Below are 55,380 nucleotides of genomic sequence, written 5' to 3' on the forward strand. Positions count from 1 at the left end.
GGAAGATTGTCTGGCTGTGGTTCGTCGAGGGTGCCGGCGGCACCACCCAACTGGTGGCGAACCTGGTGAGCGGATTGCCCGTATTGTTCGACCAGTCGGCGTAGGCGATCCAGCCGGATCCAAGGGCAGGTGCGACGCCTGGCCGGCGGGCAACGTTCAAGGGCATGAGGGGTACGCCGTCCTCGCGCCTTTCAATCGGCCCGAAATCCGCGACCTCCCGTCCTGAACTGTGCAGCTGCTTGACGGTTCCGCTGGAAAGGTCGAGAACGTGCTCGGGCCCGATCTCGTGGACGACCGACCTCTTCCGGTAACCGCCCGGTGTGAGCACCAATTCCGCGCCCGCTTCCGGGGACGTGTCACCAGTCGATGGTGATTCCGCCAAGCCCATCGGCCGCATTCCCTCAGGCTCGGCCGCTTCTCCGACCGGTTCGGCTTCGGGAAGACCCGCGGAGGTCTCGCTCGGGGAAACTTCTTCCTGGCTTGGCGCCATACCGGGCGGCATCGCCTCTTGACCAGTCGCGGCGACGACCTCGCCTTCTCCCGTCACCATCTGATCGGGCCGCACCTCATGGACGGCCGATCTCGGACGCATTCCCCCAGGGGTGAGAACCTGTTCTTCCTCGCCATTGCCGTCCATGCTTGGCACCCCCCCTTGATCAGAGGACCCCCGCGGACTTCGCCCCGCCCCGGGTCGGCCCGATTTCCAGCACACACCCCGACGCACAGCCGGCGCAAGGCCTCACTCCGCGTATTTCAGCGGAATCATATTCCGCTGAAATAATCGATTGAATTCAGCGTTGAGAACGACAGAAATCTTATGGGAAACTGAGAATGTATATTGCGCGTGGCGTCCGAATGGATCAGCGGGCGTGAGGTGGGCATGTTCTGGTCGAGATACGGGGCTCGCCGGTTTTGGCGCGAGGGTCGTGCTGGGCGAGGGCTAGCTCCCGTCCAGCGGCGGCGAGTTTGCGTCCCTGATCGGAGGATGCTCAGCGCGACCCCACGACGTACTCACGCCCCGCGACGGTCCAGCGGCCGGACCGCGGGTGAACTGGTCGCTCGCGGGCACGGGATTCCCTGGTGACAGCGGCCGCGTTCCGCGGAACAGTGGCTACCCGGCCATGCGCTCCTCGACGAACGCGAGCTGCCGTAGGTTGTAGGCGCGTCCCGCGTTGTGCCATTCGGCGCAGTGGCCGGCGGTGCGGAGGAGGTTGATGTCGACCTGCGGTGCGTTGGTGAAGAGTGCGGCGGCGGCTGTCCGCGCGGCCTCGTCGGTCATCCAGATGTTGTCGTGCTCGGCGAACGTGAGGCTGACCGGGACCTCGATGCCGGCGGCAACGGTGGGGAAGTCATCGGCCCAGCGCACGACGTCGACGAGCTCGGGCATCGGCATCGGCCGGATGAGGCCTGCGTCGGCGGCGCGCTGCGCCTCGGCGTACGTGCCCTCGGGGCCGAACATGACCTGCGCGTGCGGCTCCGCGGGTACGACGAGGTTCGCGGCGTCGCTGACGAACGACGACCACATCTCCAGCATCCCGGGCCGCCACACAGCGCCGAGACCGCTGACCTCGACGCCCTTCAGGCCGGCCGGCTTCCGCGCCGCGACGTGGAGCGCGATCATCCCGCCGATCGAGTGCCCGACGAGGACTACGCCGGACTGTGGCTCGATCTGTTCGATGCTGTCCTGGACAGCTTCGAGCAGTACGTCGGTCTGACCGGTGAAGCTCAGGTGTAGAGGGTCGAGGTCCGCGGTGGCGCCGTACCCGGGGCGGTCGAGGGCTACGACGCACAATCCGAGCGGTTCGGCCAGCTCGAGCAGTGAGCCTGCGCCGGTCTCGTAGTACGCCGAGTCGTACGTCCCGCCGTGCAGCGCGATCACCAGTCCGCGCGGCTGGGAGCGGGGGCCGGCGATCCGTCCGGACAGTTTGCCCGCCGTCGTGGTGGTGCTGAAGGTGTCGGACATGGTGCGCTCCTTGGTGAGCTCGGGTTCAGGCAGAGACGAAGGCGCCGGAGGGGAAGCGCTCGCCGATCCAGTGCGCCATCTCCTTCCCGGCCAGAGTTGCCCCGGACGCCATGCCTTCGTGCAGTGGTGCACCGAAGTGGCGGCCAGGGACTCGTACGTGCGTGACGTCCTGGTGGGGCAGCAGTTCGGCGAACCGAGCGGCATCGGCCGGGAAGCAGGCCTGATCGCCGGTGAGTTCGACGACGAGCGCCGGCAGGTCGGCATCCGGCGCGCAGGCCGCGAGATCGGCCCGGGTGGCGTTGGCCGACCAGGTCGAGAGCCATGCCTCCGGGGTGGTCAGCCGGCCGAACCCGACGATCCCGTAGTTGGTGAGGTCGGGCCTCCGGCCGAACAGCGAGCCGTAGGGCCGGTCGTTCGGGTCCAGGCTGAGATCGACCGATCGCAGGTCGGCGTCGGTCCGGTGTACGACGATCACGCCGGTTGCGAGCGATGCGCGCCGGTCACGCGGGTCGTCGTGCGCGGAGAACCGCTTCCGCGCCGCCCGCGCTGCGGCGACCCGCTCGCGAGCGACGGCGTCGATGCGTTCGATCCGGGCGCCTTGTACCGCGCGATAGCGCTCGACGAACTCGGGGCTGTAGGTGGAACTGTCAGGCGGGGGAGCGAAGCCGTTGCGCTCGTCGTACGGATCGAGGTCTGGGTCGACCGACAACGGGTCGGTTTCGTCCGTGACCGAAGGGTCGATCATCCGCTGCAGGAGCGCGCCCTGACCGGGGTGCGGTGCGAACAGGATCAGCCCGTCTGCCGGCGGCATGGTTGCCTCGGGCAAGGGGATCGGCTTGCCTCCCGGCGTATGGTCCAGGCGTGCGCCGGGATCGCGCGCGGCCTGCTGGAGGTAGAACGCGGCCAAAGTCGCGCCGCCGGAGTGGCCGACGGCAATGATGCTCTCGAAACCCAGGTCCCGGAGGAAGGTATACCCCGCGGCCATGTCGAGAAGGGCTTGCTCGTGCAGCAGGTTCAGGTCGTTGCCGACCGCGCGAGCACCTTGGGTCCACACCGCGAACCCGTGCGAGAGCAGCTCCGGTACCAGCACGTGATGGGAGAAGTCCTGTCGCGGGTGCATCAGGAACGCCACGGTCGTGGCTCCCGGAACGACGCGCAGCAGCCCGTTGACCGTCGCGCCGTCGTGGGTGGTCAGCTCGTGCGCCGTCGTACGCGCGGAGGCCGGGATGCGCGCCGGGGCCAGGTAGCGGCCGGCTCCCAATCCGGTCATCGGGCCTCCACTCGCAAGGCGTTCTTGTCGTGCTGGGTGATGACGGAGTCCTCGATACCGGCCACGGCGCTGTACCAGACGGCGTGCCGGCAGCCGGTGGCGCGGCGGTCGATCACGATCGGATCGACGCCGGTGATCCGGACGTACGGCCCTACATGGTCGACGGTCAGCGCGGTGTCCTCCTCGGCGACCTTCACGAAGCCGTCGTTCTCCGGGACTTCGAGGACGTACAGGCGGGGCATGGTCAGATCAGCTCCTTCTCGGCCTCGCGCCAGCCCGGTTGCCCGGCCTCCCAGTCGGCGGCCCGCTCCACGATCAGCTCGGCCTTGCGGGTGAGCAGCCCGTCCATCGACGGCGCGTCGCCCGAGGTCACCTCGCACAGCGCTTCGATGGTCAGCTGGGCGTCGAGGTCTTCCTGGACGGTGACCGGGCGGAGTTGCCGGGTGATCTCGAGCATGTAGCCGTTCGGGTCGTGGGTGTAAATGGACTCGATCGTTTCGTGCATGACCTGCATCTCGACCGGCCATTCGGATTCGTCGAGCCGCCGTCGGTACTCCAGCAGGTCCTCCTCGTCGGCCACGTTCAGCGCGATGTGACGGGAGTTCTTGAAGAAGTCCGGGGTGTCGTGAGGCAGCCGCGCCCAGGCGTCTCCCGGGGCGGACTGGTCGCCGGCCGGCTGCCAGCCGAAGTAGTAGAAGAACGCGAGCCGGTCGCCCTGGCCGATGTCGAAGAAGAAGTGGATGAAGTCCGGGTGCCGCTCGGGGCCCCAGCCCGCGGCGCAGATCGAGTGCACCACCGGGAACTTCAGGACGTCACGGTAGAACCGCACGGTGGCGTTCGGATCGAACGTCGGGAACGCCGCGTGATCGACGCCGCGCACGCGATGGATCGGTTTGGCCTGCTGGGACATGGGACTTCTCCTTCAGAGGTTCACAACAGCGGAGTCCGCGCGGAGCAGCGAGCCGGCGCCGGGGATGTCGACCGGGAGCCCGAGGCTGCGGAGGATCGAGTACGCGCCGGCTGTCGCGGCGGACAGCACGGGTAGGCCGAACTCGTCCTCGGCAGGCTGGATCAGCTCCAGTGAGGGCATCTGCACACAGCAGGACAGGACCAGCGCGTCCACTCCGGACAGGTCGAGGCTGCGCGCGGCCGCCATTACTCGATCACCCGGGATGCAGCCGACCTCCGCGTTGTCGGCGACCTCCAGGGCTCGCCAGTCGGCGACGGTGATGCCCTCGGCTTCGATGTAGTCGACGACCTGCTCCGCGAGCGGCTTCAGGTACGGCATGACCAGCGCGACCCGCTTCGCTCCCAGGTCGTTCAGTGCGCTCACCAGGGCGCCGGCACTGGACAAGACCTTGGCGGCGGAGCCGCCGGAGCCGAGTTGCTCGGCGATCCGGAACTCGGCATCCCGGTGGTGGCCGGGTCCCATCGCCATGATGGCGACCAGGCAGGCGTACAGGACGACGTCGACGCCGGCGTCGCCGATCTCCAGGACGCAGCGTTCGCGCTGCACGTTCATCGCGCGCAGCTCGGCCGGCGTGACCGCGCGCAGCCGCATCCGCGACGAATGGAAGGAGAAGTCGCGCCCGAGGAGCCGCGGGATCTCCGTCTCGACGGTGACGTTGGTACTCGGCACGATCAGGCCGATTCGGTGCGGGATTGCCACGGTAGCTCCTGTCGTTATTACGACACTGATGTCAGCGGAGGGTGTGAAGGACCGCCTCGACGGCGGCGAGGCCGGTCAGGCTTCGGGTGCGATGCGCTCCAGCAGGACGCGGATCTTCGCGACCGTTCGGGCGGTATCGGCTGCGTACGGCGGTCTGTCCGGCGGTGCGAGCATGGTCTGCGCGAGGTCGGTGACCGTGGCGACCGTGGCCTCGACGTCGGAGCCGCGAGAGAACCACCAGGCCACCCAGTTGCACATCCCGAGCAGCGACAACGCCGTCGTACGGACGTCGACAGGCCGGAACTCGCCGCGGTCGATGCCGGCTTCGATCACGGCCATGATCTCGCGCAGGATCTTGCGTTTGGCCTCGCGGTGCTCGCTGCCGACCGGCTCCGGCAGCACCGTTTCCGAGCGGTCGAGGATCCGGAACTGGTCGGGGTGCTCGGTCCGTTGCCGGACAAGGAGCGCTACGACGTCGCGGAGCTTCTCGGTAGGCGTGAGGTCGGTTCGCGCGGTCAGTTGCTCGAGTACGTCGGCCATGCCGCGGCTGACCTGCTCGACCAGCATGGTGAGCAGTTCTTCCTTGCTGCGGACGTAGTTGTACAGCCCCGGCCGGGAGATCCCGAGCGCATTGGCGATGTCGAGCAGGGTGGTCGACTCGTAGCCCTTCTCGGCGAACAGTGCGGTGGCTTTGTCGAGGAGCTCGGAGGTGACCAGCTGACGGCTCAGGGCACTCCGGTTCTCCTTGGGTGCCTGCGCCATGGCCGCAGTGTAACGAAGTGCTCCCGGTTTCTTGGTTGTCATGGTCATGGCGTCACCACAAAGTCCACGCGTCCGGCAGCCACCGCTGTCGCGGCCTCCCGGGCGCTGTCGAGGTACACGCCGACAGGTCGCCTACCCTCGAGTCGGAGTCGCTCCGCGAGATCGACCCGCGCGGCAGTGGCCTCAGGCGGACCGCTGAGGAGGACCGGACCGCTGCCGGGCAGCGTGCCGACCAACCTGTCAGCGGGTTCGCTCCACACGTCCGGTTCCGACCAGCTCACCTCGTGGACGGCGCTCTCGTCCAGCGCCGCGCGGGACAAGACCCGCGCCGGCAACCCAAGTTCGTCCAGCGGCTGTGAGATCACCCATTCGTCCAGCGCTGCGACGTCGTCCGGTACGTCGTGTCCGAGCCAACCGATCGCCCGCCGTGCACTGTCCGGCTGTTCCTTCGCAAAGTCGTCCAGGGTCAAGTTCCCGGACCGTGTCATATATGACAGCGCAAGCCGCTCTGCGGGCAGCTCAGCACGCAGCCGGTACGTGTCCCACCATGCCTGGCTCCGATGCGCGAGCTTCTTGAACCGCTCGACAGGCGGCCGGCGCATCGCCTCGTAGGTTGCGAACGCCGCGCCGACGGTGGACTCGCCGGTGACCGCGTCGGCGAGGGCGATCGCGTCCTCCAACGCGAGCTTCGTTCCCGAGCCGAGCGTGTAGTGGGCGGTGTGTGCCGCATCGCCGAGCAGTACCACGTTGCCGGTCGACCAACGGTTGAGCGTGAGGTTGGTGAAGCGGCTCCACCGGGTCCGATTGGTGAGCAACCTCCGGCCGCGGAGCTCGGGCGCGAACACGTCCTCGAGCAGCGCGACGCTCTCATGGTCGGTGTCGCCGGCAACGACGCGTTCGTCGTACTCCGCCAGCCCTGTAGACCGCCAGGTCATGTCGTCGACCTCGATCAGGAAGGTACTGCGGTCATCGGCGTACGGGTACGCGTGCAGGACGAACAGCCCGTCACCACGCTGGACGGCGGCGAAGTACGCCGAGTCCACCGGGAAGTCCGCGCCGCACCAGACGAAGCGGGTGCGGCCGAGCTCGCTACGGACGCCGAGCTCGCCGGCGTACTTCTCCCGGGTGCCGCTGCGTACGCCGTCCGCGGCCACCACCACGTCGGAGTCGAGTTCGGCGACGTCGACCTCGGCCCCACGGCGGATCTCGACCCCGACCGCGGTGGCCGCCGTACCGAGGATCTCCAGCAACGTGGCTCGGCCGATGGCCAGGTTGCGAGCGCCGTGGAGGGTCACGGTAGCGTCGAGACCTTTGAATCGGAGGTCATGACCTGCGTACGACGCTGCGCGAACCTGCTCGGCGGTCCGTGGATCGGCCGCCGCCAGGTTGCGCATCGTGGATTCGGTCAGGCCGACACCGAACCCGAAGGTCTCCGCGGCACCGCCGAGGCGCTCGTGAACCGTGACCCGCAGCCCGGAATCCTTGAGCTTGAGCAGCCGCGCCGTGTACAGACCGGCCGGGCCGCCACCGATGATGTCGATCGTCCGGCTCATCGCTCCTCCTGCCGGTCCTCGGCGGCGAGCCTGTGCTCGATGTCGTCGCGAAGCTGCTTCTTCGAAACCTTGCCCACGTTGGTGAGTGGGAGCGCGTCGACGATCTCGACGCGTTCCGGCAGCTTGTACCTCGCCAGCCCGAGGGCCAGCAGGTGATCCGCGAGGCTCGCGACGGTCAGCGGTTCGGCGTCCGGCTCGAGGACCACGAATGCGCACCCCTTCTCGCCGAGGACACGGTCCGGCATCGCCACCAAGGCCGCCGTCCGGACTCCAGGGTGCTGGACGATGAGTTCTTCGACCTCCTCGGCGTGGATCTTCTCGACGCCGCGGTTGATGACGTCCTTGATGCGGCCCTCGATGGAGTAGAAGGTGCCCTCCGCGGTGACGTGCCGACGGGCCAGGTCGCCGGTGCGGTAGAAGCCGTCGGATGTGAACGCGGTCTGGTTGTGGGCTTCGGCGCGGTAGTAGCCGCGGATCGTGTACGGGCCGCGCGCCGCAAGTTCTCCGATCTCGCCGTCCGCGACCGCCGCCTCGCTACCCGGCTCGAGGATGCGGACCTCGTCACCTGCGGAGATCGGCGTACCGACCGTGTGGTGTCGGACGTCTTCGCTCGAGCCGGCCGGGGTGAGCAGGAACATGCCCTCGGCCATGCCGAACATCTGCCGGACCTGGATGCCCAGTTCGTCGCGGAGCCGTTCGGCGACCTCGACGGGCAGCTTCTGGCCGCCGACGACGAATGAGCGCACGCTGCTCAGGTCCGCGGTCCGGGCCTCCGGCGCATCCAGTAACCGGATCGCCAATGCCGGTGGAACGAGGGGAAGCACGTCTGGTCGATGCTGCTCGATCATCGCCGTCAGCGTGGTGATGTCCGCCGAGGGTGCGAGGATCAGGCAGGCACCGCTGAGCATGGCCGGCTGGAGCGCCAGCGAGATTCCCGCGTTGTGCATGATCGGCAAGGGGTAGAGGAGGCGCGAGCCGGTCCCGTACTCCATCGCCTCGGCCCACGCGCGGGAGTTGTAGGTGTACTCCTCGTGCAGGCGCGGCGCGACCTTCGGCAGCCCGGTGGTCCCGCCGGAGAGCTGGAACACCGCCACGCTCGCGGGATCCATCGAGAGGTAGGCCGGGGGAGCGCTCGGATCCGATGCACCGGCGGCCAGTACGTCGTCGTACGCGCGGGCGCCCTCGAACGCTGCACCGCGGGCAACGATCACGCTCTGGACGAGACCTCGTGCGGACAGGTCCTGTGCCTGCTGCCGCAGCCGCCCGTTGCCGAAGTCGTCCTGAACCAACAGGAACCGCGCGCCCGTGTGCTGCGCGAGCAGCCCGATCTCGCGCGAACCGTGTTGGGGGAGCGTGCACACGGGACGCACGCCCGCGAGCACACAGCCGAGATAGGCGACTACGGTCTCGGCGACGTTCCCCATCTGGAACATCGCCGCGTCACCGGGTCGCGCACCGGCATCGGCCGCCATTCCGCGCGCGAAGGCTCCGGCGCGGTCAAGGAGCTCGCGGTACGTCCAGGAAACCTCGGGCGTCACCAGAGCGGTCTGGCCGGCATGGGTTGCCGCGGCGTGCTCAAGCACTGCGGGAAGGGTGTGGCCGGACCACCATCCCTCCGCACGGTAGCGGTCACGGGTCGAGTCGTCGTACGACACGTATCCATCGTCCTGAGCGGGGACCTCCGCGGACAGTGCTGACATGAGCTTCACAATAGCGGCCTAACTGTCGTGAAGGCAACATCAATGTCATGATCATGACATCAGCGTCAGTCCGCGTTCGCGGACAACGTTATCTCTGATACACCCTGTGGGTGATCGATTTCGTGGCCACTTATCGTTTAACCTGCGTGAATATGCGCGAAATTGTCACTCAGTGATCACTTGACAACACTTAGTGGCGTTGACAACGATGGCCGCCAGACATCGGATCTCTGGTGTTGGCGGGCCTTTGTGGCCGTGCTCATGTGAACGGAGTCGGTATGACGAGACGTCTCAGTCGGGTGCTAGGTGGCGCCGGTCTGGCGGTGGTGATGGCCGCCGCGGTGATCAGTTGCAGCAGCCCGAACTCGCCCAACGCGAAGAAGTCCAGTGGTGTGAACGGCGGGTACGACCCGGGCTACACCTGCAGCAAGAAGGCGTGCCCCAGCACGCTGACCGCGGGGCTTGCCGGCGGGCAGACGACGTTCGTGAAGAACTTCAACCCATGGTCGCCGACGGCCACCGCGGGGACGTTCTTCATGTACGAGCCGCTGTGGATGTTCAACATCCTGAAGGGTGGTGAGTTCATCCCGTGGCTGGCGGACAAGCCGACGTGGTCGGAGGACGGCAAGAAGCTCACCATCCACCTGAACGACAAGGCGACCTGGAGCGACGGCTCGCCGGTGAGTTCGGATGACCTGGTCTTCACGCTCGAGGCGATGAAGAAGGACCCTGAGCTGTCGAAGTTCGACTTCGCCGGCGTCAAGGCGACCGACCCGAAGACCGCGGAGATCACCTTCGCCGGCCCGGCGTACACGCTCGAGGGCACCATCGGCGGGATCGCGATCGTGCCGAAGAAGGTCTGGGAGTCGCAGGACCTGAAGAAATGGACGAACCCGGACCCGGTCGTCAGCGGACCGTACAAGATCGGTCAGTTCTCCAGCCAGCAGGTCGTCCTGCAGGCTCGCGCGGACTACTGGAAGCAGAAGGTCCCGGTGCCGCAGGTGAAGATCCCGATCCTCGGGCAGGCCGAGAACCAGAAGCTGATGTCGGGTGAGCTGGAGTGGTCCGGCGGCGCGATCGCGAACGTCGAGAAGGTGTACGTCGCGAAGGACCCGAAGAACTTCCACGCGTGGTACCCGTCGTACGGCTCGCTGAACGTCTACTTCAACCCGGCGCACAAGCCGTTCGACAACCCGAGTGTGCGCAAGGGCCTGTCGATGGCGATCGACGCGAACCAGATCAACAAGGTCGTCAACCAGGACCGCAACTACGCGATCAGCCCGACCGGGATGGACCAGAAGACCCAGGGCAAGTGGATCGCTCCGCAGTACAAGGACCTGAAGTACGGTACGGCGGACCCAACCGGCGCGCTGGCTGAGCTGAGCAAGGCCGGCTTCACCAAACAAGGCGACAAGCTGGTCGGTGCTGACGGCAAGCAACTCACGGTCGACCTGCCGGAGAACGCCGAGTACGCCGACTCGATCCAGCTGGACCAGATCGTCGCGGACCAGTGGAAGAAGATCGGCGTACAGGCGAACGTGCGGCCGGTGCCGGGCACCCAGCTGGACGCGCTGAAGAAGTCCGCGGACCTCGATGTCACGATCGGTGGCGCGGTCTACGGTGCGAACCCGTGGGGTTACTACAACGACATCCTGAGCTCCAAGAACGCCGGCAGCTGGGCGAACTACGGTAGCTGGAAGGACCCGAAAACGGACGCGCTGCTCAAGGAGCTGTCCGTGGCCGGTGACGAGGCCGGGCAGCTGAAGGTTGTCACCGAGCTGCAGAAGATCATGGTCGAGCAGGTGCCGAGCTTCCCGATGTCGAGCATCGGCGCGTCGTCGGAGTACAGCTCGAAGAACTGGGTCGGCTGGCCGGACGCCGACAACCCGTACGCGATGCCGCCGCCGTGGGCCGCGGGCGACAACCTGCGGGTGCTGCTGTCGCTGAAGCCGAACCCTGAGACGTACGGCGGATGACCAGGTATTTCCTCCGTCGGCTGCGGTTCTACCTGATCGCGGCCTGGGTGGCCATCACGCTGAACTTCCTGATTCCCCGGCTGATGCCGGGGAATCCGGGGGGTGCGATCATCGAGAACCTCCGCCGTACGCAGCAGGTCTCGCCGGACCAGGCGCGAGCCATCGAACGGCTCTTCGGAGGCTCCGACGAGCCGCTGTGGCGGCAGTACGTCGGCTATCTGGATCAGCTTGCCCACGGCAACTTCGGGATCTCGACGGCGTTCTACCCGACCCCGGTGTCGGAGGTGATCCGGTCGGGGATCTGGTGGACCCTGGGTCTGGTCGGCACCACCACGATGATCGCGTTCGTGCTCGGAGTCGGCCTCGGCATCGTCGCCGGCCGTCGGCCCGGCAAGCTGTTCGACTCGGTCGCGGCACCGCTGGCGACGTTCATCGGCGCGCTGCCGTTCTTCGCCGTCGCTCAGCTGCTGCAGTTGCTGCTGGCCGGCAAGCTCGGCTGGTTCCCCGACATCCACGGGTACGACGTGGACAACCTGGTGCCGGCGTTCGACGCGTACTTCATCCCGTCGGTGCTGTACCACGCGATCCTGCCGGCCTTCACGATCATCGCCGGATCGATCGGCGGCTGGCTGCTCGGGATGCGGAACATGATGATCACCACGATCTCCGAGGACTACGTGCTGCTTGCCGAGGCCAAAGGCCTGTCCATTCGCCGGATCCTCACGCAGTACGCGGCCCGGAACGCGATCCTGCCCAGTGTCACCGGTCTGGCGGTCTCGCTCGGGTTCGTGGTCGGCGGCTCGCTGCTGGCCGAGGTGGTCTTCGCGTACCCGGGTGTCGGGTACCTGTTCTACCAGGCGGTGACGAGCGTGGACTACCAGCTGATGCAGGCGCTGTTCCTGATCATCTCGCTGTCGGTCCTGGCGGCGAACTTCATTGCCGACTCGGTCTACGGACTGATCGACCCGCGGGCCAGGGAGGGCCGATGAGACGTCTGAAACTGCCCGACTCCACGAAGGTCCGGATCGGCCTGGCCATCCTCGGCTTCTTCATCGTGGTCGCGATCATCGGCCCGACGGTGGTCACCCATGTCATGCACCTGAGCGCGACCGATCTGGACACCGATCACCTCCGCGAGGCGCCGTCCGCCGACCACTGGCTCGGCACCGACGCCAACGGCCGCGACCTGCTGGCCCGGCTCGTACTCGGGACGAGGACCTCACTGCTCATCGGCCTGCTGGCCGGTCTGATCGCCACTTCACTCGCAACGGTGATCGGCATCACCGGTGCCTATGTCGGTGGCCGCTTCGATGCGCTGGTCACAGCGTGCACCAACGTGTTCCTGGTCCTGCCGGGGTTGCCGCTGCTGATCATCGTAGGTTCGTATGTGAAGGGCCGGGGCGGTTGGTGGGTGACTGCCTTGATCATCGGCCTGACGGGCTGGGCCGCCGGCGCGCGGCAGAAGCGCGCGCAGGCGTTGTCGCTGCGTGGCCGGGACTTCGTCACCGCGACCGAGCTGATCGGTGAGTCCCGATGGCGGGTCGTGGTGTCGGAGTTGGTGCCGCACCTCGCGCCGCTGATCGCCGCCAGCCTGCTGTTCTCGGTGGTCGGCGCGATCTTCGCCGAGGCCGGGCTGGCGTTCATCGGCGCCGGCAACCCGTCGCTGATCACCTGGGGCATGCTCATCAATCTGGCCGGACCGAACGCGTTGTTCAACGGCGAGTGGTACACGTTCGTCCCACCCGCTGCCTGTATCGCCGCCCTCGGCACGGCGGCCGGGCTGATCAACTTCGGCATCGACGAGATCAGCAACCCGAGGCTCCGAGTGGCGGGCCGCCGCGGTCAGCGCCTGATCCCGGTCGGCGGTGGGCGCAATGGCTGACGTGTTGCTCGAGGTCGACGGCCTGTGCGTCGGCTACGAGACCGAGGACCGACCGGTTCAAGCCGTCGTCGACGCGACGTTCACCCTGCGCCGGGGCGAGATCCTCGGCATCGCGGGGGAGAGCGGGAGTGGGAAGTCCACTCTGATCAGCGCTTTCACCCGGCTGCAGCGACCGCCGGCGGTCACCACCGCGGGCAAGGCGGTGCTGCATCCGTCCGGCGGCGCGCCGATCGAACTGCTGACCGCCACTCAGGATCAGCTTCGGGCGATGCGCTGGGAGGAGGTCGCGGTCGTCTTCCAGTCGGCCATGAACGCGCTCAACCCGGTGTTGCGGCTCGGTGCGCAGTTCACCGACGTGCTCCAGACGCACCGGAAGCTGAGCGACGAGGACGCGGAGAGCCGGGCGGCGGAGCTCCTTCGGATGGTGGGCATTCCCGCCGACCGGCTGCGTTCGTACCCGCACGAGCTCTCCGGCGGGATGCGGCAGCGGGCCACGATCGCCCTCGCACTCGCCTGCGAGCCGGAGCTGGTGGTGATGGACGAACCGACCACTGCCGTGGACGTGGTGATGCAGCGGCAGATTCTCCGCCAGGTGCAGCGGCTGCAGACCGAGCTCGGCTTCGCGATCGTGTTCATCACGCACGACCTGTCGCTGCTGATCGAGATCGCGGACCGGATCGCGGTGATGTACGCCGGCCGGATCGTCGAACTCGGCCCGGCGCGGCAGCTGTACGACGAGCCGCTGCACCCCTACTCGCAGGGCCTGCGGGACTCGTTTCCACCGCTGCACGGACCGATCCGGGAGCTGCGCGGCATCCCGGGATCGCCGCCGGACCTGCGCGATCCGCCTGCCGGGTGTGCCTTTCATCCGCGGTGTCCACGCCGGTTCGAGCCGTGTGACCGCGAGGAGCCACAACTGCTGGAGATCGGCGCTCGTACGGCGGCCTGCCACCTGCACGCGTCGGAGCAAGGAGACAACGATGACTGAGACTCCGGTGCTGCAGGCGCGGGCGGCGACGAAGTACTTCGACGTGCATGACCGGGCCAGCAAGGGCAAGCAAGTCCGTGCGCTGGAAGCGGCCGATCTGGCGCTCGAACGTGGCCGGATCGCGGCTCTGGTCGGCGAGAGCGGCAGCGGAAAGACCACGCTCGCCCGGTTGATGGCCTTGGCGTACCCGCTCAGCGACGGTGAGATCCTGCTCGACGGGGAGCCCGTCATCGCGACCGGACAGCGCGCCCGCCGGGAGTACTTCGCCCGGGTTCAGATGATCTTCCAGGACCCCTTCTCCTCGCTGAACCAGCTGAAGCGGATCCGGCACATCCTCGGCCGCCCGCTCCGGATCCACGGTCGCGCGCGCGGCCGCGCCGACACCGAGGCGAAGGTGCTGGAACTGCTCGAGCGGGTCAATCTCACTCCGGCGAAGGACTACATCGACAAGTTCCCGCACCAGTTGTCCGGTGGCCAACGGCAACGAGTGGTCATCGCCCGTGCGCTGGCAGTCGGTCCGTCGGTCCTGCTCGGCGACGAGCCGGTGTCGATGCTCGACGTGTCGATCCGGCTCGACATCCTGAACCTGCTGGCCAGGCTGCGCGACAGTGACGGCCTGGCGATCCTCTACATCACCCACGACATCGCCAGCGCCCGGTACTTCGCCGACGACATCAACGTGATGTACGCCGGCCAGCTGATCGAATCCGGACCGGCCGAAGCGGTCAGTCAGCAGCCCAAGCACCCGTACACCCGGCTGCTGCTGGACTGCTCGCCGGATCCCGACCGAACGACCCCCGACGCGTACGACGCCGACGAGCTGGGCGAACCTCCGAGCCTCATCGACCCGCCATCGGGCTGCCGCTTTCATCCACGCTGCCCGTTCGCCCGCGACGAGTGCCGCGAAAAGTTGCCTGAGGCATCGAGCTTCACCGACGGCAGCTGGGCACGATGCTGGCTGTACGGCGACGGCGCGACCGAGCTCGACGGTCCGGCCCCGGAACTGACGAACGAGGAGGAGCAGTGAGGTTCGGCGCGAACTACACGCCGCGGCGCGGATGGTTCCATCACTGGCTGGACTTCGATCCGGACGAGCATCGGGAGGACTTCGACGTACTCGCCGGACTCGGCCTGGACCACGTCCGGGTGTTCTGTCTGTGGCCGGTGTTCCAGCCGCAGCGAGGGGTCGTCCGCCAACGGGCGCTGGACGACCTCGCCAGGATGTACGACGCCGCGGCAGCCGCTGGGCTCGACGTCACCGTCGACGTACTCCAATGGCACCTGAGCAGCTTCGAGTTCTACCCGTCCTGGACCGTCACCCACCACCAGCGGAACATCTTCACCGATCCCGACGTGGTCGAGGCCGAGGCCGAACTGGTCGCCGCGGTCGCCGCCCGCCTGCGCGACCACGGCAACCACCTCGGCCTGAGCCTGGCCAACGAGCCGAACAACATGATCGCGCCGATGGGCCGAGATACCGTCACCGAAGCCGACGTCGACGGCTGGATCGCCACGCTGCTCTCGGCCGCGACGCAGGCTGACCCGGACCACGACCACCATCATTCGGCGTTCGACTCGGTGTGGTACGACGAAGGGCATCCCTTCACTCCACGGCAGCTGACCACGATGGGTTCGCGGACCGTGGTTCACCCGTGGGTGTTCTCGGGCGGCATCGGCTCGACGTACGGCGGACTGAGCGTGCAGGCGACGCATGTCGCCGAGTACGTCGTGGAGCTCGCCCGCGCTTGGGCGCCGGACCCCGAACGGGAGATCTGGGTCCAGGAGATCGGTGCGCCGGCCGGCTCGGTGACGGCCGAGCAGGCGCCGGAGTTCGCCGAGCGGACGATCCGGAATCTGGCCCGCTGCGTGGGAGTCTGGGGCGTCACCTGGTGGTGCAGCCACGATGTGTCACGGACGATGGAGGACTTCCCGGAGCTCGAGTACAGCCTCGGGCTCTGCGACTCCGACGGAGCGGTCAAGCCGGTCGGCGAGCGGGTCCGGGAGGTCGCGGCATCGCTGCGTACGCCGGAGCCCGTCGTACGGACCGAGGCGCTCGTGCTCGACCTCGATTCCCAACCACGCAAGGCAAGTGGACGCGGTGGGTCGCTGTTCGATGCCTGGATGGCGCGGACGGCTGACGGCGAATCCCCTGCGCTGGTGACCAGTGACAGGGTCGACGACACGAAGTACCTGGCTGATCGCGGCATCACGACGCTGCACCGGATCTGACGAGGAGTTCTGCACATGGCGATGCAACCGTGGTTCGGCAAGGCCAAGCTCGGCATCTTCATCCACTACGGAATCTATGCGGTGAACGGCATCGCGGAGTCCTGGTCGTTCTTCAACGGACAGATCAGCCACGAGAACTACCTGAAGCAGCTGGACGGCTTCACCGCGGCGCGGTTCGACGCGAAGGCATGGGCCGAGTTGTTCGAGGCCGCCGGCGCGCGGTACGCCGTACTCACCTCGAAGCATCATGACGGCGTCGCTCTCTACGACACCGCGGTGTCCGAGCTGTCCACAGTGAAAGCGACGCCGGCGCGGCGAGACGTGGTACGTGAGTACGTCGATGCGCTGCGCGAGCGTGACCTCCGGGTCGGAATCTACTTCAGCCATCTGGACTGGACCCATCCGGACTACGCGAGCGTCCGGCCGTCCTCGATGGACGCGAGCGAACGGGGCAATCCGTTCGGCGTGCCGGCGGCCGGGGACGAGGATCCGGCGGCCTGGCAGCGGTTCCTGGACTTCCACCGGGCCCAGCTGACCGAGATCCTGGAGCGTTTCGCGCCGGACCTGCTGTGGTTCGACGGTGACTGGGAACGCGATCCGGAGCAGTGGCGGATGGACGAGGTCCGCGGGCTGATCCACCGCAGCAATCCGGAGGCGGTGATCAACGGCCGGATGCAGGGTGGATTCGGCGACTACTCGACCCCCGAGCAGGGAGTGCCGATCGAGCCGCCGCCCGGCGAGTGGGAGCTGTGTCTCACCCTCAACGACTCGTGGGGCTACCAGCACGACGACGACAACTACAAGTCGATCCGCCAGCTGATCCGGATCTTCGCCGAGACGATCGGTGGCGGCGGCAACCTGCTGCTCGACGTAGGTCCGCGCGAGGACGGCACCATCCCGGAGCCCCAGGCAGACCGCCTCCGCGCCCTCGGCGCCTGGATCCGCAAACACGAGATCGCCGTCTACGACACCGGCCGAGGTCTGCCCGCGGGCCACTTCTACGGTCCCTCCACGATCTCGGACGACCGCCGCCGCCTCTACCTGTTCTGCTTCGACCGCCCGAACGAGTACGTCGTGGTCCGCGGTCTGAAGAACGCGGTCGTCCGTGCCCGGATCGTCGGCGACGACCAAGACCTCCGGCACGAGCGCGTCGGCGGCCTCGGCGAAGTACCCGGCTGGGAGTACATCTACATCGACGACTTCGGACTCGACCCGCACTGCACAGTCATCGAACTCGAACTCGACGGCGAACTGGCCACCTACCGCGAACACACCCGCGACTAGGGCGCGACATAGTCGCACGGCGTGATCGGTCGCTGTCGAAGTTGTGACACGCCGGAGTACTTTCTGTAACGTTGTCGTCTCTTTGAGCGATAGTGGGGGCAACGGGGAGCGCCGGCTTGGTGCTGGGGGTTGCGTTCTCCGCTGCCTGGTCGCGTGGCTGGACGCGGCGTTCGTTTCACGGGGAGTGTTATGGAGAACGAACTCGGGCATTCGTATGCCCGGAGGCGCCGGCTGGTCCGCGGCATCGGTACGTCGATTGCGGTCGTCGCGGCGGCGCTGGTGGCGGTGTCCCCGGCGCAGGCGTCCGTGCGGTTCGGCTACAACGGCTGGTCGTACGGCTCGCAGGTGGTGGGCGCGCCGGTGAACTCCGGTACGCAGGTGCTGAGCCCGCTCGGTTGTACCCGGACCGTTGGGCTGACCAAGTCCAACACGCTCGCAACGTTGAATGTGGGCGGTCAGGTGGTCGCCCACTCGGTCGCGACACGGTCCTTCACGCACAACGATTCCCGCGGGGACGGGATGACGAGCTACGCCAGCGCGGGCCTCGTCCAGGCCGGCAACCTGCTCACGCTGAGCGGCGCCGGTACGTCGGCGCGCGCGGTCTTCAAGGACGGCGCCTTCCAGACGTACGCCGCGACGCAGTTCACCGGTGTGAAGATCGGTGGCGTGTCGATGCCGACGTTGCTCAAGCCGGCGCCGAATACCAAGGTGAACGTGCCCGGTCTGGGGTACGTCGTACTCAACTGGACGCAGGTCGCGCGTACGCCGCAGTCCGCGAGCGCCAAGGCCGCGGCAGCCGTGATTCACGCGACCGTCTCGAATCCGTACCTGCCGGTCGGCGCGACGGCGACTGTTGCTGTGGCTGCCGCGGGGGTTGGCGGTAGCCAGGTCGGCCTGCTGCGCGGTACGGCGTTCGGTACTCGCGCCGCCGTCGGCGGCGTACTGAAGTCGGGTCCGACTTCGCTGCAGGTGACCTGCTTCGGGACGAACGGCCAGACGCTGACCAGCAACCTGGCGGGCGTGAACATCCCGAACGTTGCCACGGTCAACGGCATCACCACAAGCCAGTCCGGCACCGTGCGCAGCGACCTTGCCAGCGGATGGATGAGCGCCGGGGTCGCCGGTGTAAGCCTCGGCGGGGGACGGGTCAAGCTGACCGCGGTCACGGCCAAAGCAGCAGCCAGTAGGACATCAGCTGGGAAGTATGGTCAGTCTGCTGTCAGTTCGGTCGGCACCCTGGTGATCGACGGGAAGAGCGTCTCCATCCCGAAGTTGCCGAACCAGCAGTTGTCCGTACCCGGCGTGGGCTACCTGATCTTCAACAAGACCAGCACCCGCACCGGCTTCGCATCGATCACCGCGGTGGAAGCGCATCTCACCGCCGCGAACGCCGTACTCGAGATCGCGCACGCGGAATCCGGGGTCGTTGGCTGATTCTCAGCCATTCCGCGGCGTCCCACCTCCCGGGACGTCGCAGGTCCGCGAACGCCCTCACGTTCGCGGGCCTCGGTCCGGCACCGGGCAAGCCTCACCCGGTGCCGGATCCCGCCGTGGGTAAAGCTGTCCGTGCCAGTCAAGGCCGGATCGGGATCCTGGCGGTCCGCCGGTGCCGGCTGCCGAGGCGGCGCAGTACCTGCTGGATCCGGTCATCGCACAGTCGACAGCGGTGCGTGAGTGGTCTGGTGGCTGCGGCCGTCTCGCTCGCGACGGTGACCGCGCTCGGGCGAAGGATTCCTCGCCTGCTGATGTTCATCGCGCTGGCGGTCCTGGTCCTCGCGGTCGGGGGCGGGGCGGCGTACATGAGCCTGGACGCCTTCATCGGGCGGGGCCTCGGCTGGCGGTGGTACAGCGGGGTCGCCGGCCTTGTCGGTCTCGGCCTGTCCCTGGAGATGGTTCGGTCGTACCTGGTGGCAACACGTCGTGCGGACCGGTCGGCTGCGGCCTGCGGCGTACGGCGCGCCCGTAGGCTGCGTGGCTTACGGGGCGATGAAGTTGGCTCAGGCGTTGGGAGCCAACGCACTGGCGGACAAGGATCCGTTGCCGCCGGACCTGCGGGACCGGCTGTTGGCGCGGGATCCGTTGTTCGTGGCAAGTTTCTGGGTGATGGCCGGCGCCGGGGTGATCGGCGTCGCGCTGGCGTTGTCGACCGTACGCCCTTGGGGAAGAGCAGTCCCGCGCCGGCTGGTGCTTGCCGTGGTCTGGCCGGTAGGCATCGGGATGGTCGCGCGGTCCGTGGGAGTGCTCGGTTTCGGCTTCGTCGGCGACGTCTTGGCGCTGCGCGGCCATCCGGATCCGGGGTCGAACGCGGCGCTGGCCGAAGAACTGGCGCGTTGGGACTAGCTGCTGTGGTCGCCGTTCTTCCTGAGCTGGCGCGCCTGCTGGACAGCAATCGCAATCCGAAGCTCCCGCCGCGGCGCGAACAACCTCACTCGCCATTGACGGTCATGCCCCAGTGTGGAATTCCCCGGAACCGTCCGGCTCTCTCAGGCGTGCGCGCAACGGCGACCGATGTGCCGAACGAGCGGAGAGCGTTCAGCATCGCGCAGCAAGCACGCCGTGCAGGTTCTTGCGCGCGGCTGGGGTCATGACACCCGCCAGGAAGATCCGCAGCAGGTCGTCAACTCGCTCAGCCAGGTCGCTCCGGTTCGTCAGGACGTGCGAGACGAGCTGGGTACCCGTGAACGATGCGACCAGGACCCGGGCGGCTGCAGGCGCGACATCGTCGGCGATGTCGCCCTCCGCCTGCCCGCGCGTGAGCAGGTCGGTCATGACCTCGATCCACCCTGTGTAGGGATTCACCGGGCCGTCGTCGAACGCCAACTCCATCGTGAGGCGGATACCGCCACGAACGACGGGGTCGCCGACGATCTGCTCGGCCAGCCCGTGGCACATCATCACGATCTGCGCGACCGCTCTCGCCCCGGTGTTCGCGGCGGCTTCGACGAGCCTGACCGAGGTCGCGTGCTGCTCGTCGACGACCGCGTCGGCGATCTCGCGTTTGGTCCTGAACTGGAAGTACATCGCACCTCGGGACACGCCGGAGCGCCGCTCGATGGTCGACAGGCTCGCCGCGGCGTACCCGACCTCGTCGAAGACGGCGGCCGCGCCGCGGAGGAGCTGCTCGCGTTTCGCGATCGCGCGGGACTGCACCACGGTACGGCCGTGTCCCTCGGCGATCACCTTCCGGCTGCCACTCACCACAAAGACTCCTCTCTCGCAGCATCCAGTGTTCCTTCTCCCGGACGCCGCCACGGTCCGGCCCCTGAACTAAGCTGTTCGACTTGGTTTGGTATAGGATCCTTCCGCGGGATCGACCTGCTTGGCCTGAACGCATGGAGTTCACGATGACTGCACCCAGAGTGGTGGATCGAAGAGAGGCGCTTGCGCATGTACGCGCGCAAGCGGCACCTCTGCTCGGCCAGGCCACTGCCAAGCGGGTGCGGGCCTACACCGACGGCGGCCTGTACGTCAGCTCGACCGGCTGGGCGGCGTTCTGGGCCTGGCTGGTCGACAGCGTGCTCGTCAACGGATCGGCAGTCGCGCTCGGAGTGGCGTACGGAGTCCGTGCGGGCGACCCGAACAAGGGTTTCTACGTTGCGGTGGCTTTGCTCGTTGTCCTGCCGCTGCTGTACGGCTGGTTCTACGCCAACGGCCGCGGCGTCGGAGCAATGCTCGCCGGTACCCGTCTCGTCCGGATGCGAGACGGAAGCCGGATCGGCCTGGTCAAAGCCGGCTGGGCGATGCTGATCCGCACTCTCCTGTGGGCTTTCGTGATCTGGTGCGCGTTCGACGGGGCCATGTTCGATCAGGTGCGGGAGAGCATCGACGAGTCTGCGACCAAACAGCTCAGGAATGCCGGCTTCGACCGGCTGCCGGATACCCCCGCGACGACAGCATGAGCGAGGGTGAAAGTCCGTTGGAGCCGACGCGCGACGACATCGGTCCCCGGAAAAGGACGGTCTGGCGACTGAAGGCCACCTTGTTCAAAACCGTCCTGTGGTGCCTTCTCGGGTCCTGGCTTGGCTGGATGGTGTGCTCGATCATCGCGTTGTCCGGTTCGAGCGAGCGATCCCCGGCCGGAAGCAGTGGGGGCATGATCGCAATCGACGTACTCGTCATGGCGCTCAAGGGCGACTCCAGCGTGCACTGGGCATTGGTGGGATGCCGTGCGTTCGGCGGCGTCATGGTCACCATCATTCTTGGGCTATTCATCCTGTACATGTCAGCTCGGAAAACGAATGGCGCCCAGCGACCGCCTTCCGCCTGAGCGACGTCCGCCCACAGCCCACTCGCCTGGGTGGGGACCCGCCGTCAAGGCCCTCTAATCGGGTAAGTCGGCACTGCACGTACTTCAAAGTGACTGCGCCGGGGCTCGGGTTTAGTCAGCTGGACGGTCAGAGCCATAACGGTGTTCCGCTTGATGGGAGGTTAGTTTGGATCGGGCTGGTCGGGCTTGCCTCACATCGAGAGCGTGGACAGCTCCTACAAGAGCAACGCCGGCATGGGCCGAACTGGCGACGTGTTCGTCTACGCGGACACGAACGACGAGACCACGGTGAACGCTCTGTTCAAGGACGCGTTCAAAGCCGTGATGAAGGCAGCCGACGGGGACCCTGACTTGTCGTTGCAGATCAGGGTGACCGCCGCCGACGGCTCATACAGCAGCGGGCCTCAGGATCTCGGCTACAAGGGCGGGGAAACCTTGAGCGACCTGCAGAAATTTCTGCGGGAGCACCCAGACCTTTGATCCCTGAGCCTGGGGCCACGTCTCCGACAGCACCACCGGAAGGAACATCCACGTGAGGAAACTCTGCGCGATCCTGCTAACGGGGATGCTTGCCGCGCTCCTCAGCGCCTGTTCTGGAAACAGCGCTGATGATGCGGCCCGCGCTGAGAAATACAAGGCCGCCGTCACGTCCATACCGCACGTGGCCAGCGTCGAAAGCAGCTACAAGACGAACCCCGGTATGGGCAGGTCCGGCCACGTGTACATCACCGCAGACACCAGTGACCACCAGGAGTTGACCGCACTCCTCAAGCAGGCGTTCCCCGCGATTGTCAAGTCTGCGGAGGGCGACCCGGAGGTGGGGCTGGACATCCTGGTCATCCCCGCTGACGGCGCCAACGGGATCTCGCCCGACGACCTCGGATATAAGGGCGCAGGAACTCTCACCAGCTACCGAGACTTCCTCAAGGCCCACCCAGTCCTATGAGGCAAAGCCTCCGCCGTCGGGATCACCCGAGTGCAGCGATACGTTTCACTTCGCCGTCGAGGCGCAACGGATCCGGCGACCCTGATAAGTCCGCGATGGCTCGAAGCAGCGTGCGATCAGCATGGTTGATCAGCTCAGGCTCGAGGAGCTCGAACCAATGCCCCCTCCGCTCGAGGTTCCGATCAGCCTGCCGAAGATAGGACTAAGGAACAGCCGCAAGGCAATGCTCGAGTCGGTTGGCGAGCAACTTCCCGGTGTTGGCAGTCCCGGCGTCGTGCGGCTTGTTGATGACCTGCCGGATGCAGATCTGCAGGTAGCTGACCAGGTTCAGGCCAGAGAGCTGCTCTGGTCCGGGTGCCCAGCGCTGGCGTGGTTGCGCATGTACCGGATGCGGTCGCACTGCTCGAATCCGACGCCGGAGAGCAGACCGATCGTCAGGCAGGCACGGAGCAGGCCTTCGTCGTCGATCTTGGGGGCATCGGCCCCGCTCAGGGTTTTGCGCAGGTCAGTGTTGATCCCGGCCGCGATGTCGAAGAAGTGCTTCAGGTCGAACCGTTACAGCAACATGTGACAGTCACTGATCTGGTCAAAGTCTGCTGGCACTGGTCACGGTTGCCGTGTCTGGCCCGCCGGCGTTCTCGGGTCGAAGGGGCCTGCGGCTGATGTGCCGTGACCTGCTTCGGGTGAGCTGGCAGGCCGAAGACCCTGTGGCTGAAGACCTTGCTGGTGGGTAGCTCTCACGAACGGATCCACTGGTCCGCTGCGTGTCACACCTCGCTCCTGCTCACGTCATGAAGCGCGACTATGCCGAGGCGCTGCCCCTGACCTGAGCCGGGGAGTTCGCCTTGCCGGGACCTCCGGCCGCGGCTGCGCTGTCAAGGAAGCCTTCTCCACGCAGCAGCCCGGGCCGCTGGATCTCCTTGGCTCAGGGGACGTCGAGCTTGTTGCGGTCAAACCGGTAGGTACCGTTCTCTTGTTGGAAGATGTCGGTGGATTGCGCTGAGAGGCCGCCGGACATCAGTGGGTCGCCGCGGCCAACGCCGTGCTCGTGGACTCGATGGGCGATGACACCCTCCCCGAGCTCCACACCCGATGTTCACCGAGCGAGAGCTGAAGTGGGGGAGAAGCTCGTCCAGCAGGCAGTAGCCGAATGCGAGGGTGGACGTGCGGTTGGCGCCGAGGCCGGGGCGCTCGGATCGCGCGAGGTACTGCTGGCCGGCGGCAAACCAGTACTCCATGTGGCCGAAAACGTCGCAGGCCTCGGTCCGGCACCGGGCGAGCCTCACCCGGTGCCGGATCCCGCTGTGAATGTGTCAGTCGCCGTTCAGTGGGTCGAGGTCGGCGACTACGGTCCAGCGGTGGTACACGGGATCGGGGAAGGTTCCCTTGACCTTGCCGAGTCCGTTGATCACGGTGGCGGTTCCGTTGGCGTGCCCAACGGCGTACAGGTAGCCGGTCTTCGTGTCCTTGTCGATGCCGAGCAGCAGTGTGCCGGCTTTGCCGCACTTGGCCGCGATGAGGTACTCGAAGCCTTGCCAGCTTCGCGTTCGCACCTGCTTGACGATCGGTTTCATCGGAGACGTGACCGGGATGCGGATGGTGTAGAGCGCGCCGCCGCGGGTGTTTGCGAGGAAGGTGTCGTAGGTGGCGGTCTTGCTGATCAGCGCCATCGACTTCACCGAGGAGAACCCGGCCGCTGTTCCGGTACGCCGCCACGACTCGCCGCTGGCGCTCCAGCGGAAGAGGGTGCCGTCGTTTCGCAGGCCGTACATGAGGTTGTGGTACCCGGACCGACCCGGTCCGGCGTCGTACTCGGCGATCTCGAAGGCGGTGAACTTCGACCAGCCGCTGCCGATGCGAGTCAGCGAGTTGCCGCCGTCGTTGAAGTTGTAGAACCGGTAGTAGAGGTTGTCGCCCTCCACCACATAACCCGACCTGTCGACTCCGCCCACGTTCGGTTCAGCCACGAAGCTCGAGCTGAGGCGCACCGCTCCGGGCGCGAAGATCTTGGGCTCGCTGCCGGGTGCGCTCATCGTCGGCGGCGTACCGGCGGTCACGTCCGCCCCCGCGTGTGCCCCCGATGTTGTGATGGAGCCGGCGGTCAAACTGCAGGCCGCTGCTGTTCGCTGCTGGACCTGGCCGTTCGCGTGCGCGGCCGGGACGAACGCGGTCGCGCTCAGCGCCACAGCGCCGATCACCGCTGCTACCTTCCCCCGATGCTTCAAGATTCCTCCTCAGTTCGTGGGCTATCGAGGATCTCGATGCGCTCCGGAGGCGAAAAGTTGTGTCCGGGGCCGGGACAGTTCTTGTTCAGTGTGCTGGTCTGAAGGCGATCTGGAGACTTATCGAGACCACGGGCGGTGGCTTGATGCCGAAGGCATCCGCACTCGGGGTCGGGCGCCGGGAGCTGGATGACCGTGGTGACACCCGGCCGGAAAGGAGTTGGTCGTGAGGACCGTGGTCAGCTGTCGAGGACGTCGTGGGAGCTGGCTTCTTCCCAGCGGCGCATGCGAGGCGGGGCACGGGGACCCCGTTCTTGCTGGACGGCATCGATGAGGAGTTCGGTGAGTACGAAGGCCGCGGCCGCGGAGTCGAAGGGACCGCGGTCGGCATGGCCGTGCTCAGGTTGCTGGAACGGCCCCGACGGATCAGCGGCAGGTCCATCACCTTCGATCGTACCGACGTTGCACACCTGAGCCAGGACGAGTTGCGGAAGTACCGCTGGCGCGAGATGTCCACGGTCTTCCAGAGCAGCAAGAGCGTGCTGAACCCGGTGGCTCGGGTCGAGGCGCAGTTCGCCGATGTCATCCAATGCCACACCTCGCTACGTGGCAGGGGGGCACCGACGGGATCAGGGCCTTGTTCGACATGGTTCTGGTCGACGGCCTCGCCGGTGCGGGGTTGACCGCGTTCTCGGCCGGTCTCGCCGGGCTGTATCTGCGGACGCCCGGGCTGCGCTGTCCCGGCAGTCTGCGGCCGACCGACCAAGGTGTCCCGATCGCCAAGGACGTGTGGCTGCTGGCGATCGGTACCGCCCTCGTGGTCGGCAACCTCGACGACCGGATCCGCCGCTCCAAGCCGATCGCCAACAGCTAGCGACAAATCGCGGTGTCGAGGCAAACCGTGGACGGACATGTTCGCAAGACCTATGAGGCGATCCTGGCGCAGCCTGCGCCGAGGGACCTGCTGTGGGACCGGTTCGTGACGTTGTGGAGAGACATCGCCGATGACGTCGAGGACGAGAACGGCGACCGGCTGGCTGTAAAGCGCAATGGGCACCGCGTGGTGTTTCATCGTCCGCACAACGGCCGCGTGTCAATCGAAGACGTCGAGATGGCGCGTCACTAGCTGGCCGATACGCCGGATGACAAGGGTGTCGGCGATCTGCTCGTCGTGACCATCGACGACCTCGGCGCTCGGATACTGGACTTCGATCTGGATACCCCCAAGAAGCGGGAGACCGAGCGGGATGTCCGCAACGAGAGCGCGTCGGCCCGGCGGATGCGTACGGTCGAGCGCAGGCGTGGCCGCGGTGACGAAGCTGAGCTCAAAGGCTTCTTCGACGACCTGGCGGGGGCGCCGCGGCCGCTGGTGAGGTCCCGCACCTTCGTGCTGTTCGGGCACGGCGCCGGCAAGTCGGACTTACAGGTCGGTGACGACGCCCGAACCTACTGCCCTGTGTCAGCGGGTCATGGGCGGGTGAGGCCGAGGTGGTGTTCGAGGGTGTGCCAGGTGGTCCGGTCGCTGAGGACGACGCGGCCTTGGTCGCAGGCGGCCCACGCGGCGGCTACGACCGACTGAATCACGCTTCGGTTGCCGGCGAAGTGTGGTCGTAGGAGCGCGTCGGGGCCGGCCTCGAGGTGGTCGGCCGGCGCGACGCGCAGGCGGACCGGCGGTTGGAGCAGGCCGGTGAGGTCGGTTGCGACGTACGTCGGTCGTTCGGCGGGCGGCGCGAAGGCGAGATCCTGCAGGCGGGCGGCGCCGGACAGGACGAGGATCGAGTCGAGGCCGGCCGCGTTCGCTCCGGCGATGTCGGTGTCGAGGCGGTCACCGCAGACGAGCGAGGCGACCGGCTCGGTGCCCAGGCGGGAGCGAGCAAGGTCGAACAGCGCTGGGCCTGGTTTGCCGACTACTTGCGGAGTCGCCGTGGTTGTGGCTTGCACGGCCGCAACGAGCGCACCGTTGCCTGGTGCCGCGCCGCGTGCGGTCGGCAGCATCCGGTCGAGGTTGGTGACCACCCACACGGTGCCGGCCTGGACGAGGTAGCCGACCTCTGCAAGCTCGGTCCAGGAGACGTCGGCGCCCAGACCCTGGACGACCGCCGCGACCGACGTACCGGCGAGCTCCGTGGTCCGGAGCGGCGTCAGACCGACGTCCGCGAGCGCCTGCGCGACGCCGGCACCGCCGACGGCGAGCACCGCGGATCGCGGCGGGAGGCGGGTGGACAGGTACGACGCGGCGGCCTGCGAGCTGGTGACGGCCGACCACCGACCGGGTTGGAGCCCAAGTGCGCGGAGGTGACCTTCGACGGCGTCGGGCGGACGCGCGGCGTTGTTGGTGGCGAAGGCGACCCGGACACCGTCGGCGGTGAGGTCGTTGAGAGTCTCGATCGCGCCCGGTACGGCGGCCGCTCCCCGGTACACGACGCCGTCGAGGTCGCAGATCAGGCCTCGGTACCGCGTCATCAGAGGTACGGCGCGTTCGGCTGTCATCTCGCTCCTTCGACGAGTGCAGGTCGTCCGAACGAGGCTAGAACCGCGTGCGACCGGCCGGTTCACCCGTGGGAGTGAACTCGAAGGCGAGCCGGAGGTTCCACCCCTGGCGTCACCCCTCGGGTGGATGCCGCGTTGCCGGCTGCCTGGTGTTGTGGGGATGCGGCCGATCTGTGAGGAGTGATGAGATGTTGACCGAGCGCTCGACACTGACCCAGTTCCTCATCGAGGAGCGCCGGCGGTTCCCGGGCTCGAGCGGCGAGCTGAACGCGTTGATTCACGACGTCGCGCTCGCCTGCAAGGCGATCTCGCGGCAGATCGCGTCGGCCGCGCTGACCGGGGTGCTCGGCAAGCACGGCGCCGTCAACGTCCAGGGCGAGCAGCAGCAGAAGCTCGATGTGGTGGCCAACGACCTGTTCCTCCGAGCCAACGAATGGGGCGGCCAGCTGGCCGGGATGGCGTCCGAGGAACTGGACCAGCCGTACCCGATCCCGCCCCAGTACCCGCGCGGCAAGTACCTCCTGACCTTCGACCCGCTGGACGGTTCGTCGAACATCGACGTCAACGTGTCGGTCGGCAGCATCTTCTCGATCCTGCGCGCAGCGGTGCCGGGGGAGGCGGCGAAGACCGAGGATTTCCTGCAGCCCGGGACCGAGCAGGTCGCCGCCGGCTATGCGATCTACGGCCCGTCGACGGTGCTGGTGCTGACGGTCGGCACGGGCGTGCACGCGTTCACTCTGGGTCCGGACCTCGGCGAGTTCTTCCTGACCCGCCGGGACATCCGCGTCCCGGCCGCGACCTCGGAGTACGCCGTGAACACGTCGAACCGGCGCTTCTGGGAGCCGGCGGTGATGCGTTACATCGACGAGTGTCTGCAGGGCGTCAACGGGCCGCGCGGGAAGGACTTCAACATGCGCTGGGTGGCCTCTCTGGTCGCCGAGGCGCACCGGATCCTCACCCGTGGCGGTGTCTTCCTGTATCCACGCGACTCCAAGGACCCGGCCAAGGAAGGCCGCCTCCGGCTGTTGTACGAGGCCAACCCCGTCGCGTTCCTGATGGAACAGGCCGGGGCTCTGGCGACGACAGGACGTACGCGGGTGCTGGACGTCGTACCGACGGAGCTGCACCAGCGGATCGGGCTCGTCTTCGGCGCCCGTGACGAGGTCGAGCGGATCACCAGGTACCACCACGAGCCGTCGGACGGGCTCGACGAGCAGGACCACCCGTTGTACAGCCTGCGCGGCCTGTTCCGCGCCACCACCTGAGGAGGAGCCATGTCGGTCAAGCACCCCGTCGTCGCCATTACGGGATCCTCCGGCGCCGGCACCACGTCGGTGATGCGCACCTTCGAGCAGATCTTCCGCCGCGAGCAGGTCGGCGCCGCGTTCGTGGAGGGTGACAGCTTCCACCGGTACGACCGGATGGCGATGAAGGGCGAGATGTCCCGGGCGCTCAGCGACGGCGACCACACCTTCAGTCACTTCGGGCCGGACGCCAATTTGTTCGAGGAGTTGGAGACCCTGTTCCGGGAGTACGGCGAGAGCGGCACCGGGCGGGTCCGCAAGTACCTGCACGATCAGGGCGAGGCAGCGCCGTACGGGCAGGAACCGGGTACGTTCACGCCGTGGGAGGACATCCCGGCCGGCACCGATCTGCTCTTCTACGAAGGGCTGCACGGTGCGGTGGCGACCGAGAAGGTCGATGTCGCGCAGTACGCGGACCTGCTGATCGGTGTCGTTCCGGTGATCAACCTCGAGTGGATCCAGAAGTTGCAGCGGGACAAGGCGAAACGCGGCTACTCGACCGAGGCCGTGACGGAGACGATCCTGCGGCGGATGCACGACTACGTGAACTTCATGTGCCCGCAGTTCTCCCGCACGGACGTCAACTTCCAGCGTGTGCCGGTGGTCGACACCTCCAACCCGTTCATCGCGCGGACGATCCCGACACCGGACGAGTCGATGCTGGTGATCCGGTTCAAGGACCCGCGCGGGATCGATTTCCCCTATCTGCTGTCGATGCTGCACGACTCGTTCATGTCGCGCCCGAACACGATCGTCTGCCCGGGCGGGAAGATGGACCTGGCGATGCAACTGATCTTCACGCCGATGTTGTGGCGGCTGCTCGAGCGCCGGGACCGGGCCGCGTCCTGAGGTCGGTACGACGAGGAACCTGCCCATGGGCGCCGACCGCATGAGCACGCCTGCAGCGTCTGCGGATGGAGCACGGCCTCGGCCACGGGTGCTGCCGGTCATCCGCCTCCGGCGAGCTGACGCTGGAACCACCTGACCAGCACGGGATCATCAGGCCCGTCGGCGACAAGCGTCGCCCGGGCCAGGTCGTCGTCGCGGGTGTAAGCGTTGGGTACGGCCACGCACCGCAGGCCGGCCGCGACTGCGGCGCGGACTCCGTTCGCGGAATCCTCGACGGCGATCGCGGCGCCGGGCCGGTGACAGGTCAGCTGCAACACGCGCTCATAGACCGCGGGATCGGGCTTCAGCTGCGGAACCTCGGTACCGGTGACGATCGTGTGGAACCTGGACCCGAACACGCCGTGCAGGAGCGGCTCGACCCAGGCCCGGGTCCCGGTCGTGGCGACGTGCAGCGCGATGCCGTTTGTCTCGAGCATGTCCAGCAGCCGGCGTACGCCCGGTCGCGCCTGGATGGCGCCCTCCGTGACGAGTGCCTGCATGTACTGCGTCTTGCGCCGATGCAGGCGCTGCGCGAGGTCAAGTGCCTCGCCCCGCGATCGGCCGGTGCTTTCGAACCAGAACGCCAGCCGCTGCTCCCCGCCGGCGACACGAAGGAGTTGCCCGTACGTCTCCACGTCCCACCGGTCGGGCAACCCGGCCGCCTCGAACGCGGCGTTGAACGCGACCCGATGCCCGTCCCGCTCACTGTCGACGAGCGTTCCGTCGACGTCGAAGATCACGGCTTCGAGCGCGACCGGCACGTCAGCCACGCTCGGAGAGGTGGTCCTGGATCCGCGCGACAACCTGGTCGACCGTGAAGCCGAAGTACGCCATCACCTCGTCGCCGGGACCGCTCGAACCGAACGAGTCGATGCCGATGGCAACATCTACCAGCCCGGTCCAGCCGGCGGTGGTGCCGGCTTCGATGCTGACGGTCGTCGGTGCCGTCCCGGGCGCGTACTGCGATCGGTCGAGCACCGGTACGACGCGCACGCTGTAGCCGTGCGTACGCAGGCGGTCCGCGACCGCGACCGCGAGCGAGGCCTCCGAGCCGGTGGCGACGATCTCGACCGACACCGGCTCGTCGTCCGCGAACTCCCGCCGGTCGAGCTGCGGGACCGACTGTCGCGAGAGAACCAGGGCGGTCGGGCCGTCGGTCCGCTCGAGCGCGAGACGCCAGGCCTCGGCGGTTCCGGCGTCGTCGGCCGGGCGGAGGACCTGGAGGCCGGGGATCACCCGCAGCGAGTCGAGGTGCGCGATCGGCTGGTGCGTCGGACCGTCCTCGCCGACAGCCACCGAGTCGTGGGTGAAGACGTAGATCACGGGCTGCTTCATCAACGCCGACAGCCGGAGCGCCGGCCGCAGGTAGTCGGCGAAGACCAGGAAGGTGCTGCCGAAGACGCGGAAGCCGCCGTGCAGGCTGATGCCGTTCATGAACGCGGCCATGCCGAATTCGCGGATCCCGAACGCGATCGCCGTACCGGAGTAGTCGTCCTTGGTCACGAGCTCACCGAACACGGTGCCGGTCGAGCCGGCGAGGTCTGCGCTGCCGCCGGCCAACTCCGGCATCACCGAGCGAAGGGCGTCCAGGCAGGCCTGGGAGGACTGCCTGGTGGCTCGCGGAACGGTGCCGACGATCGATCGCAGGGCCTCGTCGAGCCCGGCCGGAAGCTCACGGGTCGCGGCTCGGCAGAACTCGGCAGCCCGTTCCGGGGCGGCGTCCGAGAAGGCCACGAAGGCGTCCTGCCAGACGGCGTGCTCGCGGGCTCCTTGCGCTGCCAGCTCGGCACAGGCGGCTCGAACCACCTCCGGCACCGTGAACGCCGGATGATCCCAGCCCGCGAGTCGCTTGGTCTCCGCCAACAGTTCCGCACCCAACGGCGATCCGTGTGCCTTCGACGTACCCTCGACTCCCGGCGCGCCGCGGCCGATGACGGTCCGGACCGCGATGAAGCTCGGGCGTGGATCGGCCTTCGCCCGGCGGACCGCTTGGTCGATGGCCTCGACGTCCGTGCCGTCGAGCACCGCCTCGGTGTGCCAGCCGTACGCCGCGAAGCGGGCCAGTTGATCGTCACCGCACGACCGGTCGACGCTGCCGTCGATCGTGATCGCGTTGTCGTCCCACAGCACGATCAGCCGCCCGAGACCGAGATGCCCGGCGAACGATCCGGCCTCGTGGCTGATGCCCTCCATCAGGCAGCCGTCGCCGACGATCGCGTACGTGTGGTGGTCGGTGATGTCCGGGTAGCGGGCGTGCTCCATCCGCTCCGCGAGCGCCATCCCCACGGCCATCGCGAGCCCCTGGCCGAGCGGTCCGGTGGTGCATTCGACGCCTGGCGTCTCGCCGTACTCCGGATGGCCCGGCGTACGTGAGCCCAACTGGCGGAACCGGCGCAACTCGGACTCGGGCAGGTCGTAGCCGAAGATGTGCAGCAGGCCGTACAGCAAGGCGGAGCCGTGACCCGCGGACAGCACGAAGCGGTCGCGATCCGCCCAGCCGGGCGCCGCGGGGTCGTGCCGGAGGTGTCGGCTCCACACGGTCCAGGCCATCGGAGCCGCGCCCATCGGCATCCCCGGATGACCCGAGTTGGCGGCCTGGACCATGTCCGCGGCGAGGAAGCGCAGCGTGTCGACGGCCAGCCGATCGGTCTCGGTCGACGGCAGCTGCCGGGCTTGCAGAACGTCGGTCATCAGACTTCCTCTCCTTTCGCGGCGGCGCGCAGGCGCTTCACCGCCGCCGCCTTGCCGTCCGGGTACGCGTACATCCACGAACCCGAGATGAAGACGTCGGCGCCGGCCGCCGCCGCTCCCCGGATCGTCACCTCGGTGATGCCACCGTCCACCTCGAGCTCGATCGGCAGCTCAGACTCGTCGATCATTCGTCGCAGGCGCGCGATCTTCGGCTCCACCGCGCAGATGTACGCCTGCCCACCGAACCCCGGGTTCACCGTCATCGCCAGCACCAGGTCGGTCTCGGCCAATACGTGCGCGACCGTGTCGACGGGGGTATGCGGGTTCAGGGCGACGCCGCTGCGGGCGCCGAGGTCGCGGATCCGCGCGAGCGTGCGGTGCAGGTGTCTGCAGGCTTCAGCGTGCACGATCACCAGCTCGCAGCCGGCGTCCACGTAGCGGCCCAGCAGTTCGTCGGGCTCCACGACCATCAGGTGTGCCTCGAAGCCGACGGTGCTGTACGGCCGGGCCGCCGCGATGAGGTCGGGGCCGAATGTCAGGTTCGGCACGAAGACGCCGTCCATGACGTCCCACTGGATCCGGTCGACACCGGCCTCGCACAGTTCGCGGACCTCCTCGCCGAGGCGGGCGAAGTCGGCGGGCAGCACGGACGGCACGACAAGCGGCTCGGTCATGGGTCTGGCCTTTCTGGTAGGCAGACTTCATCGGACCCCGTACGGATCCCGGCGGACTCACCCGGCCGGGTGGAGCACCGGGTGAAATCTCCGCGAAAGCAGCGGAACACGCCGCCCGCCGCCGTACGCTGATCGGTATGCCGGTGTCATCCGCGACCCCTCCGACGCCACTGCCGCCGCTGCGGCTCGTGCTGGTCGACGACCACGAGATGGTGCTGCACGGCCTCGATTCGATGCTGGGCCACTTCCCGGACCAGGTCACGATCGTCGGGCACGCGACGAACGCCGCCGCCGCGTTCGCGCTGGTGACGGAGGAGCGACCCGACATCGTGCTCTGCGACGTTCGGATCGGCAAGGAGTCCGGCCTGGACCTGTGCCGGCAGATCACCACGCAGTACCCGGACACCAAGGTCGTGCTGCTGACCGTGTACGACGACGAGCACTACCTGTACCAGGCGCTCCGCGTCGGCGCCTCGGGCTACATCCTGAAGCGGATCGACGGTCGGGAACTGGTCGGCCATCTGAATCGTGTCCGCGAGGGCGAGACGGCGGTCGACCACGCGCTGGCGGGTCGGGTCGCCCTGTCCGCGGCCCGCCTCAGCGCGGGGGAGTTCTGGTCGGGTGCACACCTGGGGCTCACCCAACGGGAGTCGGAGGTACTGGAGCTGCTCGTGTCCGGCCACTCGAACAAGGCGGTCGCGAGCAAGCTCGTGGTCAGTGAGGACACTGTGAAGACGCACATCCGCGGTCTCTACCGCAAGCTCGGCGTCTCCGACCGCAGCGGAGCGATCGCGGTGGCCCTTCGAGAGGGCCTGTTCCGTTGAGTCGCGGCGCGGTGCCGACCGCGGCGGATCTCGCTGGGGTGTTCGAAGCCGCCGGTGTTCTGATCTACGCGATCGACGACCAGGACCTGACGATCGCGGACATGTGGCCCGCGCACCCGTCCTCCGGGAAACTCACCCTGCAGGTGGGGTTCGGCGTCACCGGCCTGGTCGCGCGCACGAAGGAACCCGTGCTACTGGACGCGGACTCCCCGCGCAACCCGCTGCACCGCCAGCTGCTGGGGCTCGCGTCCGAGGAGACCGTTGCCCGGATGTGTCTGCCACTGTTCGGGCTCGAGGACCGGATCGTCGGCGTCCTGGCCGTACACCGGAGCCCGCGCCGGCCGTTCGGTCCGGACGACGTGAAGACCGCGCAGCCGTACGTCGCGGTGCTCGGCCTCGGGCTGCACGCGGCACAGTTGTGGCGGGCGGTCAACCATCACCGCACGGAGCGGGATCGGCTGATCAAGCAGGCGATCTCGGCGCAGGAGGCCGAACGCCGCCGGATCGCGTTCGACCTGCACGACGGCGTGACGACCGCGCTGGCGTCGATGTCGTTCCATCTGTCGGCGGCCGACCTCACCGTCTCGGAGGTCGCGGCCGACGAGACCGGGGCAAGCCGGGCCCAGGACCTCGAACGGGCCCGCGCCGAGCTCGTGTCCGCGCGGACGCTGGCCGACCTGGCGTACAACCAGACAAGGGCGGCGATCTCCGGCCTGCACAGCCTGGTGCTCGACGACCTCGGGTTGGTCGCAGCGATCGAGTCACTGGCCCAGATGGTCGCCCGGGAGGACGGGCCGGCGGTCGATCTGGTCGTCGACCCCGCCGCCGACCTCGAGGACATCCCGGATCACGCGGCCGCGGCGCTCTACCGGATCGCCCAGGAGACGCTGGCCAACGCCGTCAAGCACGCCGACGCGGCGCGGATCGTGCTGTCGCTGCGACGGGTCGGTGACTCGATCGTGTTCGGCTGCGCCGACGACGGCAAGGGTTTCGATGCCGGGCTCCAGCGCGTCGTGCGGACCGCGGGCGCCGACGGTGCGCAGCACTTCGGGCTGAGCTCGGTCGCGGAGCGCTGCGCGATGCTCGAGGCGTCGCTGCGGATCGAATCGGTGTCCGGCCGCGGCACGACGGTCCTGGTCGAGCTCCCGCTCTGACCGGATGCGGGCGGCCGGCTAGCGCGGCAGACCGCTCAGTGCGGCAGGCCGCTCAGCGCAAGCCGCTCAGCGCGGGCCGCCGGTCAGCGCCGGCGGATGGCGTTGGCCGCTTCGTGGCAGTTGGCGAGCAGCTTCTGCTGGGCGGCCGCGACGTTCGCCGGTTCGCCTGCCCAGGCCTGCAGCGCGGCGCTGACCAGCGCTCGTCCGAAGGAGAACGTCACGGACCAGGGCAGGTCCGGCGCGCCGCTCAGCTTATGGAGGAACGAGCACGCATCGGCCGTGGTGTGCCCGCCGGAGAGGAACGCGATCCCTGGCACGGTGGCGGGCACGATATCGTGCAGCACCTCGAACGTCGCCCGCGCGACCACGTCGGCGGGAGCCGGCGCCGCCGCGAGGCCGGGCGTGACGAAGTTCGGCTTGAGCACGATGCCGGTCAGGTCGACGCCGGCCTGCCGCAGCTCGTCGAACAGTGCCGTCAACGCCAGCCGGGTGGCCCGGTCGCAGGCCGCCAGGTCGTGATCGCCGGTGCAGAGCACCTCCGGTTCGACGATCGGCACGATCCCGTACTGCTGGCACAGCGCGGCGTACCTCGCCAAGGCATGTCCGTTCGCCCGGGCGACGTACTCGGTGATCGTCCGGATGTCGAACACCGCGCGCCACTTGGCGAACGCGGCCTTCCGCTCGGCGTACGAGGCCAGTCGCGCACCCAGGCCGTCGAGGCCTTCGGTGATGAGGGCGCCGTCGTGGCCGGCCAGGGGCGACGTGCCCGTGTCGACCTTGATACCGGGGAGGACGCCGAGCTCGTGCGCGGCCTCCGGGAAGCCTCGGCCGTCGGTGAGCTGCTGGCCGAACGTCTCGTCGGCGAAGATGATGCCGCTGACCGAATCGGCGAGACCGTCGGCGGTGAGCAGCAGTTCGCGGTAGTCACGCCGCGCGGTCGGGCTCGCGGCGATACCCTCCTGTTCGAGCCGGGCCGACATCGTCTTGATCGACTCGTCGGCGGCGAGCACACCACGCCCGCCGCGGGTCATCCGCTGCGCGGTTTCCGCGAGGGTCGGCACGTGGGCGGGGATCGTGGTCGTCATGCCCAGCATGCTGCGCTCCGCGGCCGTGCGCGTCCTCACCCTTTCGGGCGATTCCGGGTGTGAAATGCGGCCTCGCCGACGCGATCGGTGCTGCACACGTGCTCGAGGAACAAGCGGGTCGCCGCTGTCGGATCGGACGCGGTGCAGAGATGCCACGGCCGGTCGAGAGGCGTGCCCGGTACGGCGTACGCCGCCAAGCGTCCGGCGTCCAGGTGGGCGCGTACCGCCTCCTCGTGGACGAGCGTGACGCCGAGGCCCTCGCGCGCCGCGGCCACGGCCGCGCCCGACGTACCGAGCGTGAGCAACGGCGGCGCGGCCTGCAGCCTGGCGAGCAATGACAGCGTCGTATCGCGGGTGCCGGACCCCAGTCCGGTCAGAAGCCAGGTCTTCGTGAGCGGATCCTCCCGAAGACCGGGGTGCCCGACCAGCACCAGCCGGTTCGGGCGACGCGCCTTGGTGACGAGGCCGGTGCCGCGCGGCGGACGGCCGGCGAGCACCAGATCGACGGCGTGGTCGGCCGCGAGGGCGAACAGTTCGTCGCGCGGCAGCACCGACAGCGAGATCTCGACGTACGGGTGGGCCTCGACGAAGGATGCCATCAGCCGCGGCAGGACGTACTCGCTCGCGGTCGCCACGGCACCGATCCGGACCCGGCCGCGATCGGCGTCGTGGACCGCGCCGGACGCCTCGGACAGCAGCCCGAGCAGTTTGCGCACGTAGCGGGCGAAGGTCTCGCCCGAGTCGGTGGGCACGATGCCCCGGCCGGCCTTGGCGAACAGCGTCGTACCGAGGGCGGACTCCAGGGCCGCGACGGCTGCTGAGATCGCGGGCGGCGTCACGTGCAGGGCCTCCGCGGCTGCCCGAACGCTGCCGGTCTCGTACAGCGTCAGAAACGTCTGGAGCCTGCCCCACGTCGCGGCCGCCGGCAAGTCTGCCATCGTTAAATCATCCCTTATCGATGAGCACAGATTTGTCAATTGTAGTTGATCTGTTTCGCTCCCAGACTGGTAGCAGCTGAACCGAGAAGGGGAGTGCCGATGACGAAAGAACGCTGGGACCCGGGCGTCCAGAGCTACGCCGGGATGGGGTACTGGAACCCCGACTACGTGCCCAAGGACACCGACGTACTCGCGGTGTTCCGGGTGGCGCCGCAGGACGGCGTCGAGCCGATCGAGGCCGCGGCGGCCGTGGCGGGCGAGTCGTCGACCGCCACCTGGACGGTGGTCTGGACCGACCGGCTGACTGCCAACACCCACTACCAGGCGAAGGCGTACCGCGTCGACGAGGTTCCGGGCAGGCCGGGGGAGTACTTCGCCTACATCGCCTACGACATCGACCTGTTCGAGGAGAGCTCGATCGCGAACCTGACGTCGTCGATCATCGGCAACGTCTTCGGATTCAAGCCGCTGAAGGCGCTGCGGCTGGAGGACATGCGGATCCCGGTCGCGTACACCAAGACCTTCCAGGGGCCTGCGCACGGCATCGTGATGGAACGTGAGCTGCTCAACAAGTACGGCCGTCCGTTGCTCGGCGCAACCATCAAGCCGAAGCTCGGTCTGTCGGCGCGCAACTACGGGCGGGTGATCTACGAGGCCTGCAAGGGTGGTCTGGACTTCACCAAGGACGACGAGAACATCAACTCGCAGCCGTTCATGCGCTGGCGCGACAGGTTCCTGTTCGGCATGGAGGGTGTCAACAAGGCCGTCGCCGAGACCGGCGAGCTCAAGGGCCACTACTTCAACGTGACGGCCGGGACGATGGAGGAGATGTATCGGCGCGCGGAGTTCGCCAAGGAGCTCGGCAGTGTGGTGGTCATGATCGATCTGACGATCGGCTACACCGCGATCCAGTCGATGGCGATCTGGGCCCGGCAGAACGGCGTACTGCTGCATCTGCATCGCGCCGGGCACTCGACGTACACCCGCCAGAAGACGCACGGCGTGAGCTTCCGCGTGATCGCGAAGTGGTGCCGGCTGATGGGGGTCGACCACCTGCACGCCGGGACCGTCGTCGGCAAGCTCGAGGGCGACCCGGCCACCACCCGCGGGTACTACGACACGCTGCGGGAGAACCGGGTCCCGCTGAACCTGGAGAACGGGATCTTCTTCGACCAGGACTGGGCCTCGATGCCCGGAGTGATGCCGGTCGCGTCCGGCGGTATCCACGCCGGCCAGATGCATCAGCTGCTCGACCTGTTCTCGGACGACGTCATCCTGCAGTTCGGCGGCGGGACGATCGGCCACCCGTACGGCATCGCCGCGGGCGCCGAGGCGAACCGGGTTGCGCTGGAGGCGATGGTCAAGGCGCGCAACGAGGGCCGTGACCTGCTGCGCGAGGGGCCCGAGGTACTGCGGAACGCGGCCAAGACCTGTCAGCCGCTGGAGGCAGCCCTGTCGACCTGGGGCGAGGTCACGTTCGACTACACCAGCACCGACGCGCCGGACTTCGTGCCGACCGCGTCGCCGTCGGCCTGAAGGGAGCTGACCATGAAGTTCCGCTACGGGACGTTCTCGTACCTGCCCGACCTCACCGACGGCGAGATCGCCGCACAGGTGAAGTACGCCCTGGACAACGGCTGGCCGGTGTCGGTGGAGTACTCCGACGACCCGCACCCACGCAACATCTACTGGGAGATGTGGGGTCTGCCGATGTTCGACCTCGCCGAGCCGGACGGTGTGCTCGCCCAGATCAACGAATGCCGCGCCGCGTACCCCGGCCACTACGTCCGGGTGCTCGCGTACGACGCGCAGCTCGGCCGGCAGTCCACCGCGCTGTCGTTCCTGGTCCAGCGTCCGGCGGCCGAGCCGGGTTTCGTACTCGAGCGCCAGGACGGGCCCGACCGCACCCAGCGCTACTCGGTGAAGTCGTACGCCACGACCGGGCCGGCCGGGGCGCGCTACGCGGGCGAGTGATCCGATGGACAAGCCCAAGGGATTCGGCTTTCCGCGGTCGCCCGAGGTGGCGTCCGCCCCGGTCGACGGCGAGGCGCTGCCCGAACCGGAGACCCTCGGTGAGGACGCGGAGCTCGACCTTTCGGCGGACGAGGCGGCGGCCAGGGTCGAGGAGACCCTGACCGCGCTGGACAGCGAGCTGATCGGCCTCGCGTCGGTGAAGCGCCGGGTGCGGGAGATCGCCTCGCTGCTGCAGGTCGACCGGGCCCGGCACCAGTTCGGGCTGACCGCGTCGAGACCGACGCTGCACATGAGCTTCACCGGCGGGCCGGGAACAGGCAAGACGACCGTCGCGTTGCGGATGGCAACCATCTTGCACGCACTCGGCTACATCCGGGCGCCGCGGGTGCACACGGTCACTCGCGACGACCTGGTCGGGCAGTTCATCGGGCACACCGCGCCGAAGACGAAGGAGGCGATCGCGCGGGCCGCGGGCGGCGTGCTGTTCATCGACGAGGCCTACTACCTGTTCCGGCCGGAGAACGAGCGGGACTACGGCCAGGAGGTGATCGAGATCCTGCTCACCGAGATGGAGAACGAGCGGGGCGACCTGGTAGTGATCTTTGCCGGGTACCCGGACCGGATGGCCACGTTCTTCTCCGCCAATCCAGGTCTGAGCTCGCGGGTCCCGCACCACATCGAGTTCGACGACTTCACCCACGAGGAGCTGGTGCAGATCGCTGACCTCATGGTCGCGTCGGAGAACTTCCGGTTCGACGAGCAGGCCCGTGAGGTGTTCTCGGAGTACCTCACGCTGCGGATGCAGCGGCCGCGCTTCTCGAACGCCCGGAGCGTCCGGAACGCGATCGAGCGCTGCCGGTTGCGCCAGGCACGCCGGCTGGTCGGGCTGCACCGGCCGCTGGGGAAGCAGGATCTTGTCACACTCACGGCCGAGGACGTCTACGGCAGCAGTCTGTTCGCCGAGAACCAGAGCTGATCAACAACGGTTATCGGGTCATCGAACATTGTTCTTTGACCCCCTTGAGAAGGGTGCCGGACGATGTCGGTGATGAGCACGATCGAGGACCCCAGCGACCATCTGTCCGTCACCCCGCCGAAGACCTGGGCGGCCGGCGTACCGGCGGTGGCACACGCCATCGAGTACTCGCTGGAGGAGAACTCGGTACGCCGTACTGCCCTGACGTTGCTGAACATCAACCAGACCAAGGGGTTCGACTGCCCCGGGTGTGCATGGCCGGAGCCGAAGCACCGGCACAAGAACGAGTACTGCGAGAACGGCGCCAAGCACATCAACGACGAGGCGACCACCCGTCGGGTCACGGCGGAGTTCTTCCATGAGCACTCTATCGCCGAACTGGACGGCAAGTCGGACTACTGGTTGAACCAGCAGGGCCGGCTGACCGAGCCGATGGTCAAGGTTCCGGGCGGCACCCACTACCAGCCGATCAGCTGGGAGGAGGCCTTCGACCTGCTCGCCGACGAGCTGCGCGGACTGGACTCGCCCGACGAAGCCTTGTTCTACACCTCGGGCCGGCTGAACAACGAGGCTGCTTTTCTGCTGCAGTTGTTCGCCCGGGCGTTCGGGACCAACAACCTCCCGGACTGCTCGAACATGTGCCACGAGTCCAGCGGGTTCGCCCTGCAGGAGACGCTGGGTATCGGCAAGGGCAGTGTGTCGCTGGACGACATCTACGACGCGGACCTGATCTTCGTCGTCGGGCAGAACCCGGGGACGAACCACCCGCGGATGCTGTCCGCGCTGGAGGAGACCAAGCGCAACGGCGGCAGGATCGTCGCCGTCAACCCGCTGCCCGAGGCCGGGCTGATCCGTTTCAAGAATCCGCAGAAGGCGCGGGGCGTGATCGGGCGCGGGACCGCGATCGCCGACCAGTTCCTGAAGATCCGGCCGGGCGGCGACCTCGCGTTGTTCAAGGCGCTGAACCGGCTGCTGCTCGAGGCCGAGGACGCCGCACCGGGCGCGGTGCTCGACCACGAGTTCATCCGGCGGAACACCGCCGGCTTCGACGCGTTCGCCGAGCAGGCGCGCAAGGCCGACTGGGACGACGTACTCGCCGCCACCGGTCTGACCCTCGAGGAGATCATCGAGGTGCACGAACGGGTGCTCCGCAGCAAGAAGGTCATCGTCTGCTGGGCGATGGGTCTGACGCAGCAGAAGCACGGCGTACCCACCATCCGTGAGGTGGTGAACTTCCTGATGCTTCGGGGCAACATCGGCCGGCCCGGCGCCGGGGTCTGCCCGGTCCGGGGCCACAGCAACGTGCAGGGCGACCGCACGATGGGTGTGTGGGAGCAGATGCCGCGGGAGTTCCTCGACGCACTCGGCCGGGAGTTCGGGTTCACGCCCCCAGCGAAGCACGGGTTCGACTCGGTCGACGCGATCCGGGCGATGCGTGACGGCCGGGCGAAGGTGTTCGTCGGTGCCGCGGGCAACTTCGTCCGGGCGGCGCCGGACAGCGAGGCGACCGAGCAGGCGATGCGCCGCTGCCGGCTGACCGCGCAGATCTCCACCAAGCTGAACCGGTCGCACACCGTCTGTGGGGAGATCGCCCTCATCTTGCCGACACTGGGCCGCAGCGACCGCGACATCCAGGCGTCGGGGGAGCAGTTCGTCACGGTCGAGGACTCGATGAGCGATGTGCACGCCTCCCGCGGGCGGCTGGATCCGGCGTCTCCGTCCTTGCTGAGCGAGGTCGCGATCCTCTGCCGGCTGGCCCGCCGGACCCTCGGCGAGACCCTGCCGGTCGACTGGGAGGAGTTCGAGCGCGACTACGGCACGATCCGCGATCGGATCGCCCGCGTCGTCCCGGGTTTCGAGGACTTCAACACGCGCGTCGCCGTGCCCGGAGGCTTTCATCTGCCCAACCCGGTCAACGATGGCGTCTTCCATACTCCCAGCGGCAAGGCCGTCTTCACCTGCAATGACTTCGCGATGCTCACACCGCCGACCGGATACCTGGTGCTGCAGTCGCTGCGGTCGCACGACCAGTGGAACACCATCCCGTATGCGATGAACGATCGGTACCGCGGGATCCACAACGCCCGCCGCGTCGTCCTGGTCGATCCCGAAGACCTGGCGGAGCGTGGGCTGGCGGACGGGCAACTGGTGGACCTCGTCAGTGTGTGGGACGACGGTGTCGAGCGGCGTGCTCCGGCCTTCCGCGTCGTCGGGTACCCCGCGGCTCGCGGGTCGGCGGCCGCGTACTACCCGGAGACGAACGTTCTGGTACCGCTGGACAGCGTGGCCGACATCAGCAACACGCCGACCTCGAAAGGCGTGATCGTCCGGCTGGAGCCCGTTGCCGCCGCGGGGTGAGCGTGGCTGGCTCCCGATCGCGGCGACGTTGGTGGTCGGGGGCTGGGGCGCGAACCAGTTCACGCCGCTGTCCGTGGTGTACCGGCTGGACGAGGGATGGTCGACGCTGCGAGTCGTTGCGATGTTCACGACGTACCTGCTCGGCCTGGTTCCGGCGCTGTTGCTGGGCTGTCGCGCGGCGGACAGGTTCGGTGCACGCCGCGTCGTACGCCTCGCGCTGGCGCTGACCGCGGCCGCCAGCTGTGTGCTTGCCGGGTCGGGGATGTCCGAGGCCGTGGTCTATGTCAGTCGGTTGCTGACGGGTCTGGCGACCGGCGTGATCGTGTCGGCGGGCGCGGCCTGGCTCGGGCAGTCGTCGAAGGGCTCGGGGACCCGGTACGCCGTCTACGCGACGGGCGCGGGGTTCGCTTTCGGGCCATTGGCGGCCGGTGCGATGGTCGAGTGGCTGCCGCGGGCGCTGGTCCTGGCGCCGCTGGTACATGCCGTCCTCGCACTGCTGGCGCTCCGGGCGACCGCGGGCATCCCCGAGACGGTCGGCTGTCGCGCGGTGCGTCAGGACGTGGCGGCCGAGCGCTGGTCCGCGGTCAGGCATCCGCGCTTCGTCGGCGTGGTACTGCCGGCCAGTCCGGCCATCTTCGCCGCCGTCACCGTGTCGTACGTCGTCCTGCCACCGCTGGTGGTCGACCGTGTCCACGGCTATGCGCCGCTGTTCAGTGGCCTGGTAGCGGCCGTGACGCTGACGGTCGGCCTGCTGGTGCAGCCGGCTGCCGCTCGCATCGACCGGCCCGGAAGCGCGCGAGCGACGCTGATCGCCATGGCCACCGTGGTGGTCGGCCTGCTCGTCGGCTCGATGGCTGTGGATCGTGTCTCTCCGGTCGCGGTCGTCGCCGCGGCGGTTGTGCTCGGTGCGGGGTACGGGTTGACGCTCGAGTCCGGACTGGCCGAGATCGGCCGGCTCGCATCGCCATCGGCCTTGCCCACGGCGTCGGCGCTGTTCCAGGGCGTCGCGCACAGCGGGTTCCTCGCGCCGCTGGTGCTGGCGATCAGCGCCCGCTCCGCGTCGTACCAGGAGATGCTCGTCGTGCTCGCTCTGGTCGGCCTGGTGTTCCTCACCGTCGCGGCCGTCTACAGCTGGAAGCACGGCCACCCTGAATCGAATTCCGGCGAAAGGCTGACGTCATGGGACGAGTGACAGCGCGGCGGCGGGTGCTGCGGATCCGGAACGGCCGAGGCGAGCACCGCCCCGATACGTTGGCCGCTGAGGAGCCGATGGAGATCCGGGTCGCGGGCCGGCCGCTCACCGTGACCATGCGGACGCCCGGCGACGACTTCGATCTCGCGGTCGGCTTTCTGGTGAGCGAGGGCGTCCTACATGCCGCTGACGACGTGGTCGCCGTACGGTACTGCGCCGGCGCGACCGCGGACGGCGGCAACACGTACAACGTGGTCGATGTCGGCCTGGCTCCTGGGGTCGAACCGCCCGACGCGTCCCTGGAGCGGAACTTCTACACGACCTCCTCCTGCGGCTTGTGCGGAAAGGCGAGTCTGGACGCCGTGCGGACCACGGCGGCATGGTCGGTCGCGGACGATCCGTTGCGGGTGGGGCCGGACGTCCTGGCGGTGCTGCCGGACCGGCTGCGGTCGGCACAACGAGTCTTCGACAGCACCGGCGGCCTGCATGCCGCTGGGCTCTTCACAGCGGACGGCGAGTTGGTCTGCCTCCGGGAGGACGTGGGGCGGCACAACGCCGTCGACAAGGTCGTCGGGTATGCGCTGCGCTCGGGTCTGGTGCCGCTGCGCTCGACCGTCCTGATGGTGAGCGGTCGCGCCTCCTTCGAGCTCGTACAGAAGGCCGTGATGGCGGGGATCCCCTTGCTGGCCGCCGTTTCCGCCCCGTCGTCGCTGGCGGTCGACCTCGCGGCCGAGAGCGGGCTGACGCTCGTCGGCTTCCTCCGGGGTACGTCGATGAACGTGTACACCGGAGGAAGCCGGCTCGCGAGCTGACCGTTAGGACGCTGCGAGCAGCGTGACGGCGCGGGCGATGACCGGATCGCAGTCGGCGCCGGCCAGCGACCGCAACTGTGCGAGCATCCGGGGATCCCAGAAGAGCTTGAGGTGATGGGCGACGCGTTCGGCGGCTTCGTCGGCCGGGAGGTGTTGGAACTGCGCGGCGATGTCACCGGCCAGTCGCAGGGCCGGCGGCGTACTCATCCCTTACCTCTTCCGGCGGCTGCACTTGTCGCGGGTGCCTCCGCGGACGGGTGCGAGCCGACGGTGACCTGGACCGCAGTCACCTTGTACTCCGGGCAGTTGGTCGCCCAGTCGGAGTTGTCGGTGGTGACCACGTTCGCGCCGGTGAGCGGGTAGTGGAAGGTGGTGTAGACGACCCCGGCCGGCATCCGGTCCGAGATGACTGCCCGCAGGACGGTCTCGCCGGTCCGGCTGGTGATCGTCACCTCGTCGCCGTCGCTGATCCCGCGCAGTTCGGCGTCGCTGGAGTGGATCTCCAGGACGTCCTCGGCGTGCCAGACGACGTTCGGCGTCCGTCGGGTCTGGGCACCGACGTTGTACTGGCTGAGGATCCGGCCGGTGGTGAGGATGAGGGGGTACTTGCGGGTGGCCCGCTCGGTGGTCGGCACGAACGTGGTGACGACGAAGCGGCCTTTGCCGCGGACGAACTCGTCGACGTGCATGATCGGCGTACCTTCGGGTGCCTCGGCGGTGCACGGCCATTGCACGCTGCCGAGCCTGTCGAGCTTCGCGAACGAGACGCCGGTGAAGGTCGGGGTGAGGGCCGCGATCTCGTCCATGATCTGGCTCGGGTCGTCGTACTCCATCGGGTACCCCATCGCGCGGGCGATCTCGCACGGGATCTCCCACTCGTGCTTGCCGGTCCGCGGCGCCATCACCGGACGCACCTGGTTGATCCGCCGCTCGGCGTTGGTGAAGGTGCCGTCCTTCTCCAAGAACGACGTACCGGGCAGGAAGACGTGGGCGAGTTGCGCGGTCTCGTTGAGGAACAGGTCCTGGACGACGAGCAGGTCCAGCGCCTTCAGCGACGCGTACACGTGGCTGGTGTTCGGGTCGGACTGGGCGATGTCCTCGCCCTGGACGTACAGCCCGCGGAACGAGCCGTCGAGCGCGGAGTCGAACATGTTCGGGATCCGCAGTCCGGGCCTCGCGTCGATCGGGCGCTGCCACAGGTCCTCGAAGACGTGGCGTACGGCGTCGTCGGACACGTGCCGGTACCCGGGCAACTCGTGCGGGAACGACCCCATGTCGCAGGACCCCTGGACGTTGTTCTGGCCACGCAACGGGTTGACGCCGACGCCGTCGCGGCCGATGTTGCCGGTCGCCATCGCGAGGTTCGCCATCCCCATCACCATCGTGGAGCCCTGGCTGTGCTCGGTGACGCCGAGGCCGTAGTAGATCGCCGCGTTCCGCGCGCCGGCGTACAGCCTTGCGGCCGCGCGGATGTCGTCGGCGGGTACGCCGGTGGTCGTCGCGGCGGCCTCCGGGCTGTTCTCCGGCCGGGCGATGAACTCCGCCCAGGCGTCGAAGTCCTCGCACCGCGCGGCCACGAACTCGCGGTCGACCAGCCCTTCGGTGACGACGACGTGCGCGAGGGCGTTCACCATCGCGACGTTGGTCCCCGGCGCCAGCGGCAGGTGGTACGTCGCCTCGATGTGCGGCGACCGCACCAGATCGATGCGCCGTGGGTCGATCACGACGAGTTGCGCACCCTCGCGGAGCCGGCGCTTCATCCGGGAGGCGAACACCGGGTGACCGTCGGTGGGGTTTGCGCCGATCACCATGATCACGTCCACCGCGGCCACGGACCGGAAGTCCTGGGTGCCGGCCGATTCGCCGAAGGTCTGCTTGAGGCCGTAGCCGGTCGGGGAGTGGCACACCCGCGCGCAGGTGTCGACGTTGTTGTTGCCGAAGGCGGCGCGCACCATCTTCTGGACGACGTAGACCTCCTCGTTGGTCGTCCGCGAGGACGTGATGCCGCCGATCGCGCCGACGCCGTACCGGTCCTGGACGGCGCGCATCCGTTCCGCGACGTGAGTGATCGCGGTGTCCCAGTCGACCTCGCGCCAGTCGTCGGTGATCCGCTCCCGGATCATCGGTGACAGCACGCGGTCCGGGTGGGTGGCGTACCCGAAGGCGAACCGGCCCTTGACGCACGCATGCCCTTCGTTGGCACCGCCACTCTTGTCCGGGACCATGCGGACGAGCTCGTCGCCGCGGAGTTCGGCGTTGAACGAGCAGCCGACGCCGCAGTACGCACAGGTCGTCTTCACCGTGCGAGTCGGCATGCCGAGCTCGACGACCGCCTTCTCCTGCAGGGTTGATGTCGGGCAGGCCTGGACGCAGGCACCGCAGGAAACACACTCGGAGTCGATGAACGACTCGCCCGCGCCGGCAGAGACCTTCGAGTCGAAGCCGCGGCCCTCGATGGTCAGCGCGAATGTTCCTTGGATCTCGCCGCAGGCACGGACGCAGCGTGAGCACGCGATGCACTTCGACGGCTCGAAATCGAAGTACGGATTGCTGGTGTCCTTCTCGAGTTCCAGGTGGCTCTCGCCGTCGTAGCCGTAGCGGACCTGGCGGAGCCCTACGACCCCGGCCATGTCCTGCAGCTCACAGTCGCCGTTCGCCGGACAGGTCAGACAGTCCAGCGGGTGGTCGGAGATGTACAGCTCCATCACGCCCTGACGGAGCTTCTCGAGCTTGGGCGACTGGGTGCGGACCCGCATACCGTGGTCGACCGGCGTGGTGCAGGAGGCCGGCGTACCGCGGCGGCCGTCCACCTCGACCAGGCACAGCCGGCACGATCCGAAGGCATCGAGGCTGTCGGTCGCGCACAGCTTCGGGATGTCGATCCCCGCGAGTGCCGCGGCCCTGATCAGCGAGGTGCCCTCGGCAACGGTCACGGGGATCCCGTCGATCTCCAGCGTCACCGGTTGTCCACCGGGCCGCGGCGGTGGTGTACCCAGATCGTGGTCCTTGATCAGCGTCATCCTGCCTCCTCGTGTCGAGAAGTGAAGTCCTCAGGGAAGTGCAGCAGGGCGCTCTGCACCGGATTCGGTGTCAGGCCGCCCATCGCACAGAGCGAGCCGTCGGTCATCAGCTCGCACAGGTCGTTGAGCACCGCCAGGTTGCCGTCCGGGTCGTCACCGGCGACGATCCGGTCGATCACCTCGACGCCGCGGACCGCGCCGACGCGGCAGGGCGTGCACTTGCCGCAGGACTCCTCGGCGCAGAACTCCATCGCGAAACGTGCCATCGACGCCATGTCCACGGTGTCGTCGAACACCACGATGCCGCCGTGCCCGAGCATCGCTCCGGCCGCGGCGAACGCCTCGTAGTCGGTCGGGATGTCGAGCCGGTCGGCGGGGAGGTAGGTGCCGAGCGGGCCGCCGACCTGCACCGCGCGGACCGGGCGGCCGGTGCGGGTACCCCCGCCGTAGCAGTCGACGAGCTCGGCCAGCGAGATGCCGAAGGCCGTCTCGAACACGCCGCCGCGGGCGATGTTGCCGGCGAGTTGGAACACCTGCGTCCCACGTGAGCGGTCGACGCCGAGATCGGCGTACGCCTGCCCTCCGTCCGCCAGAACCGGGGGGACGCTCACGAGCGTCAGCACGTTGTTCACGACCGTCGGTTTGCCGAACAGGCCGGACAGTGCCGGGATCGGCGGCTTCGCGCGGACCATGCCTCGCTTGCCTTCCAGGCTCTCGAGCATCGAGGTCTCCTCGCCGCAGATGTACGCGCCGGCGCCGACCCGCAGGTGGATGTCGAACGCGAATCCGGAACCGAGCACGTCCGCACCCAGCCATCCCTTGGCGCGCGCAGCGCGGAGGGCGGTACGCACGGTGGCCGCGGCGTCGGGGTACTCCGAGCGCAGATAGATGTAGCCCTCGTGCGCCCCGACCGCGTAACCGGCGATCGTCATTGCCTCGAGGAGACTGAAGGGGTCGCCCTCCAGCACGATCCGGTCCGCGAAGGTCCCGCTGTCGCCCTCGTCCGCGTTGCAGCAGACGAACTTCTGGTCGGCGTCCGCTTCGGCCACGGTCTTCCACTTGATACCGGCGGGGAAGCCGGCGCCGCCGCGGCCGCGCAGCCCCGATTCGATGACCTCGGCAACCACTTCCGCCGGTGGCCGGGCGAGTGCCCGACGGAGACCGGCGAGGCCTCCGGTCGAGACGTAGTCACCGGGGGAGACCGGGTCGACGATTCCCACCCTGGACAGGCAGAGCCGTTGCTGGTCACGCATCCACGGCAGGTCCTCGACGCGGCCGAGGTGGCCTTCGTACGGCGCTCCGTCAAGCATTCCCGCGGCGACGAGGCCGGGCACGTCGTCAGGCCGCACCGGGCCGTAGCCGATCCGGCCACGGTCGGTCGCCACCTCGACCAGAGGCTCGAGCCAGAGCATCCCGCGCGTACCGGTGCGGACGATTCGGACGGACCTCCCGGCGGCCGCCGCGGCGACCGTGACGGCCTCCGCGACCTCGTCGGCTCCGACCGAGGTGGCGGCGGAGTCCCGCGGGACGTACACGGTGGTCATCGGCCACCGCCGCGCGCGGCCGCGAGGAGCTGCCGTACGTCGACCCGCCCGCGGACCCGGCCGTTGATCTGGGCGGACGGACCGAGTGCGCAGTTGCCGAGGCAGAACACCTCGTCCAGCGTGGTCGCTCCGTCAGCGGTGGTCTCGCCGACGCCGATACCCAGCGCCTGCTCCGCCGCCCGCACCAGTTGTTCGGCGCCGAGCGAAGCACAGGCCTCCGCGCGGCACAACCGGATCGTCGTGCGGCCCGGCGGTGCGGACCTGAAGTCGCGGTAGAACGTCACCACGCCGTGTACGTCGGCGCGGGACAGGTTCAGCTCGGCCGCGAGCAGCGGGACGACCGCGGGGTCGACATACCCGAGCTGCTCCTGGACAGCGTGCAGGATCTCGAGCAGCGGGCCGCGCTCACCGCGATGCTGCCGTACGAGGGACCGGACCAGCTCCGTCAGCTCGGCAGCAGTCGGGATCGTCGAAGTCATCTGAGCCTCCTCCGAGACTGGTCGCCGCGGCCCCGGTGCCCTTCGACGAGCGCGGGCACCCGGGATCGAGGTGGCGTCAGCCGGTGAACAGTTGCGTGCTTGCCTTGACGGCTTCGTAGATGCCGTACGCGAGCGGGATGCCCACGAGCGCCCAGGACACGATGATGCGGGGCGTGTGCGTGCCGGCCGCCTTCTCCCTGTCGGTGTCAGTCATCTGTCGTGCCTCCTTCTAGTCAGTTGGACGGTGCCGGCGCGGGAGCCGGTGATGCCGCGGGCTCGTCGAGGAAGTGGTGTTCGCTCTTTTCGTGCCAGCGCTGGCTGACCGGCCGGATGAGCAGGTTCGACACGAAGCCCAGGGCCAGGACCCCGACCATGGTCAGCAGGGCGGGTCGGTAGTCGGCGGCGATCAGCTTGCCCGGCTCGCCGCGGGTGTCGAGGATGCGGTTGACGATCAGCGGGCCAAGCACGCCCGCCGTCGACCAGGCGGTCAGCAGCCGGCCGTGAATCGCACCGACCTGATAGGTGCCGAACAGATCTCGAAGGTACGCCGGCGCGGTCGCGAAGCCGCCGCCGTAGAAGGAGATGATCAGCGCGCACAACAGGACGAACAACGCGGTGGCGCTGGATCCCGTGAACGCCAGCAGTGCGTACAGCACCATGCCGACGCCGAGGTACAGCATGTAGATCCGCTTGCGCCCGAGGTAGTCCGACGTGGACGACCAGACGAAGCGGCCCGCCATGTTGAAGATCGACAGCAGTCCGACGAAGCCCGCGGCCTCCACCAGCGTGACGGACGTCGACGTACCGGAGCGGAAGAAGTCGCGGATCATCGGCGCGGCGTTCTCCAGGATTCCGATACCGGCGGTGACGTTGCACAGCAGCACGACCCACAGCATCCAGAACTGCGGCGTGCGGATCGCGTTGTTGGCCGAGACCTGGGCGGTCGTCTGCAGCGGCTTCGCCTTCAGTTTGGAGGCGTCGAAGCCGGCCGGCGCCCAGCCTTCGGCGGGCACGCGGACGGTGAAGACGCCGAACATCATCACCACGAAGTACGCGATCCCCAGGGTGAGGAACAGCTTCGCCACGGCGGATCCCGGAAACGCTCCGGCCGCGTTGGGTGCGTGGAACGCCGACAGCAGTTCTCGGGACAGCGGTGAGGCCACCAGCGCCCCGCCACCGAAGCCCATGATCGCCATACCGGTCGCCAGGCCGGGCCGGTCCGGGAACCACTTCATCAGCGTCGACACCGGCGAGATGTACCCGATTCCGAGGCCGATCCCGCCGATGACGCCGTACCCGAGATACACGAGCCAGAGCTGCTTGGTGGCGATCCCGAGGGATGCGACCAGGAACCCGGTGCCCCAGCAACAGGCTGCCGCGAACATCGCCTTCCGCGGGCCGACCCGGTCTACCCAGGTCCCGAACGCTGCCGCGGAGAGGCCAAGCATCACGATCGCGATCGAGAAGATGACACCGATCGCGGTGAGGTCGGCCTTGAAGTACGAAACCAGGGACGGCTTGTAGACGCTGGTCGCGTAGACCTGACCGATGCACAGGTGGATCGCGAGTGCCGCGGGCGGTATCAGCCAGCGGCTGTAGCCGGGCGGGGCAACGGTGTGCCGGCGATCCAGGAACGAGAGTGCGGCCAAAGCGCACCTCCTTGGGTGAGGTGTGAGCGGAATTGTGGGAGCGCGTCACCGCATCTGGAGCACACCAGACAGCCCCGGTGACAGCCCTCCCCTCCAGGGGTGAGCGCGGGGGTGGGTTACCGATCGCGCACGAGGCCGAGGCGGCTCGCCTACCGCTGGTGGTGCCGTACTGCCTCGTCGATGCGATCGCTCAGCTCCGCCCGACTGGCTGTGTCGACGAGCGTGCGAGCGAGCAGTGATTCGGGTCCGGCCGCGGGCAGGACGAGCCCGACGTGGAACGACCGCTTCGGCTGGGGGAGCGAGAGCACTTGTGCCCCCGGCGGTACGCCGAAGCCGTGCAGCCAGGTGTGCGGTACGACGCTCGACAACCCCATCGCCGCGACGTGCGCGTACACCGCCGAGATGGTGTCCGTCTCGACGACGGGTGCAGCCTCTCCTCCGGCGTCCGCGAAGCACCCGTCGAGGATCCGGCGATTCTGCATCGACGGCATCAGCAGACAGAGGTCGGCCGCGGCGGCCTCGCACCAGGTCACCGCGTGCCGTCCGGCGAAGGTGCCGTCGCCCGGTGTCAGGAAGAGATAGCGCTCCCGGTACAACGGCAGCACCCGGACACGGCCCAGCGGCTCGCCGTCGACGTACGTCATGCCGATATCGATGTCGAAGTCGTTGAGTCTGGTCACGATTTCTCGTGAGGACATCGACGCCAGGGCGAACCGCACCGACGGGTGCTGGGTGCGCAGCGGCGCGGTGAGCAGCGACGACACGCTGAGCGCGGTCGGGATCGCCCCGATCCGCAGGACTCCGGAGAGACCGGCCCGCATACTCGACAGCGTGTGGTCGAGCACCTCGCGCTCGGCCAGCATGCGCTGTCCCCAGCGGAGGACCTCCTGGCCCTCCGGGGTGAATCCCTCGAACCGCTGTCCGCGCTGGACGATCTGTACGCCGAGCTCGGCCTCGAGCTTGCGGATGCCGGCCGACAGCGCGGGCTGCGAGACGTGGCACACCTCGGCCGCGCGGCCGAAGTGGCCTTCGCGCGCGAGCGCTCGCAGATACTCCAGCTGCCGCAGCATGCCGCCATAAATACCAGAGATCGGCTTGATCATGAATGATGGACATCGTCAATCGGCCGGGCTTCGGTAGCAGGAACTCCGCTCGATGAACCCTGCCGCCCTGGCCTCGACGTCGGTGTCGGAGCAGAAGCCGGCGCCGCTGCGCTTCAGGCACAGCAGGCCGAGGCAGTTGCCGTCGTCATCGATCACGGCGAGACGGCGCCGACGCAGTGTGACCATCGCCTCCCAGGTCGCGGCCAGGTCGGCGTCGGGGCGGACCACCCGGGCATCCAGGGAACCTAGCGTGACCGCGGCCAGGTTGGGTGCGGAGGACGTCAGATCGGAGCGTTCGACGACGGCGAGGAGCTTGCGGTCGGCAACGATCAGTGCACAGTGCACGTGCTCGTCGGCGAAGAAGTCATGCGCTTCCGCGACTGTCGTCGCTGCGCCGAGCAGCTTCGGACGGCGAACCATCGCGTCGGCGACCGTACGGCCGGTCAACTGCGGGTCCGGAACGACCTCGAGCCCCATCAACAGCCCTCCTCTCAGCCCTCTCAGCGCGCGGTCATAGTGACGCGATCCCGACGCCCCGGCAACGCCCGACATCGACCACACGTCACCTCTGGTCGATTGCACAGAAGCGGTTGTCACCCGCGACAGTTCGCGTTCTTGTGGCGTGATCGTTGTTACGGTCCGGAGAATGGAGCCTGTACACGTTGCGGCCGCGACCGCCGTACTGGCGGCTGCCGTGGCGCTGCGACTGTGGTACGGTGCGCCGCTTGTCGATCGGCTCGGTCCGACAGGTGCGGGGGCACTCACGCGGCTGATCGGATTCCTGACCCTTGCGATCGGAGTGGAGCCGGTGACGCACGGCGTACTTGCGACGCGCTCATCGGGGAGTTGTTGGGGATGCCGATGCAGTGTGGTCCGCAGGCCAATGACCGCGGACACCTGCTGTCACCAATCTCGGCGGCGCAGACTGACCGCGTCGTGCTGAGTAGGATCAATGCCGGAGCCGGTTTACGTCTACATCGGAGCGTACGTCGACGAGCAGGCCGCGAAGGCGGACCTTGCGGCGGTTCGGGACCTCTACTCGGGAGGTGAGCTGCGGACGTACGACGCCGCGGTCGTCGCCAAGGACGCGGACGGCAAGGTCCACGTCCGGCAGCATGACGAATCGGTACGCAACGCAGCGTGGGACGGAGCCGCGGTCGGCGCTCTGGTCGGCATCCTGGTACCTGTCGGGGTGCTGGTCGCCTTGGCCGTCGGAGCAGCTGTCGCGGGCTTGCGCGAACGCTTCCGGCGCGGTCTGTCGCGCGGCGATCTCAAAGACCTCGGCGAGACGCTCGATGCCGGTGAAGCCAGCCTGGTCGTCATCAGCACTACCGAGTTCGACCGCGAATTCACCGAGGCCCTCAAAGCAGTCGACCACCAGATCGAGAAACTCGAGAAGGCCGACGCCAAGGAGTTCGAACGCGAACTCAAGAAGGCCTCCGACAGCTGACAAAGCACATCACATCGGTGCTGACTGGCGGCGGCGAGCACAGTGACGCCGCATACGTAATGCGCCCTGATCGGAGCCTGTAGGAGGGCAAGGTCCCGACTCGCATGCTCGAGGTGATGTTGCATCCGTTCGATGACGAGATGAGCGGTATGCGAGTGTCGTCCGGCACAATGCGAACCCGGTCGAGAGGATCAGACTCGTGACGAGTACCGGTGCCGCGGCGCGCTTCCTCGGAGAGCGCGCTCGGAAGATCATTGGCGAGGACATCGACCTGGACGTCCAGGTCTGGTCAGAAGAGGACCGCTGATGCCGAACATGATCATCTTGTCGCCTGAAGAAGACGGCTTCGATCTGTCCAAGGAACGCTTCGAGGAAGCGGTCGTCACAGGCTTCGGCCCGCAGGTCACTTCGCTGGTCCAGCGCGCAGACGGCGACTCGTCGGTGGATGTCGCGGCGCGCATCGATCGTCCGGGCGAGCCGGCGTTCCAGATCTTCCATTTCCGCACCCGCGACGGCATCTCGACCGATGGCACAGCTGAGCAGGCGATCGAAGTCATGCTGTGGGCGCCCTCCGCTCTGCCGGAGGGTCCAGGACGACGGATATGGGCGGTCGATGAGGCGTACAACGGACACGTCGAACTGACTCCAGATATGTCCGTGGACGACATCAAGTCGGGGTGGGTCGATCACGCAGAGGACCCGCCTGGCTAGGAGCGAGGCGCCTGTGACCAGGTCGGCCGAGATGTTCTGGGCGGCTGAGCTCCGCGGTTGATCCTGCGGCACCTGTTCCTGCCCTGGAGCGTCACGATGCCAGGCGGCGGTGCATCGTTGTTAGGTCTTGTTGACGAGGAGCCGTTGGAGGGGTTCGTCGGTGGTAGTCAGAGTTGCGTCCACACGTCTGCGGATCGCCGGTCGCAGACGTGCAACCCCTGTCCGTGATAGTTCGCGCGTCAGAGCTGCCCATAAGCCCCGCCGGCCTCAGGTGATTGTTCGAGCCGGTGGTCGAGCAAGCCTCTGGCGCACTCCTCGCCGCTCTCGTGTTATATGTCGGCGCAATCGTCTTAGGCTATGTCCGCACTCCGACCGGTTCGAGCGTCGCTTGGCTCCTCAGTATCGCGCTGACAGTTTGGCTCTGGATGACTGCTCCAGAGTGGTCGGGAAGAGTGCGCATCCGCGGGCGGTCGGGCCGAGTCTCCAGACTTGCGCTTGCTGTGTTGCCCTCAGCCGTTCTCGTCGGCCTCATCGGTCTCCCCGATCGTAGTAGCAAGGTCTTCGGAATTCGTAGGCCAGTTGCGGCGGTGGGCGTCCTGCTCCTGATACTTGGCGTCGGCATTGCTGTCACTGAATTCCGCATTCGAGCGTTGATGCAGGACCTCGAGCGTCGCCAAGAGGTGGCGCGACCCGGTCCTAGCGAGATGGGCGATCGCTGATTGCTGTGACTACTTAGGCTATGGGTCGACCGATGTCCGCACGACAGGTGCGAGAGGCCGTGGCTCTGCTCAGGTCCGTCACTGGTCCGTGGAACGCTGAGAACCGTCGATGAGCGGCGGGTGCCGATGAGCAGCGAATCCCCAGGTCAGACGTCACATTGGCGCACGCTGGCCGCGCCTGGCGCTGAGCACCGGAGAGATCCTCGACATCGTCGAAGGAACCCAGCAAATCCAGCAGTTGATCGTTGCCCGCCGCCTCCTCGGCAAACCTCCGCCGAACTCAAATAGCCTTACCCACAAGGGAATGCTCGCGCGCCACCACTCGTTCCGACCCGCTGCCTCCGTTCGACCCCGACAGTGCGGTGATCAAGCTCCTGACAACAAGTGGGGGCGGGAGAATGACTACCGGCTGATCAAGGAGCGCTGGGGATTACGGCAGAACAGGATCGCGGTACGGTTCGCCTACGAGTGGCGCTCCGATGCGGGTCAGTGGTTCCGAGCGTACGGCAACGAGAATTGGCTCTTCGACGAGGAGGGTCTGATGGCGGAGCACCACGCCAGCATCAACGATCTGGCGATCGAGGAGTCGGAGCGGAAGAGTCCCGCAAATTGGTATGCCTCGCTCTCGGACAGG

At 67.9% G+C, this 55,380-nt stretch carries 58 protein-coding genes (2 of these 58 only partly in view); 30 read left to right on the forward strand and 28 right to left on the reverse strand.

The features are described 5' to 3' along the window. From ACQHIV_RS03990 to ACQHIV_RS04030, 9 genes are all read right to left on the reverse strand, one after another. Positions 1–637, reverse strand: partial view of a hypothetical protein gene (locus ACQHIV_RS03990; RefSeq protein ID WP_427891751.1) — the 5' end (the start) only. Its footprint begins 1,493 nt before the window's first position; only the first 637 of its 2,130 coding nucleotides appear in the window; it begins with the start codon at positions 635–637; its stop codon lies beyond the left edge, outside the window. A gap of 474 nt (positions 638–1,111) precedes the next feature. Then, the gene (locus ACQHIV_RS03995; RefSeq protein ID WP_427891753.1) at positions 1,112–1,963 is read right to left on the reverse strand and encodes an alpha/beta hydrolase; all 852 of its coding nucleotides are present in this window, start codon (positions 1,961–1,963) and stop codon (positions 1,112–1,114) included. Between the two features lie 25 nt (positions 1,964–1,988). Continuing rightward, entirely contained in the window at positions 1,989–3,233 is a 1,245-nt protein-coding gene (locus ACQHIV_RS04000; RefSeq protein ID WP_427891755.1) for an alpha/beta hydrolase, read from the reverse strand. Beyond that, positions 3,230–3,475: a hypothetical protein gene (locus tag ACQHIV_RS04005; RefSeq protein WP_427891756.1), complete on the reverse strand. Its 246-nt coding sequence runs from the start codon at positions 3,473–3,475 to the stop codon at positions 3,230–3,232. Before ACQHIV_RS04005 ends, ACQHIV_RS04000 begins: the two co-directional genes overlap by 4 nt. Before the next feature lie 2 nt (positions 3,476–3,477). Further along, a complete protein-coding gene (locus ACQHIV_RS04010; RefSeq protein WP_427891758.1) occupies positions 3,478–4,143 on the reverse strand; it encodes a VOC family protein in 666 nt (221 codons plus the stop codon). Positions 4,144–4,155: 12 nt separating this feature from the next. Beyond that, positions 4,156–4,902 (reverse strand): maleate cis-trans isomerase family protein, encoded by a 747-nt coding sequence (locus ACQHIV_RS04015; RefSeq protein ID WP_427891760.1) that lies wholly within the window; start codon positions 4,900–4,902, stop codon positions 4,156–4,158. 75 nt (positions 4,903–4,977) lie between these two features. Continuing rightward, on the reverse strand, positions 4,978–5,664 hold the full coding sequence (locus ACQHIV_RS04020) for a TetR/AcrR family transcriptional regulator (protein ID WP_427891762.1): 687 nt from the start codon (positions 5,662–5,664) through the stop codon (positions 4,978–4,980). A gap of 44 nt (positions 5,665–5,708) precedes the next feature. Further along, positions 5,709–7,217: an FAD-dependent monooxygenase gene (locus ACQHIV_RS04025; RefSeq protein ID WP_427891764.1), complete on the reverse strand. Its 1,509-nt coding sequence runs from the start codon at positions 7,215–7,217 to the stop codon at positions 5,709–5,711. After that, complete coding sequence (locus tag ACQHIV_RS04030) at positions 7,214–8,917, reverse strand: (2,3-dihydroxybenzoyl)adenylate synthase (protein ID WP_427891766.1); 1,704 nt, start codon at positions 8,915–8,917, stop codon at positions 7,214–7,216. Before ACQHIV_RS04030 ends, ACQHIV_RS04025 begins: the two co-directional genes overlap by 4 nt. A 278-nt stretch (positions 8,918–9,195) precedes the next feature. Between ACQHIV_RS04030 and ACQHIV_RS04035 the strand changes: the two genes are divergently transcribed. The 9 genes from ACQHIV_RS04035 (at position 9,196) to ACQHIV_RS04075 (ending at position 19,616) form a co-directional block, all read left to right on the forward strand. Beyond that, positions 9,196–10,893: an ABC transporter substrate-binding protein gene (locus ACQHIV_RS04035; protein ID WP_427891768.1), complete on the forward strand. Its 1,698-nt coding sequence runs from the start codon at positions 9,196–9,198 to the stop codon at positions 10,891–10,893. Beyond that, positions 10,890–11,882, forward strand: coding sequence for an ABC transporter permease (locus tag ACQHIV_RS04040; RefSeq protein ID WP_427891770.1), 993 nt, complete (start codon positions 10,890–10,892; stop codon positions 11,880–11,882). Before ACQHIV_RS04035 ends, ACQHIV_RS04040 begins: the two co-directional genes overlap by 4 nt. Then, positions 11,879–12,775 (forward strand): ABC transporter permease, encoded by an 897-nt coding sequence (locus ACQHIV_RS04045; protein WP_427891772.1) that lies wholly within the window; start codon positions 11,879–11,881, stop codon positions 12,773–12,775. Before ACQHIV_RS04040 ends, ACQHIV_RS04045 begins: the two co-directional genes overlap by 4 nt. Then, a complete protein-coding gene (locus ACQHIV_RS04050) occupies positions 12,768–13,763 on the forward strand; it encodes an ABC transporter ATP-binding protein (protein WP_427891774.1) in 996 nt (331 codons plus the stop codon). Before ACQHIV_RS04045 ends, ACQHIV_RS04050 begins: the two co-directional genes overlap by 8 nt. Then, positions 13,756–14,790: an ABC transporter ATP-binding protein gene (locus ACQHIV_RS04055; protein WP_427891776.1), complete on the forward strand. Its 1,035-nt coding sequence runs from the start codon at positions 13,756–13,758 to the stop codon at positions 14,788–14,790. The genes ACQHIV_RS04050 and ACQHIV_RS04055 overlap by 8 nt, the downstream gene beginning before the upstream one ends. Beyond that, on the forward strand, positions 14,787–15,992 hold the full coding sequence (locus ACQHIV_RS04060) for a glycoside hydrolase 5 family protein (RefSeq protein ID WP_427891778.1): 1,206 nt from the start codon (positions 14,787–14,789) through the stop codon (positions 15,990–15,992). Before ACQHIV_RS04055 ends, ACQHIV_RS04060 begins: the two co-directional genes overlap by 4 nt. Positions 15,993–16,007: 15 nt before the next feature. Beyond that, on the forward strand, positions 16,008–17,276 hold the full coding sequence (locus ACQHIV_RS04065) for an alpha-L-fucosidase (protein ID WP_427891780.1): 1,269 nt from the start codon (positions 16,008–16,010) through the stop codon (positions 17,274–17,276). Positions 17,277–17,465: 189 nt separating this feature from the next. Then, a complete protein-coding gene (locus ACQHIV_RS04070; RefSeq protein ID WP_427891782.1) occupies positions 17,466–18,710 on the forward strand; it encodes a choice-of-anchor P family protein in 1,245 nt (414 codons plus the stop codon). 552 nt (positions 18,711–19,262) lie between these two features. Next, complete coding sequence (locus ACQHIV_RS04075) at positions 19,263–19,616, forward strand: DUF3995 domain-containing protein (RefSeq protein ID WP_427891784.1); 354 nt, start codon at positions 19,263–19,265, stop codon at positions 19,614–19,616. Between the two features lie 192 nt (positions 19,617–19,808). On the opposite strand, the gene ACQHIV_RS04080 is transcribed toward ACQHIV_RS04075, so the two are convergent. Next, on the reverse strand, positions 19,809–20,474 hold the full coding sequence (locus ACQHIV_RS04080; RefSeq protein WP_427891786.1) for a ScbR family autoregulator-binding transcription factor: 666 nt from the start codon (positions 20,472–20,474) through the stop codon (positions 19,809–19,811). 134 nt (positions 20,475–20,608) lie between these two features. Here ACQHIV_RS04080 and ACQHIV_RS04085 point away from each other — a divergent pair, with 134 nt between their 5' ends. From ACQHIV_RS04085 to ACQHIV_RS04105, 5 genes are all read left to right on the forward strand, one after another. Continuing rightward, a complete protein-coding gene (locus tag ACQHIV_RS04085; protein ID WP_427891788.1) occupies positions 20,609–21,175 on the forward strand; it encodes a hypothetical protein in 567 nt (188 codons plus the stop codon). Positions 21,176–21,192: 17 nt separating this feature from the next. Then, complete coding sequence (locus tag ACQHIV_RS04090; protein ID WP_427891790.1) at positions 21,193–21,543, forward strand: hypothetical protein; 351 nt, start codon at positions 21,193–21,195, stop codon at positions 21,541–21,543. Between the two features lie 204 nt (positions 21,544–21,747). Then, entirely contained in the window at positions 21,748–22,023 is a 276-nt protein-coding gene (locus ACQHIV_RS04095) for a hypothetical protein (protein ID WP_427891791.1), read from the forward strand. Between the two features lie 52 nt (positions 22,024–22,075). Continuing rightward, entirely contained in the window at positions 22,076–22,489 is a 414-nt protein-coding gene (locus ACQHIV_RS04100; protein WP_427891793.1) for a hypothetical protein, read from the forward strand. Between the two features lie 354 nt (positions 22,490–22,843). Continuing rightward, on the forward strand, positions 22,844–23,152 hold the full coding sequence (locus ACQHIV_RS04105) for a hypothetical protein (protein WP_427891795.1): 309 nt from the start codon (positions 22,844–22,846) through the stop codon (positions 23,150–23,152). A gap of 650 nt (positions 23,153–23,802) precedes the next feature. On the opposite strand, the gene ACQHIV_RS04110 is transcribed toward ACQHIV_RS04105, so the two are convergent. After that, positions 23,803–24,714, reverse strand: a complete 912-nt coding sequence (locus ACQHIV_RS04110) for a hypothetical protein (RefSeq protein ID WP_427891797.1) — start codon at positions 24,712–24,714, stop codon at positions 23,803–23,805. Between the two features lie 236 nt (positions 24,715–24,950). Continuing rightward, the gene (locus tag ACQHIV_RS04115) at positions 24,951–25,301 is read right to left on the reverse strand and encodes a hypothetical protein (protein WP_427891799.1); all 351 of its coding nucleotides are present in this window, start codon (positions 25,299–25,301) and stop codon (positions 24,951–24,953) included. A 47-nt stretch (positions 25,302–25,348) separates the two neighbouring features. Between ACQHIV_RS04115 and ACQHIV_RS04120 the strand changes: the two genes are divergently transcribed. Both ACQHIV_RS04120 and ACQHIV_RS04125 read left to right on the forward strand, forming a co-directional pair. After that, positions 25,349–25,585 carry a hypothetical protein gene (locus ACQHIV_RS04120; RefSeq protein WP_427891801.1) on the forward strand — a complete coding sequence of 79 codons (237 nt, stop codon included), beginning with the start codon at positions 25,349–25,351 and terminating at the stop codon, positions 25,583–25,585. A 27-nt stretch (positions 25,586–25,612) separates the two neighbouring features. Beyond that, the gene (locus ACQHIV_RS04125) at positions 25,613–25,837 is read left to right on the forward strand and encodes a hypothetical protein (RefSeq protein WP_427891803.1); all 225 of its coding nucleotides are present in this window, start codon (positions 25,613–25,615) and stop codon (positions 25,835–25,837) included. Here ACQHIV_RS04125 and ACQHIV_RS04130 read toward each other — a convergent pair. Both ACQHIV_RS04130 and ACQHIV_RS04135 read right to left on the reverse strand, forming a co-directional pair. Beyond that, positions 25,805–26,113 carry a hypothetical protein gene (locus tag ACQHIV_RS04130; protein ID WP_427891804.1) on the reverse strand — a complete coding sequence of 103 codons (309 nt, stop codon included), beginning with the start codon at positions 26,111–26,113 and terminating at the stop codon, positions 25,805–25,807. The two genes, ACQHIV_RS04125 and ACQHIV_RS04130, sit on opposite strands and share 33 nt — an antisense overlap. Before the next feature lie 65 nt (positions 26,114–26,178). Further along, positions 26,179–27,201: an HAD-IIA family hydrolase gene (locus ACQHIV_RS04135; protein WP_427891806.1), complete on the reverse strand. Its 1,023-nt coding sequence runs from the start codon at positions 27,199–27,201 to the stop codon at positions 26,179–26,181. Positions 27,202–27,389: 188 nt separating this feature from the next. On the opposite strand from ACQHIV_RS04135, the gene ACQHIV_RS04140 reads away from it, so the two are divergent. Together ACQHIV_RS04140 and ACQHIV_RS04145 are read left to right on the forward strand one after the other, a co-directional pair. Next, a complete protein-coding gene (locus tag ACQHIV_RS04140) occupies positions 27,390–28,466 on the forward strand; it encodes a class 1 fructose-bisphosphatase (protein ID WP_427891808.1) in 1,077 nt (358 codons plus the stop codon). Between the two features lie 9 nt (positions 28,467–28,475). Further along, entirely contained in the window at positions 28,476–29,354 is an 879-nt protein-coding gene (locus tag ACQHIV_RS04145; RefSeq protein WP_427891810.1) for a phosphoribulokinase, read from the forward strand. Between the two features lie 98 nt (positions 29,355–29,452). Here the strand turns inward: ACQHIV_RS04145 and ACQHIV_RS04150 are convergent, their stop codons facing one another. The 3 genes from ACQHIV_RS04150 to rpe are packed head-to-tail and all read right to left on the reverse strand — an operon-like array spanning position 29,453 to position 32,758. Beyond that, positions 29,453–30,163 (reverse strand): HAD-IA family hydrolase, encoded by a 711-nt coding sequence (locus ACQHIV_RS04150; RefSeq protein ID WP_427891812.1) that lies wholly within the window; start codon positions 30,161–30,163, stop codon positions 29,453–29,455. Next, positions 30,156–32,084, reverse strand: a complete 1,929-nt coding sequence (tkt, locus tag ACQHIV_RS04155) for a transketolase (protein WP_427891814.1) — start codon at positions 32,082–32,084, stop codon at positions 30,156–30,158. Before tkt ends, ACQHIV_RS04150 begins: the two co-directional genes overlap by 8 nt. Beyond that, positions 32,084–32,758 (reverse strand): ribulose-phosphate 3-epimerase, encoded by a 675-nt coding sequence (rpe, locus tag ACQHIV_RS04160; RefSeq protein WP_427891815.1) that lies wholly within the window; start codon positions 32,756–32,758, stop codon positions 32,084–32,086. The genes tkt and rpe overlap by 1 nt, the downstream gene beginning before the upstream one ends. Before the next feature lie 137 nt (positions 32,759–32,895). Between rpe and ACQHIV_RS04165 the strand changes: the two genes are divergently transcribed. After that, positions 32,896–33,582, forward strand: coding sequence for a response regulator (locus ACQHIV_RS04165; protein WP_427891817.1), 687 nt, complete (start codon positions 32,896–32,898; stop codon positions 33,580–33,582). 11 nt (positions 33,583–33,593) lie between these two features. Then, positions 33,594–34,736, forward strand: a complete 1,143-nt coding sequence (locus tag ACQHIV_RS04170) for an ATP-binding protein (protein WP_427891819.1) — start codon at positions 33,594–33,596, stop codon at positions 34,734–34,736. A gap of 83 nt (positions 34,737–34,819) precedes the next feature. On the opposite strand, the gene ACQHIV_RS04175 is transcribed toward ACQHIV_RS04170, so the two are convergent. Both ACQHIV_RS04175 and ACQHIV_RS04180 read right to left on the reverse strand, forming a co-directional pair. Beyond that, positions 34,820–35,821 carry a class I fructose-bisphosphate aldolase gene (locus ACQHIV_RS04175; protein ID WP_427891821.1) on the reverse strand — a complete coding sequence of 334 codons (1,002 nt, stop codon included), beginning with the start codon at positions 35,819–35,821 and terminating at the stop codon, positions 34,820–34,822. Between the two features lie 35 nt (positions 35,822–35,856). Beyond that, complete coding sequence (locus ACQHIV_RS04180; protein ID WP_427891823.1) at positions 35,857–36,759, reverse strand: LysR family transcriptional regulator; 903 nt, start codon at positions 36,757–36,759, stop codon at positions 35,857–35,859. A gap of 99 nt (positions 36,760–36,858) precedes the next feature. On the opposite strand from ACQHIV_RS04180, the gene ACQHIV_RS04185 reads away from it, so the two are divergent. The 6 genes from ACQHIV_RS04185 to fdhD all read left to right on the forward strand — a co-directional run bounded on the left by ACQHIV_RS04185 (position 36,859) and on the right by fdhD (position 44,071). After that, the gene (locus ACQHIV_RS04185; RefSeq protein WP_427891825.1) at positions 36,859–38,295 is read left to right on the forward strand and encodes a form I ribulose bisphosphate carboxylase large subunit; all 1,437 of its coding nucleotides are present in this window, start codon (positions 36,859–36,861) and stop codon (positions 38,293–38,295) included. A gap of 12 nt (positions 38,296–38,307) precedes the next feature. Then, complete coding sequence (locus ACQHIV_RS04190; protein WP_427891827.1) at positions 38,308–38,733, forward strand: ribulose bisphosphate carboxylase small subunit; 426 nt, start codon at positions 38,308–38,310, stop codon at positions 38,731–38,733. A 4-nt stretch (positions 38,734–38,737) separates the two neighbouring features. Continuing rightward, on the forward strand, positions 38,738–39,709 hold the full coding sequence (locus ACQHIV_RS04195; RefSeq protein ID WP_427891829.1) for an AAA family ATPase: 972 nt from the start codon (positions 38,738–38,740) through the stop codon (positions 39,707–39,709). 72 nt (positions 39,710–39,781) lie between these two features. Then, positions 39,782–42,067: an FdhF/YdeP family oxidoreductase gene (locus ACQHIV_RS04200; protein ID WP_427891830.1), complete on the forward strand. Its 2,286-nt coding sequence runs from the start codon at positions 39,782–39,784 to the stop codon at positions 42,065–42,067. Continuing rightward, positions 42,051–43,259 (forward strand): MFS transporter, encoded by a 1,209-nt coding sequence (locus ACQHIV_RS04205; RefSeq protein ID WP_427891832.1) that lies wholly within the window; start codon positions 42,051–42,053, stop codon positions 43,257–43,259. Before ACQHIV_RS04200 ends, ACQHIV_RS04205 begins: the two co-directional genes overlap by 17 nt. After that, on the forward strand, positions 43,247–44,071 hold the full coding sequence (gene fdhD / locus ACQHIV_RS04210) for a formate dehydrogenase accessory sulfurtransferase FdhD (protein WP_427891834.1): 825 nt from the start codon (positions 43,247–43,249) through the stop codon (positions 44,069–44,071). Before ACQHIV_RS04205 ends, fdhD begins: the two co-directional genes overlap by 13 nt. A 3-nt stretch (positions 44,072–44,074) precedes the next feature. Here the strand turns inward: fdhD and ACQHIV_RS04215 are convergent, their stop codons facing one another. The 8 genes from ACQHIV_RS04215 to ACQHIV_RS04250 form a co-directional block, all read right to left on the reverse strand. Beyond that, the gene (locus ACQHIV_RS04215; RefSeq protein ID WP_427891836.1) at positions 44,075–44,278 is read right to left on the reverse strand and encodes a formate dehydrogenase subunit delta; all 204 of its coding nucleotides are present in this window, start codon (positions 44,276–44,278) and stop codon (positions 44,075–44,077) included. Next, positions 44,275–47,091 carry a formate dehydrogenase subunit alpha gene (gene fdhF / locus ACQHIV_RS04220; protein WP_427891838.1) on the reverse strand — a complete coding sequence of 939 codons (2,817 nt, stop codon included), beginning with the start codon at positions 47,089–47,091 and terminating at the stop codon, positions 44,275–44,277. Before fdhF ends, ACQHIV_RS04215 begins: the two co-directional genes overlap by 4 nt. Beyond that, positions 47,088–48,635 carry a formate dehydrogenase beta subunit gene (locus tag ACQHIV_RS04225; RefSeq protein WP_427891840.1) on the reverse strand — a complete coding sequence of 516 codons (1,548 nt, stop codon included), beginning with the start codon at positions 48,633–48,635 and terminating at the stop codon, positions 47,088–47,090. The genes fdhF and ACQHIV_RS04225 overlap by 4 nt, the downstream gene beginning before the upstream one ends. Continuing rightward, on the reverse strand, positions 48,632–49,114 hold the full coding sequence (locus tag ACQHIV_RS04230) for an NAD(P)H-dependent oxidoreductase subunit E (RefSeq protein ID WP_427891842.1): 483 nt from the start codon (positions 49,112–49,114) through the stop codon (positions 48,632–48,634). Before ACQHIV_RS04230 ends, ACQHIV_RS04225 begins: the two co-directional genes overlap by 4 nt. A 76-nt stretch (positions 49,115–49,190) precedes the next feature. Further along, entirely contained in the window at positions 49,191–49,328 is a 138-nt protein-coding gene (locus ACQHIV_RS04235; protein ID WP_427891844.1) for an MFS transporter small subunit, read from the reverse strand. 19 nt (positions 49,329–49,347) lie between these two features. Then, complete coding sequence (locus tag ACQHIV_RS04240) at positions 49,348–50,763, reverse strand: L-lactate MFS transporter (RefSeq protein ID WP_427891846.1); 1,416 nt, start codon at positions 50,761–50,763, stop codon at positions 49,348–49,350. 149 nt (positions 50,764–50,912) lie between these two features. Continuing rightward, complete coding sequence (locus ACQHIV_RS04245; protein WP_427891848.1) at positions 50,913–51,833, reverse strand: LysR family transcriptional regulator; 921 nt, start codon at positions 51,831–51,833, stop codon at positions 50,913–50,915. A gap of 48 nt (positions 51,834–51,881) precedes the next feature. Beyond that, a complete protein-coding gene (locus tag ACQHIV_RS04250) occupies positions 51,882–52,343 on the reverse strand; it encodes a CBS domain-containing protein (RefSeq protein ID WP_427891850.1) in 462 nt (153 codons plus the stop codon). 169 nt (positions 52,344–52,512) lie between these two features. On the opposite strand from ACQHIV_RS04250, the gene ACQHIV_RS04255 reads away from it, so the two are divergent. From ACQHIV_RS04255 to ACQHIV_RS04265, 3 genes are all read left to right on the forward strand, one after another. Then, positions 52,513–52,809 carry a MarC family protein gene (locus tag ACQHIV_RS04255; RefSeq protein ID WP_427891852.1) on the forward strand — a complete coding sequence of 99 codons (297 nt, stop codon included), beginning with the start codon at positions 52,513–52,515 and terminating at the stop codon, positions 52,807–52,809. A 9-nt stretch (positions 52,810–52,818) separates the two neighbouring features. Further along, entirely contained in the window at positions 52,819–53,316 is a 498-nt protein-coding gene (locus tag ACQHIV_RS04260) for a DUF1269 domain-containing protein (RefSeq protein WP_427891854.1), read from the forward strand. A gap of 306 nt (positions 53,317–53,622) precedes the next feature. Continuing rightward, the gene (locus tag ACQHIV_RS04265; protein WP_427891856.1) at positions 53,623–54,027 is read left to right on the forward strand and encodes a hypothetical protein; all 405 of its coding nucleotides are present in this window, start codon (positions 53,623–53,625) and stop codon (positions 54,025–54,027) included. A gap of 509 nt (positions 54,028–54,536) precedes the next feature. Here the strand turns inward: ACQHIV_RS04265 and ACQHIV_RS04270 are convergent. Then, positions 54,537–54,704 (reverse strand): hypothetical protein, encoded by a 168-nt coding sequence (locus ACQHIV_RS04270; protein ID WP_427891857.1) that lies wholly within the window; start codon positions 54,702–54,704, stop codon positions 54,537–54,539. A 346-nt stretch (positions 54,705–55,050) separates the two neighbouring features. On the opposite strand from ACQHIV_RS04270, the gene ACQHIV_RS04275 reads away from it, so the two are divergent. Beyond that, positions 55,051–55,380, forward strand: the 5' portion of a protein-coding gene (locus tag ACQHIV_RS04275) for a DUF1348 family protein (protein WP_427891859.1). Its footprint extends 51 nt past the window's final position; only the first 330 of its 381 coding nucleotides appear in the window; the start codon lies at positions 55,051–55,053; its stop codon lies beyond the right edge, outside the window.

This window comes from Kribbella polygonati, from assembly GCF_050320105.1.
GTDB lineage: Bacteria > Actinomycetota > Actinomycetes > Propionibacteriales > Kribbellaceae > Kribbella.

What these genes read in the sequence shown, in the direction of transcription:
- ACQHIV_RS04075 (WP_427891784.1), top strand. Translation starts at nt 19,263, where the DNA reads ATGAAGTTGGCTCAGGCGTTGGGAGCCAACGCACTGGCGGACAAGGAT.
- ACQHIV_RS04135 (WP_427891806.1), bottom strand. Translation starts at nt 27,201, where the DNA reads ATGACAGCCGAACGCGCCGTACCTCTGATGACGCGGTACCGAGGCCTG.
- ACQHIV_RS04195 (WP_427891829.1), top strand. Translation starts at nt 38,738, where the DNA reads ATGGACAAGCCCAAGGGATTCGGCTTTCCGCGGTCGCCCGAGGTGGCG.
- ACQHIV_RS04010 (WP_427891758.1), bottom strand. Translation starts at nt 4,143, where the DNA reads ATGTCCCAGCAGGCCAAACCGATCCATCGCGTGCGCGGCGTCGATCAC.
- ACQHIV_RS04025 (WP_427891764.1), bottom strand. Translation starts at nt 7,217, where the DNA reads ATGAGCCGGACGATCGACATCATCGGTGGCGGCCCGGCCGGTCTGTAC.
- ACQHIV_RS04235 (WP_427891844.1), bottom strand. Translation starts at nt 49,328, where the DNA reads ATGACTGACACCGACAGGGAGAAGGCGGCCGGCACGCACACGCCCCGC.
- fdhF (WP_427891838.1), bottom strand. Translation starts at nt 47,091, where the DNA reads ATGACGCTGATCAAGGACCACGATCTGGGTACACCACCGCCGCGGCCC.
- ACQHIV_RS04070 (WP_427891782.1), top strand. Translation starts at nt 17,466, where the DNA reads ATGGAGAACGAACTCGGGCATTCGTATGCCCGGAGGCGCCGGCTGGTC.
- ACQHIV_RS04260 (WP_427891854.1), top strand. Translation starts at nt 52,819, where the DNA reads ATGCCGGAGCCGGTTTACGTCTACATCGGAGCGTACGTCGACGAGCAG.
- ACQHIV_RS04035 (WP_427891768.1), top strand. Translation starts at nt 9,196, where the DNA reads ATGACGAGACGTCTCAGTCGGGTGCTAGGTGGCGCCGGTCTGGCGGTG.
- ACQHIV_RS04085 (WP_427891788.1), top strand. Translation starts at nt 20,609, where the DNA reads ATGGAGTTCACGATGACTGCACCCAGAGTGGTGGATCGAAGAGAGGCG.
- ACQHIV_RS04050 (WP_427891774.1), top strand. Translation starts at nt 12,768, where the DNA reads ATGGCTGACGTGTTGCTCGAGGTCGACGGCCTGTGCGTCGGCTACGAG.
- ACQHIV_RS04215 (WP_427891836.1), bottom strand. Translation starts at nt 44,278, where the DNA reads ATGAGTACGCCGCCGGCCCTGCGACTGGCCGGTGACATCGCCGCGCAG.
- ACQHIV_RS03995 (WP_427891753.1), bottom strand. Translation starts at nt 1,963, where the DNA reads ATGTCCGACACCTTCAGCACCACCACGACGGCGGGCAAACTGTCCGGA.
- ACQHIV_RS04030 (WP_427891766.1), bottom strand. Translation starts at nt 8,917, where the DNA reads ATGTCAGCACTGTCCGCGGAGGTCCCCGCTCAGGACGATGGATACGTG.
- ACQHIV_RS04200 (WP_427891830.1), top strand. Translation starts at nt 39,782, where the DNA reads ATGAGCACGATCGAGGACCCCAGCGACCATCTGTCCGTCACCCCGCCG.
- ACQHIV_RS04000 (WP_427891755.1), bottom strand. Translation starts at nt 3,233, where the DNA reads ATGACCGGATTGGGAGCCGGCCGCTACCTGGCCCCGGCGCGCATCCCG.
- ACQHIV_RS04180 (WP_427891823.1), bottom strand. Translation starts at nt 36,759, where the DNA reads ATGGCAGACTTGCCGGCGGCCGCGACGTGGGGCAGGCTCCAGACGTTT.
- ACQHIV_RS04045 (WP_427891772.1), top strand. Translation starts at nt 11,879, where the DNA reads ATGAGACGTCTGAAACTGCCCGACTCCACGAAGGTCCGGATCGGCCTG.
- rpe (WP_427891815.1), bottom strand. Translation starts at nt 32,758, where the DNA reads ATGACCGAGCCGCTTGTCGTGCCGTCCGTGCTGCCCGCCGACTTCGCC.
- ACQHIV_RS04250 (WP_427891850.1), bottom strand. Translation starts at nt 52,343, where the DNA reads ATGGGGCTCGAGGTCGTTCCGGACCCGCAGTTGACCGGCCGTACGGTC.
- ACQHIV_RS04065 (WP_427891780.1), top strand. Translation starts at nt 16,008, where the DNA reads ATGGCGATGCAACCGTGGTTCGGCAAGGCCAAGCTCGGCATCTTCATC.
- ACQHIV_RS04040 (WP_427891770.1), top strand. Translation starts at nt 10,890, where the DNA reads ATGACCAGGTATTTCCTCCGTCGGCTGCGGTTCTACCTGATCGCGGCC.
- ACQHIV_RS04245 (WP_427891848.1), bottom strand. Translation starts at nt 51,833, where the DNA reads ATGCTGCGGCAGCTGGAGTATCTGCGAGCGCTCGCGCGCGAAGGCCAC.
- ACQHIV_RS04005 (WP_427891756.1), bottom strand. Translation starts at nt 3,475, where the DNA reads ATGCCCCGCCTGTACGTCCTCGAAGTCCCGGAGAACGACGGCTTCGTG.
- ACQHIV_RS04265 (WP_427891856.1), top strand. Translation starts at nt 53,623, where the DNA reads ATGCCGAACATGATCATCTTGTCGCCTGAAGAAGACGGCTTCGATCTG.
- ACQHIV_RS04020 (WP_427891762.1), bottom strand. Translation starts at nt 5,664, where the DNA reads ATGGCGCAGGCACCCAAGGAGAACCGGAGTGCCCTGAGCCGTCAGCTG.
- ACQHIV_RS04055 (WP_427891776.1), top strand. Translation starts at nt 13,756, where the DNA reads ATGACTGAGACTCCGGTGCTGCAGGCGCGGGCGGCGACGAAGTACTTC.
- fdhD (WP_427891834.1), top strand. Translation starts at nt 43,247, where the DNA reads ATGGGACGAGTGACAGCGCGGCGGCGGGTGCTGCGGATCCGGAACGGC.
- ACQHIV_RS04145 (WP_427891810.1), top strand. Translation starts at nt 28,476, where the DNA reads ATGTCGGTCAAGCACCCCGTCGTCGCCATTACGGGATCCTCCGGCGCC.
- ACQHIV_RS04140 (WP_427891808.1), top strand. Translation starts at nt 27,390, where the DNA reads ATGTTGACCGAGCGCTCGACACTGACCCAGTTCCTCATCGAGGAGCGC.
- ACQHIV_RS04185 (WP_427891825.1), top strand. Translation starts at nt 36,859, where the DNA reads ATGACGAAAGAACGCTGGGACCCGGGCGTCCAGAGCTACGCCGGGATG.
- ACQHIV_RS04230 (WP_427891842.1), bottom strand. Translation starts at nt 49,114, where the DNA reads ATGACTTCGACGATCCCGACTGCTGCCGAGCTGACGGAGCTGGTCCGG.
- ACQHIV_RS04255 (WP_427891852.1), top strand. Translation starts at nt 52,513, where the DNA reads ATGGAGCCTGTACACGTTGCGGCCGCGACCGCCGTACTGGCGGCTGCC.
- tkt (WP_427891814.1), bottom strand. Translation starts at nt 32,084, where the DNA reads ATGACCGACGTTCTGCAAGCCCGGCAGCTGCCGTCGACCGAGACCGAT.
- ACQHIV_RS04190 (WP_427891827.1), top strand. Translation starts at nt 38,308, where the DNA reads ATGAAGTTCCGCTACGGGACGTTCTCGTACCTGCCCGACCTCACCGAC.
- ACQHIV_RS04165 (WP_427891817.1), top strand. Translation starts at nt 32,896, where the DNA reads ATGCCGGTGTCATCCGCGACCCCTCCGACGCCACTGCCGCCGCTGCGG.
- ACQHIV_RS04225 (WP_427891840.1), bottom strand. Translation starts at nt 48,635, where the DNA reads ATGACCACCGTGTACGTCCCGCGGGACTCCGCCGCCACCTCGGTCGGA.
- ACQHIV_RS04175 (WP_427891821.1), bottom strand. Translation starts at nt 35,821, where the DNA reads ATGACGACCACGATCCCCGCCCACGTGCCGACCCTCGCGGAAACCGCG.